Source organism: Mycolicibacterium vaccae NBRC 14118 = CIP 105934 (assembly GCF_001552715.1).
GTDB classification, from domain to species: Bacteria; Actinomycetota; Actinomycetes; order Mycobacteriales; family Mycobacteriaceae; genus Mycobacterium; species Mycobacterium vaccae.
On sequence record NZ_BCRS01000012.1, the window covers coordinates 1 to 56,435 of the forward strand.

Genomic DNA, 56,435 nt, shown 5'->3' on the forward strand with positions numbered 1-56,435 from the left:
GCGATGAGTGAATTGGCCGAGGCGCTCGAGGGGGTGCTGCGGCCGGTGCTCGGCGACACCACCGTGGAGAACCTGCAACGGCTCACCGGCGGCGCCAGCCGGACCACCTGGGCCTTCACCGCACGAAGCGGTACACAGACCCGCCCGCTGATCCTGCGTACCGGCGCCCGCGACGACATCCACGCCAGCATGGAGCTGGAGGCACAGGTGCAGCAGCGCGCCGCTGCCGCGGGTGCGCCGGTCCCCCACATCCTGGCCGCGGACAATTCGCCCGAGGCGGTCGGAGAGCCGTACCTGATCTGCGATGCCATCGGTGGCGAGACGATCGTGCGCCGCATCTTCCGCGGTCTCGACGATGCGGGTCGGGCCCGCCTGCTCGGGCAGTGCGCGACGGCGCTGGCGGCGATCCACCGCGCCGACACGGCGGGCATCGGGCTGACCGCCCCCGACGAGCTCGCGGGCTGGCGCACACGGCTCGACGAGATCGGCGACACCACAGCCACTTTCGAATGGGCGTTCCGCAGATTGGCAGATGCGCGTCCCGACCCCTCGCCGATGCGACTGGTGCACGGCGATTTCCGGATGGGCAACCTGATCGTCGACGGTTCGGGGTTGGCCGCCGTGCTGGACTGGGAGCTGACCCACATCGGCGAGATCTATGAGGACCTGGCCTGGTTCTGCATCCGGGCGTGGCGGTTCGGCGCTCCCGAATCGTCCGGCGCCGGCGGGCTGGGCAGCGTGGAGACGTTCCTTCAGGCCTACGAGGCCGCCGCCGACCTCCCGCTGGACCGCAACGCCTTTCGCTGGTGGCTGACGGTGGCGACGCTGCGGTGGGGGGTCATCTGCCGGCACCAGGCCGAACGTCACCTGTCCGGCGATTCCCCGTCGGTCGAACTCGCGGCGATCGGGCGGCGGGTCAGCGAGACCGAATGGGATCTACTGGATCTGATGTCCGGAGGAGGGCCGCGATGAGCGCTTGCGCGAAGAGCCGAGGGTCGCGATGAGCGCTTGCGCGAAGAGCCGAGTACCCCGATGAGCGCTTGCGCGAAGAGCCGAGGAGGACCGCAATGAGCAGCAGGCCCACCGCGGCGGAACTCGTGGCCGCCGTCGCCGACTTCCTCGACGAGGACGTCCGCGCGGTCGGCGGTCAGGTCGGTTTCCATTCCCGTGTCGCGGCCAACGTGCTGCGCATCGTGGAGCGCGAACTGCTCGACGCGGATGCGGAGCGGGTGCAGGCGTCGCTGGCCGGCCTCGGCCACCCTGATGAGAAGTCGCTGGCGCGGGCGATCCGGGCCGGCGAACTCGACGCTCGACCGGACGACGTGATGGCGTGCCTGCGCGAGCTGGTGCGCCACCGGTTGTCGATCGACCACCCCGGGTACGCCGACGGGCGATGAGTGCCGGAGTCACCGCAGTCACGCGGAAGGACCCGACCGAACCGGATCGGTCGCCTCGACTGCGGTGAGTCGCGCTCACAACCGGCGGAACCGTGCCAGCCACGCGGGTTCGTCGACGACGGTGCCGACCGCCAGGCCCAGCGCGTCGGCGTGCGCCTCACCGACGGTCCCCCGGTAGGTGGTCTCGGTGAGCGCCTCGACCTCCCAGCCCGTCCCGAACGCGCCGCGCAGGACGGGCTCGCTGACCTCGGGGCCGAATCCGCGGCCCGCGTCGGACAACGCGAGCACGTGCACCCGAGAGCCGGGCCGGGTCGCACCGCGCAGGCTCTGCACGTAGGAGACGCGGTCGCCGTCGTCGAAGATGTGGAACAACGCGCTGTCGACGATCGTGTCGTATTTTGGCTGTTCAGGTAGGTGCAGCGCATCCGCCACCTCGAAGCGGGCGGTCACACCGCGGGCCTCCGCGTTGCGCCGGGCCTGCTCGACAGCCGTCGGTGCGCCGTCCACCCCCAGCACGTCGTATCCCGCCGCGGCCAGCAGGAGGGTGTGCTCGCCGGTGCCGCATCCGACGTCGAGCACCCGGCCGCTGATCAGGCCGGCGCGTTCGAGCCCGATGACGGCCGGCTGCGGCTCACCGATGACCCACGGCGGGGTCGTGTTCTTGTAGAAGTCGTCGAAACCCGAAAGGGTGGGGGTCAGATCCATGCTGTCAGTGTTCAACCTGAACCGAAGTTGAGGTCAACCCGTGCCGGACGTAGTGGTCACCGAGGTGGCCGACCGGTTGTTCGCGGCGATCGAGCGCAGCGACGTCGCGACCGTGGCGCAGCTGTTCAGCCCGGTCGTGGCGGTGTGGAAGAGCGGCGACACCCGGGACAACGACCATGCCCGATCGGTCAAGATCATCAGGTGGTTCGTCGAGGCCACCCTCGATCGCCGCTACGAGGTCCTGGACCGGCAGGTGTTCGACGGTGGATTCGTGCAACAGCACGTCCTGCGTGCGCGGGGACGTACCGGAGCGACGATCGCGATGCGGGTGTGCATCGTGATCAAGGTCGGCGCCGACGGCCTGATCGCCCGCATCGACGAGTACTTCGACCCCGCCGAGATCGCCCCGCTGTTGTCGCACACGTCGTCATGACCTTCGGAAAACTGCCACGCAACAGCCTTTTTCGGGGTTCGGACCTCGCCATACCGGTCGCGGGCTAACATCGCGCCCATGGCTGTGCCATCTCCGGAGCCATCGCGGGGGCAGGACCCGCTGCGGATCCTCGTCTACAGCGACAACCCCGGGACCAGGGACCAGGTCCGGCTTGCGCTGGGCAAACGCATCCACCCGGACCTGCCGGAGCTGACCTATCTCGACGTCGCCACCGGCCCGATGGTGATCAGGCATCTGGACGAGGGCGGATTCGATCTGGTCATCCTCGACGGGGAGGCCGCACCCGTCGGCGGGATGGGGATCGCCAAGCAGCTCAAGGACGAGATCGGGCACTGCCCGCCGGTGCTGGTGCTGACCGGACGCCCCGACGACGCGTGGCTGGCCAGATGGTCACGCGCGGAGGCGGCCGTCCCGCATCCGATCGACCCGATCCGGCTGAGCGACGCGGTCGTGTCGCTTTTGCGCCCGGCGCCCTGACCCGAACAGGGAAAACGCCTGGCGCAGTTGCCCATTCGGGGCGCGCAGCATCGCCGGACGACGCCACTGGCGATACTAGCCAAAATGTGTGGCGCGGATCGCAAACACGGCTAGGCTGTGTGGTAGCTCACATCGACTGCCCCGAGGAGCTGCAACGCAGTATGGATTTGTACACGCCGATTCTGGTGCTTGGTGCGATCGCCGCTGTGTTCGCCGTCGGGTCCGTCGGCATCGCGCTGCTGATCGGCCCGAGACGTTACAACCGGGCCAAGCTCGAAGCCTACGAGTGCGGGATCGAGCCGATGAACCCGTCCGCCCCGGGCGCGGCGGCCACCGGACATCGGTTCCCGATCCGGTACTACCTGACCGCGATGCTGTTCATCGTCTTCGACATCGAGATCGTCTTCCTCTACCCGTGGGCCGTCGCCTTTGACAGCCTCGGTCTGTTCGCGCTGGTGGAGATGCTGTTGTTCATGCTCGTGGTGTTCGTTGCCTACGCCTATGTGTGGCGACGGGGAGGCTTGCAATGGGACTAGAGGAACGGCTACCCGGCGGCATCCTGCTGTCGACCGTGGAGAAGGTCGCCGGGTACGTGCGCAAGGGTTCGCTGTGGCCGGCGACCTTCGGCCTGGCGTGCTGCGCGATCGAGATGATGGCCACCGCGGGGCCACGTTTCGACATCTCCAGGTTCGGCATGGAACGGTTCTCGGCCACCCCGCGGCAGGCCGATCTGATGATCGTGGCCGGCCGGGTCAGCCAGAAGATGGCGCCGGTGCTGCGCCAGATCTACGACCAGATGGCCGAGCCGAAATGGGTGCTGGCCATGGGGGTGTGTGCGTCGTCCGGCGGGATGTTCAACAACTACGCGGTGGTGCAGGGCGTCGATCATGTGGTGCCGGTGGACATCTACCTGCCCGGATGTCCGCCCCGGCCGGAGATGCTGCTGCACGCAATCCTCAAACTGCACGACAAGATTCAGCAGATGCCGCTCGGCGTGAACCGTGAGGAAGCCATCCGCGAGGCCGAGCAGGCCGCGCTGGCGCTGACGCCGACGATCGAGTTGAAAGGGCTGCTGCGGTGACGCCCGATCCCGACGGCGACGCGGGCCCCGAGGTGATCGGGGTGCAGCGCGGCATGTTCGGTGCCAGAGACACCGGCGACACCTCCGGGTACGGACGGCTGATCCGTCCGGTCGCGCTGCCCGGCAGCACCCCTCGCCCGTACGGCGGCTACTTCGACGATGTCGTCGACGCGCTGGAAGCCGCCCTCGGCGCGAACGTTTACGCCGAGTCGATCGAACGCGTGGTGGTCTACCGCGACGAGCTCAGCATCGAGGTGCACCGCGAGCGACTGGTGCCGGTGGCACAGACCCTGCGCGACGATCCGGCGCTGCGTTTCGAACTCTGCCTCGGTGTCAGCGGGGTGCACTATCCCGACGAGGCAGGCCGCGAGCTGCACGCGGTGTACCCGTTGATGTCGATCACGCACAACCGACGCATCCGCGTCGAAGTGGCCGCGCCCGACGACGATCCGCACATTCCGTCGCTGTTCCGGATCTACCCCACCACCGACTGGCACGAGCGTGAGACCTACGACTTCTTCGGTCTGATCTTCGACGGCCATCCGGCGCTGACCCGAATCGAGATGCCCGACGACTGGGTGGGACATCCGCAACGCAAAGACTATCCGCTGGGCGGGATTCCGGTGGAGTACCACGGCGCCGAGATCCCCCCGCCCGACCAGCGGAGGGCATACAACTGATGACCACATCATCACCACCGCCCGAGCGGGTGGTCGTCGTCGGCGGCCAGGACTGGGACCAAGTCGTCTCTGCGGCACGGCAGAATGCCGCAGAACACGCCGGTGAGCGCATCGTGGTCAACATGGGCCCGCAACATCCGTCGACGCACGGCGTGCTGCGGCTCATTCTCGAGATCGAGGGCGAGACGATCGTCGAAGCCCGGTGCGGGATCGGCTATCTGCACACCGGGATCGAGAAGAACCTGGAGTTCCGCAACTGGACGCAGGGCGTCACATTCGTGACCCGGATGGACTATCTGGCACCGTTTTTCAACGAGACGGCGTACTGCCTCGGGGTGGAGAAACTGCTCGGTGTCACCGATGCGATCCCGGAGCGCGCCACGGTGATCCGGGTGATGATGATGGAACTCAACCGGATCTCCAGCCATCTGGTTGCGCTCGCCACCGGCGGCATGGAACTCGGGGCGATGACGGCGATGTTCCTCGGCTTCCGGGAACGCGAGCTGATTCTGTCGGTGTTCGAGACGATCACCGGGCTGCGGATGAACCACGCCTACATCCGGCCGGGCGGAGTGGCCGCCGATCTTCCGGACGAGGCCCTCCCCCAGATTCACGACCTGCTGACGCTGCTGCCCGAACGTCTGCGCGATCTGGAGAACCTGCTCAACGAGAACTACATCTGGAAAGCGCGCACCCAGGGGGTCGGCTACCTCGACCTCACCGGGTGCATCGCACTGGGCATCACGGGCCCGGTGCTGCGGTCCACCGGGCTGCCGCACGACCTGCGCAAGTCCCAACCCTATTGCGGCTACCAAACCTACGACTTCGACGTCGTCACCGACGACCGGTGCGACTCCTACGGCCGGTACCTGATCCGGGTCAAGGAGATGCACCAGTCGATCAGGATCGTCGAGCAGTGCGTCGAGCGCCTCGAACAGCTGACCGGCGCGCCGGTGATGATCACTGACAAGAAGCTCGCGTGGCCCGCCGATCTCAAGGTCGGGCCCGACGGGCTGGGCAACTCCCCCGAGCACATCGCCAAGATCATGGGCCATTCGATGGAGGGTCTGATCCACCATTTCAAGCTGGTGACCGAGGGCATCCGGGTGCCGGCCGGCCAGGTCTACGTCGCGGTGGAGTCGCCGCGCGGTGAGCTCGGCGTGCACATGGTGTCCGACGGCGGGACGCGTCCCTACCGGGTGCACTACCGGGACCCGTCGTTCACCAATCTCCAAGCGGTCGCCGCGATGTGCGAGGGCGGCATGGTCGCCGACGCGATCGCCGCGGTGGCGTCGATCGACCCGGTGATGGGCGGGGTGGATAGGTGACGAGCGTCTTTCTTGAGCTGGGCCAGCGGCCCGACGAGCCAGGCCCGCCGATCCACGGTGCCGCGGCGTACCCGGACGAGGTCACCGCCAGGCTGGCGGCCGACGCCGCGACGATCATCGCCCGCTATCCGCAGGCCAGATCGGCGCTGCTGCCGCTGCTGCACCTGGTGCAGGCCGAGGACAGCTGCCTCACCCCTGCCGGAATCCGCTTCTGTGCCGCGCAATTGGGACTCACCGATGCCGAGGTCACCGCGGTCGCGACCTTCTATTCGATGTACCGGCGGCAACCCACCGGCGAGTATCTGGTCGGGGTCTGCACCAACACGCTGTGTGCGGTGATGGGCGGTGACGCGATCCTGGAAAGCCTGCAGAGCCATCTGGACATCGCGCCCGGCCAGACCACCGACGACGGTACCGTCACGCTGGAGCATCTCGAATGCAACGCGGCCTGCGACTACGCGCCGGTGGTGATGGTCAACTGGGACTTCTTCGACAACCAGACCCCGTCGTCGGCGCGGGAACTGGTGGACGCTCTACGTTCGGGTGAGACGCCGACACCGTCGCGCGGCGGGTCGCTGTGCACATTCCGGGACACCGCGAGAATCCTTGCCGGGCTGAACGGTCCGTGCGACGCCGAAAGCTCGGGTGTGGTCGGGACTGCCACGCTGGCGGGGTTGCGGTTCGCCCGCGAGCACGGCATGTCGGCACCCCAGGCCGGCACCCCGTCGGACAGCACCGGTCACGAACCGGCTGGCCCGTCGGGCCGGGATCAGGCCGAGGCCACCGAAGCGGTGAAGGACCAACCGGCGCCTGCGCCGTCGGCCGACGTGCCCGCCCAGGCCGGGACGCCGGAAACCGATCCCGGATCGGCGGATTCGCGATGACGGCGTTGACTCCGGTGCTGAGCAGGTTCTGGGACGAACCGGAGCCCTGGTCGCTGGACACCTACCGCCGCCATGGCGGCTACCAGGCGCTGGAGCGCGCGCTGGCCATGCGCCCGGACGACGTGATCGGCATCGTCAAGGACTCCGGCCTGCGCGGGCGGGGCGGGGCCGGGTTCCCGACGGGAACGAAGTGGTCGTTCATCCCGCAGGGCGACGAAGGTGCAGCGGCCCGACCGCACTATCTGGTGGTCAACGCCGACGAGTCCGAACCCGGGACGTGCAAAGACATTCCGCTGATGATGACCACCCCGCACTTCCTGGTCGAGGGTGCGATCATCGCCGCGTACGCGATCCGGGCGCACCACGCGTTCATCTATCTGCGCGGCGAGGTGGTGCCGGTGCTGCGACGACTGCAGGCCGCGGTCGCCGAAGCCTATGCCGCCGGACATCTGGGCAGCGACATCCACGGATCGGGTTTCGACCTGGAACTGATCGTGCACGCCGGGGCCGGCGCATACATCTGCGGTGAGGAGACCGCGCTGCTGGACTCGCTGGAGGGCAGGCGTGGCCAGCCCCGGTTACGTCCCCCGTTCCCGGCCGTCGCAGGCTTGTACGCGTGCCCGACGGTGGTCAACAACGTCGAGTCGATCGCCAGCGTGCCCCCGATCCTGAGCAACGGCGTCGACTGGTTCCGCTCCATGGGTACGGAGAAGTCGCCCGGGTTCACGCTGTACTCGCTGTCCGGTCACGTCACCACCCCCGGCCAGTACGAGGCGCCGCTGGGAATCACGCTGCGGCAGTTGCTCGAATACGCCGGCGGGGTGCGCGCCGGCCACGAGTTGAAGTTCTGGACCCCGGGTGGCTCGTCGACGCCGCTGCTCACCGCCGAACACCTGGACGTGCCACTGGATTACGAGGGCATGGCCGGGGTCGGGTCCATGCTGGGTACCAAGGCTCTGCAGATCTTCGACGAAACCACGTGTGTGGTGCGGGCGGTACGGCGCTGGACGCAGTTCTACGCCCACGAGTCGTGCGGCAAGTGCACCCCGTGCCGGGAGGGCACGTACTGGTTGGCCCAGATCTACCAGCGACTGGAGAGCGGTGCCGGCACGGAAGCGGATCTGGACAAGCTGCTCGACATCTCCGACAACATCTTCGGAAAGTCGTTCTGCGCACTCGGTGACGGCGCCGCGAGCCCGATCCTGTCCTCGCTCAAGCATTTCCGCGCCGAGTACGAGGCACATCTGGACAGCTCGGGGTGCCCGTTCGATCCGTATGCCTCGATGCTGGCCGCACCGGAAGGGGTCGGCGCATGACGCTCGCCGAGCACAGCCACGACGCCCCACCGGTGGAGATGGTGACGCTGACCATCGACGGCACCGAGATCTCGGTGCCCAAAGGCACGTTGGTGATCCGCGCGGCGGAGTTGATCGGTGTGCAGATCCCGCGCTTTTGCGATCACCCGCTGCTGGACCCGGTCGGAGCGTGCAGGCAGTGCCTCGTCGAGGTCGAGGGTCAGCGCAAACCGCTGGCCTCGTGCACCACGACGGTGACGCCCGACATGGTGGTGCGCACTCAGCACACCTCCGAGGAGGCGGACAAGGCGCAGCACGGCGTGATGGAACTGCTGTTGATCAACCACCCGCTGGACTGTCCCGTCTGCGACAAGGGCGGCGAATGCCCACTGCAGAACCAGGCGATGTCCAACGGCCGCGCCGAGACCCGCTTCGAAGACGTCAAACGCACGTTCCCGAAGCCGATCGCCATCTCGTCCCAGGTGCTGCTGGACCGGGAGCGCTGCGTGCTGTGTGCCCGCTGTACCCGCTTCTCGGATCAGATCGCCGGGGACCGCTTCATCGATCTGATGGAACGCGGTGCGCTGCAGCAGGTCGGCATCGCGCCCGGGGAACCGTTCCAGTCCTACTTCTCGGGCAACACCGTCCAGATCTGCCCGGTCGGTGCACTTACCGGTGCGGCCTACCGCTTCCGGGCGCGCCCGTTCGACCTGGTGTCCAGTCCCAGCGCGTGCGAGCACTGCGCATCGGGATGCGCGCAGCGCACCGACCACCGCCGGGGCAAGGTGCTGCGCCGACTGGCCGGCGACGACCCCGAGGTCAACGAGGAATGGAACTGCGACAAGGGACGCTGGGCATTCACCTACGCGACGGTCGGTGACCGGCTCACCACACCGCTGGTGCGCGAGGAGGGCGCCCTGCGACCGGCGTCGTGGTCGGAGGCGCTCGGTGTCGCCGCCGCGGGACTGACCGCGGCCGTGGGCAACGCCGGGGTGCTGGTCGGCGGCCGGGTGACCGCCGAGGAGGCCTACGCCTACGCCAAGTTCGCCCGGATTGTGCTGGGCACCAACGACATCGACTTCCGCAGCAGGCCGCACAGCGCCGAGGAGGCCGACTTCCTCGCGACCCACGTCGCGGGGTTGCCGATGACGGTGACCTACGCCGATCTGGAGAAGGCACCGGCGGTGCTGTTGGCCGGTCTGGAGCCGGAAGAAGAGTCGCCGATCGTCTTTCTGCGGCTGCGCAAGGCGGCCCGCAAGCGGGGCCTGCAGGTGCTCTCGGTGGCGCCGCTGGCCACCCGGGCCCTGGGTAAGCTGTCGGGCCGGTTGATCCGTTGCGCCCCAGGGGCGGAGGCGGTCGCGCTGGACGGGCTGGCCGGGGACGCACTGCTCGCGATGCCCGGTGCCCTGCTGCTGGTCGGCGAACGTCTCGCCACGTCGCCGGGTGCGTTGTCGGCGGTGGGCCGGCTGGCCGAGTCCACCGGCGCACGCATCGCGTGGATCCCGCGGCGGGCGGGCGACCGGGGCGCGGTCGAAGCCGGTGCGCTGCCCAATCTGCTACCCGGCGGCCGCCCCGTCCAGGATGCGTCGGCCCGCAGGCAGGTCGCCGACGCGTGGCACGTCGACGACCTGCCCGCCGCCCCTGGCCGGGACACCGCGGCCATCCTGGCTGCCGCCGGTGCAGGCGCCCTGGGCGCCCTGCTGATCGGCGGGGTGGAGCCGGCCGATCTCCCCGACCCGGACGCCGCGCTGGCCGCGGTGGCATCCGCACGGTTCGTCGTGAGCCTGGAGTTGCGCCACAGCGCGGTCACCGAACACGCCGACGTGGTGTTCCCGGTCGCCCCGGTCGCCGAGAAGGCGGGTTCGTTCGTCAACTGGGAGGGGCGGATTCGCCCCTTCGCGCCGTCTCTGCACACCAATGCGGTCTCGGATCTACGGGTGCTGAACTTCCTGGCGGACGAGGCCGGGGTCGACCTCGGTCTGACGACCGCCGCCGACGAGCGTGCCCGTCTCGGAATCTGGTCCGGAAGTCGGGTCGCGCCGCCACCGGTGGACCCGTCGCCGCCGCAGCCGCACGCCGGTCAGGCCGTGCTCGCCGGCTGGCGCATGCTGCTCGACGACGGCCGGTTGCAGGACGGCGAGCCCCACCTCGCCGGCACCGCACGCCGGCCCGTGGCCCGTCTGTCGCAGACCACAGCCGCCGAAGTCGGCGTGGCCGACGGTGAACTGCTGACGGTGAGCACCGATCGCGGCGCGATCTCGCTGCCGCTGCAGGTGACCGACATGGACGACCGGGTGGTCTGGCTGCCGCTGAACTCCCCCGGCAGTCACGTGCACCGGACCCTCGGTGTGACCACGGGTGCCGTGGTGTCCGTCGGGAACGGCTGGAACCCGGCATGACCTACCCGGATCCGACTCTGTTCGGCCACGACCCGTGGTGGCTGATCCTGGCCAAGTCCCTCGGCATCTTCGTGTTCCTGCTGCTGACCGTGCTGGCGGCGATCCTCATCGAGCGAAAGATCCTGGGCCGCATGCAATTGCGGATCGGCCCCAACCGGGTCGGTCCCGGCGGTCTGCTGCAGTCGCTGGCCGACGGGGTGAAGCTCGCGCTCAAGGAAGGCCTCGTCCCGGCCGGTGTGGACAAGGGCATCTATCTCGCCGCACCGGTGATCGCGGTCATCCCGGCGTTCATGGCGTTCGCCGTGATCCCCCTCGGCGGCGAGGTCTCGGTGTTCGGCCATCGCACCGCGCTGCAGCTGACCGATCTGCCTGTCGCGGTGCTCTACATCCTGGCGGTGACCTCGATCGGGGTGTACGGCATCGTGCTGGCCGGCTGGGCGTCGGGGTCGGTCTACCCGCTGCTGGGCGGGCTGCGCTCGACGGCCCAGGTGATCTCCTACGAGATCGCGATGGCGTTGTCGTTCGTCGCGGTGTTCATCTATGCGGGCACGATGTCCACCTCGGGTATCGTCGCCGCCCAGGCCGACACCTGGTACATCTTCCTGCTGCTGCCGTCCTTTCTGGTGTATCTGACGTCGATGGTCGGTGAGACCAACCGCGCGCCCTTCGATCTGCCGGAGGCAGAGGGTGAGCTCGTCGGCGGATTCCACACCGAGTACTCGTCGCTGAAGTTCGCGATGTTCATGCTCGCCGAGTACGTCAACATGACCACGGTGTCCGCGCTGGCCACCACCCTGTTCCTGGGCGGCTGGCGGGCTCCGTGGCCGGTCAGCCTGTGGGAGGGCGCCAACAGCGGGTGGTGGCCGCTGTTGTGGTTCACCGCCAAGGTGTGGCTGTTCCTGTTCGTGTTCATGTGGCTGCGCGCCACCCTGCCGCGCATGCGTTACGACCAGTTCATGGCATTGGGTTGGAGAATCCTGATCCCGGTGTCGCTGGTCTGGATCGCGATCGTGGCCATCACCGAGCCGCTGCGCGACCGGGGTGTGTCGTCGTGGGCCATCGCGCTGGTCGGGCTCGCGGTCGTCGCAGCACTTCTGCTGGCGCTGCTCGGGTGGAAGCGGCTGCGGTCGGGCCGGATCCGGCCCGAACCCGTGCCGGCCGGCCCCGCCGCCTACCCGGTGCCCCCGCTGCCTGCCCGGGACCGTCCGAAGGAGAGCGCAGATGCCTAGATTCCTCGACGCCGTCGCCGGTTTCGGCGTCACCTTCGGGTCGATGTTCAAGAAGCCGGTGACCGAGCAGTACCCGGAGGAGCCCGGCCCGGTGGCCAAGCGGTATCACGGCCGCCATCAGCTCAACCGGTACCCCGACGGCCTGGAGAAGTGCATCGGCTGTGAGTTGTGCGCGTGGGCCTGTCCGGCCGACGCGATCTTCGTCGAGGGCGCCGACAACACCGAGTCCGAACGGTATTCGCCCGGCGAGCGGTACGGCCGGGTCTATCAGATCAACTATCTGCGGTGCATCGGGTGCGGGCTGTGCATCGAGGCGTGCCCGACCCGCGCGCTGACGATGACCAACGACTACGAGATGGCCGACGACAACCGTGCCGACCTGATCTACGGCAAGGACAAACTGCTGGCGCCGCTGCAGCCGGGTATGCAGAACCCGCCGCACGCGATGGCCCCCGGAAGCACCGACGACGACTACTACCTGGGCAACATCGGTCCGGCCGCCGGGGAACCCGAGGTGAGGGGCGCGCATGGGTGAGGCGGTGCTGTTCTGGGTGTTCGCGGCGGTGTCGGTGGCAGGCGCGCTCGGTGTGGTCACCGCACGGAAAGCGGTCTACTCGGCGATCTCGTTGGCCACCACGATGATTGCGCTCGCCGTGCTCTACATCGCCCAGGACGCGCCGTTCCTCGGTGTCGTCCAGATCGTCGTCTACACCGGGGCGGTCATGATGCTGTTCCTGTTCGTGTTGATGCTCATCGGCGTGGATTCCTCGGAATCTCTGGTGGAAACCCTGCGCGGGCAGCGGGTGGCGGCCATTGCCATCGGGCTCGGTTTCGGGGTGCTGCTGGTCGCCGGAATCGGCAACGTCACCACCGACGGCTTCGTGGGTCTGGATCAGGCGAACCGGGACGGCAACGTCGAGGGGTTGGCGGCGTTGATCTTCACCCGGTACCTGTGGGCGTTCGAGTTGACGGGCGCCCTGCTGATCACCGCGGCGCTCGGCGCGATGGTGCTGACCCACCGGGAACGTTTCCAGCGCCGCAAGACCCAGCGCGAACTGGCCATCGAACGGTTCGCCCCCGGCGCGCACCCGACGACGCTGCCCAACCCCGGCGTGTACGCCCGTCACAACGCCGTCGACGTGCCCGCCCGCCTTCCCGACGGCACCGCCGCCGAACTGTCGGTGAGCGCGATCCTGCAGGTGCGCACGGTGCCCTCCGACGAACACGAGCGCGGAGAGCAACGGCCTGACGGGGGTGGGCATGAGCCCCGATAACTATCTGTACCTGTCGGCGTTGCTGTTCACCATCGGCGCAGCAGGAGTGCTGTTGCGCCGCAACGCGATCGTCATGTTCATGTGTGTGGAGCTGATGCTCAACGCCGCCAATCTGGCGTTCGTGGCGTTTTCGCGCATGCACGGGCATCTCGACGGTCAGGTGGTGGCGTTCTTCACCATGGTGGTCGCGGCGTGCGAGGTCGTGATCGGGCTGGCCATCATCATGACGATCTTCCGGACCCGGCGCTCCGCCAGCGTCGACGCGGCCAGCCTGCTGAAGCACTGATGACACTGAGGACCGGATGACTGCACCCGTGTGGCTTCTGATCGCGCTGCCGCTGGCCGGTGCCGTCGTCCTGCTTCTGGGCGGCAGGCGCGCGGACCGGTGGGGGCATCTGCTCGGTACCGCGGCTGCGGTGGCGTCCTTCGTCTGTGCGGCAGCGTTGTTCGCCGGCATGCTGGGCCGCGACGCCGCGCATCGCGCCACGACCGAGACGTTGTTCAGGTGGGTGCCGGTCGGTGAGCTACAGGTCGACTTCGGGTTGCAACTCGACCAGCTGTCGATGTGTTTCGCGCTGCTGATCACCGGTGTCGGCTCACTGATCCACATCTACTCGATCGGCTACATGGCCGACGATCCGGACCGGCGTCGCTTCTTCGGATACCTCAACCTGTTTCTCGCCGCGATGCTGCTACTGGTGCTCGCCGACAACTACCTGGGCCTGTACATGGGTTGGGAGGGCGTCGGTCTCGCGTCGTACCTGCTGATCGGGTTCTGGTCGCACAAGCCGTCGGCGGCCACGGCGGCCAAGAAGGCGTTCATCGTCAACCGGGTCGGTGACGTGGGGTTGGCGATCGCACTGATGGTGATGTTCAGTGCGGTCGGGGCGGTGTCGTTCACCGCGGTGTTCGACGCCGCACCGCAACTGGGCGAGGGCACGCTGACCGCGATGGGGCTGATGCTGCTGCTGGCGGCGTGCGGCAAGTCCGCGCAGGTGCCGCTGCAGTCCTGGCTGGGAGATGCGATGGAGGGCCCGACGCCGGTGTCGGCGCTCATCCACGCCGCCACGATGGTCACCGCGGGGGTGTACCTGATCGTGCGGTCGGGCCCCGTCTTCAACCTGGCCCCGCACGCGCAGACCGCCGTGGTGGTCGTCGGCGCGGTCACGCTGCTGTACGGCGCGGTGATCGGCTGCGCCAAGGACGACATCAAGAAGGCGCTGGCCGCGTCGACGATGAGCCAGATCGGCTACATGGTGCTGGCGGCCGGTCTGGGCCCGGTCGGGTATGCGTTCGCGATCATGCACCTGCTCACCCACGGGTTCTTCAAGGCCGGGCTGTTCCTCGGCGCCGGCTCGGTGATGCACGCGATGGACGACGAGGTCGACATGCGCCGGTACGGCGGGCTGCGCAAGGCATTGCCGGTCACCTTCGTCACGTTCGGTCTCGGCTATCTGGCGATCATCGGCGTCCCGCCGCTGGCGGGCTTCTTCTCCAAGGACGGCATCATCGAGGTCGCTCTCGGCGCCGGCGGACTCAAGGGCGTGCTCCTCGGTGGCGCAACGATTCTCGGTGCCGGGCTCACCGCGTTCTACATGACGCGGGTGATGCTGATGACGTTCTTCGGGCAGCGACGCTGGGCGGATCACGGGGCGAGCGAAGCGACGGGAGAAACACAGGGGCCTCACCCCCACGAGGCGCCCGCGGTGATGACCTGGCCGATGATCCTGCTGGCGGTCGGTTCGGTGACCGCCGGTGCCGCCCTGGCGGTCGGCGGCACCCTGGAGCATTGGCTGGAACCGGTGGTCGGCAGCGGGGAAATCCACCACGTGCTGCCGGTGTGGGTGGTGACGGTGATCGTGCTGTCGGTGGTCGCGGTCGGTATCGCGATCGCGTACCGGATGTACGGGGCTCGCGCGGTGCCCGAACAGGTTCCGGCCGGTTCGCCCCTGACCGTGGCCGCGCGTCGCGACCTGTACGGCGACGCGTTCAACGAGACGGTGCTGATGCGCCCCGGCCAAACTCTGACCCGCGGTCTGGTCGAGCTGGACGACGAGGCGGTCGACGGTGCCGCGGCCGGCCTGGCCGCCGGGGTGTCCCGGTTCTCCCGCGGACTGGGCCGCCTGCAGACCGGGTTCGCCCGCTCCTACGCGCTGTCCATGCTGGCGGGTGCGGCCGTCGTCGTCGCGATGATTCTGGCGGTGAATCTGTGGTGACTTCATTCCCGTTGCTGACCGCGCTGTGGGTTGTCCCGATGGTCGGCGCGGCGGTGGTGATGCTGTTGCCCGCCTCGGCGCGCACGCTCGCGAAGTGGGTGGCGCTGGCGGTGTCGCTGGTGGTGTTGGTGGTCGCCGGTGTGGTCGCGGCCGGCTTCGACCCCGGCGGAGAGCAGTTCCAGTTCGTCGAGAACTACCGCTGGATACCGTCTTTCGGCACCGGCTACATCCTCGGCGTGGATGGCATCGCGCTGGCCCTGGTGGTGCTGACCGCGGTCCTGCTGCCGCTGCTGATCGTCGCCGGCTGGAACGACGCCCGCGACGAGCACAGCTGGGGCGGGCGGTCGGTGCACCTCTACTTCGCGCTGACGCTGGCCGTCGAGGGGATGGTGCTGATCTCGTTGCTCGCGTTGGACATCCTGTTGTTCTACGTGTTCTTCGAGGCGATGTTGATCCCGATGTACTTCCTGATCGGCGGCTTCGGCGGCGCGCAGCGCAGCAGGGCTGCGGTGAAGTTCCTGCTGTACAACCTGTTCGGCGGCCTGATCATGCTCGCCGCGGTCGTTGGCCTCTACGTGGCGACCGCGGGAAGCGACGCGTTCGGGGCCGGCACCTTCGACTTCCGCGCGATCGTCGCCGCCGTCGCCGGCGGCGAGTTCGTCGTCAACCCGCTGGTGATGCACCTGTTGTTCGGCGGCTTCATGTTCGCGTTCGCGGTCAAGGCGCCGCTGTGGCCGTTCCACCGCTGGCTGCCCGACGCCGCGGTCGAGGCCACCCCGGCCAGCGCCGTGCTGATGATGGCGATCATGGACAAGGTCGGCACCTTCGGCATGATCCGCTACTGCCTGGCGCTGTTCCCGGAGTCCGCAACGTATTTCAGTGGTCTGATCATCACGCTGGCGGTGGTCGGCATCCTGTATGGGGCGGTGGTGGCCATCGGCCAGACCGACGTGATGCGGCTCATCGCCTACACGTCGATCTCCCATTTCGGTTTCATCATTCTGGGCATCTTCGTGATGACCACCCAGGGCCAGTCCGGGTCGACGCTCTACATGGTCAACCACGGAATCTCGACGGCGGCACTGTTCCTGATCGCCGGATTCCTGGTGTCGCGGCGCGGATCCCGGCTCATCGACGCCTACGGCGGGGTGCAGAAGCTGGCCCCGGTGCTGGCCGGCACCTTCCTGGTGGCCGGGTTGGCGACGCTGTCGCTGCCCGGGCTGGCGCCGTTCATCAGCGAGTTCCTGGTGCTCATCGGAACGTTCACCCGCTATCCGGTGTTCGCGGTGCTGGCCGCCGGCGCGCTGGTGCTCTCGGCGATCTACATCCTGTGGATGTACCAGCGGATGATGACCGGCCCGGTCCCGGCGGCGCTGGCCGGCGGTGAGCACAGGATCGTCGACCTGGTGCCGCGTGAGATCGCGGTGGTGGCACCACTGATCGCACTGCTGTTGGTGCTGGGCGTGTATCCGAAGGTCGCGCTCGACGTCATCAACCCGGCGGTGACCCACACCTTGACCACCATCGACCGACCCGACCCGGCTCCCCGGATGGCGGAAGGCCCGCTGCGATGAACCTGCCGACCCAGTTGCCGACGCCGTCCGTCGAGTACGGCCTGGTCTCTCCGATGCTGATTGTGCTGGGCGCAGCGGTGCTCGGCGTGCTCGTCGAGGCGCTGCTGCCTCGCCGGCTGCGCTACCGCGCGCAGGTCACGTTGAGCGTCGCCGCCCTGGTGGCGGCGTTCGGTGCGGTCGTGTTTGTCGCACGGGATCTGCACGGCGGCAACGGTGTCGACGCGGTGATGGGTGCGATCGCGGTGGACATGCCCGCCCTGTTCCTGCAGGGCACGATCCTGCTGGTCGGCGTGCTCGGTATCCTGCTGATCGGTGAGCGGGCGCCCGCGTCGCCGGACGCCGAGTCCCGGGGGCTGGACGCGTTCACCCCGCAGGCGTCGGCGGTCGCGGGCAGCGTGGCCGAGAAGGTCGCCAGCAGAGCCGGTGTCATGCAGACCGAGGTGTTCCCGCTGACGATGTTCGCCCTGGCCGGGATGCTGCTGTTCCCGGCCGCCAACGATCTGTTGACGATGTTCATCGCACTGGAGGTGCTGTCGCTTCCGCTGTACCTGCTGTGCGGGCTGGCGCGGCGGCGACGGCTGCTGTCCCAGGAGTCGTCGCTGAAATACTTTCTGCTGGGCGCGTTCGCGTCGGCATTCTTCCTGTACGGCGCGGCGATGCTGTACGGGTATGCGGGCACCCTGCGGTTCCAGGGGATCGCCGAGGCGGTGTCGGCCGGTACCGGCAAGACGTCACTGGCATTGATCGGCACAGGGCTGGTGCTGGTGGGTGTGCTGTTCAAAGTCGGTGCGGTGCCGTTCCATTCGTGGATCCCGGACGTCTACCAGGGGGCGCCGACCCCGGCCACGGCGTTCATGGCAGCTGCCACCAAGATCGCGGCGTTCGGCGCGATGCTGCGCCTGTTCTATGTCGCGCTGCCCGAGCTGCGCGACGACTGGCGGCCCGTGCTGTGGGCGATCGCCATCGTGACCATGGTGGTGGGCACCGTCACCGCCGTCACCCAGAACGACGTCAAGCGCATGCTGGGCTACTCGGCGGTCGCACACACCGGCTTCATCCTGACCGGGGTTATCGCCGGTAACGCCGCCGGGGTCTCGTCGACGCTGTTCTACCTGTTCGCCTACGGGTTCTCCACCCTCGGCGCGTTCGCCGTGGTCGGTCTGGTCCGCGACGCCGACGGCGAGGAGGACAGCGCGCTGGCGCGCTGGGCGGGTCTGGGCAGGCGGTACCCGGTGGTGGGCACCGTGTTCGCGCTGTTTCTGCTTGCGTTCGCGGGGATTCCGTTGACGAGCGGTTTCGTCAGCAAGTTCGCGGTGTTCAAAGCGGCGGGCGAGGGCGGCGCGCTGCCCCTGGTGGTCGTCGGGGTGATCGCCAGCGCCATCGCCGCATACTTCTACGTGCGGGTGATCGTGCTGATGTTCTTCACCGAACGCCCCGCCGACGCGCCGGTTGTGGTGGTGCCCAGCGCGCTGACGACCGCGGTGGTCACCGTCACCGCAGCGGTCACGTTCGCGCTCGGCGCGCTGCCGCAGCCACTGCTGGACCTGGCCGACTCGGCGGACCGCTTCTTCTGATGGCAACGCTTCCTCTGATACCAAGAAGGCCATGACTTCCGACCTGGTGTTGACCGCCGACCACGACGGCGTGCGGGTGATCACGCTGAACCGGCCCGCCGCCAGGAACGCGTTGAGCCGCGATCTGATCCGGGCCAGCTACGCGGCACTGACATCCGCGGACGCCGACCCGACGGTGCGCGCCGTGGTGCTCACCGGCACCGACCCCGCCTTCTGCGCCGGCGTGGACCTGAAAGAGGCAGCCCGCGACGGGCTTTCGTATTTCGAGGAGTTCCGGTCGCACAGCTGTATCGCCGCGGTGGCGCAGATGCGCACGCCGGTGGTCGGCGCGATCAACGGGCCCACGTTCACCGGCGGGCTGGAGATGGCGCTCGGGTGCGATTTCCTGATCGCCTCCGAGCGCGCGGTGTTCGCCGACACCCATGCGCGGGTCGGGATCCTGCCCGGCGGCGGGATGACGGCGCGGCTGCCGCAGCTGGTCGGGGCTGCGATGGCCCGACGGCTGTCGATGACCGGGGAGGTCGTCGACGCCGCACGCGCCGAGCGAATCGGGTTGGTCACCGAGGTGGTGCCGCACGACCGTCTGCTGGAGCGGGCGCTGCAGCTGGCCGTCCAGATCGCGGAGGTGCCGGGCCCGACGATGCGCAGCCTCAAGGAGATCTATACGACCGGCGCCGCGGCGGTGACCGATGCCGCGCTGGCGGCAGAGGAGAAGATCGCGTTCGCCCAGGACCGCGATTTCGACGGGCTCAACGACAGGTTCGGTGCGGTGACCCGCCGCAACAAGGAGCAGATCCGGCCCACCTGACCGCGCATGCGTGCGGGATCAGGCCAGCACGCCGTGCAGCAGGATATCGGTGGTCCTGTCCACCCACGACGGGTCTTCCAGGTCATCGGGCGTCTGTAACAGCGCCAGCAGCGTGGCTCCGCCGATCAGGTGCACCAGCCGGTCCGGGTCGACGTCGCCGCGGACCTCCCCACGCGCGACCGCGCCGTGCAGCCGGGTGCGCACCGCGCCGAACAGGTCGGTGAAGCGGGCGCCCACCCGGCCGGTGAGGTCGGCGTCGGCGGACATGTCGGCGATCAGCCCAGGCAGCGCCGCCCGCACCACCGGACTGGTGAACACGTCGCGGGCCGCCTCGATCATCGCGCGCAGGTCGGCGCTGATGTCGCCCGGCGGGCTGTCCATGGCCGACGGCGTGGCCGGGAACGCAGCCTCGTGTACGAGCTCGGCTTTGCTCGACCATCGCCGGTACAGCGCCGTCTTGGTGGTGCCCGCGCGCTCGGCGACCGCGGCCATTGTGACGTTCGAATAGCCGATTTCGACAAGAAGTTCCGCAGTCGCCCGCAATATGGCAGCGTCGATACGCGGATCCCGCGGGCGACCGGCACCCGGGGTCTTGTCACCCGGCGACGGGTCTGTTTTCATATCGCTACCCACGGTATCGTATTAGTGCCACGCCTGTGCCGGGCGGGAAGGATCGTGTCTGTGACCACCGAACCAGCCGTCGACAATGTGGACCGGCTCCAACGCTCCAGCCGAGACATGTCGAATGTGCCTGCCGCACTGTCGCAGTGGCTCTCGATGCTGATGCCGGACACCACGCCGGAGATCACGGTGGAGAGTGGCATCGACGCCAATGGCATGTCCTCCGAAACGATCCTGTTGCGTGGGCGGTGGCTGCAGGCAGGCGAGTCAGTCGAGCAGAACTGGGTCGCCCGGGTGGCACCCACCGACGCCGACATCCCCGTGTTCGAACATTACCGGCTCGACCATCAGCACGAGGTGATGAGACGCGTCGCCGAACTCACCGACGTCGCGGTACCGCCGGTACGCTGGCTCGAACCCACCGGGGAGGTGCTGGGCCGGCCCTTCTTCCTGATGGACCGCGTGGACGGCATCGTGCCTCCCGACGTCATGCCCTACACCTTCGGCGACAACTGGCTCTTCGACGCGAGCCCGGAACAACAGCGTCAGCTCCAGGACCGCACCGTCGGGGTGCTGGCCGCACTGCACTCGATCCCCGACGCCCAGCAGGTGTTCGGGTTCCTCCAGGACGTCGACCCGCCCGGAGAGACCGCACTGCACCGCCACTTCGGCTGGCTCAAGAACTGGTACGAATTCAGCGTGCCCGACATCGGCCGCTCGTCGTTGGTCGATCGGGCGCTGACGTGGCTGGACGATCACTTCCCCGACGACGTCGCAGCCACCGAACCGGTCCTGTGCTGGGGCGATTCCCGCATCGGCAACGTGATGTACCGCGACTTCTCCCCCGTCGCCGTGCTCGACTGGGAGATGGCCACCGTCGGCCCGCGGGAACTGGATCTGGCGTGGATCAGCTTCGCGCACATGGTCTTCCAGGAGCTGACCAAGCTGGCGGGGCTGCCGGGGATGCCGGACTTCCTGCGTGAGGACGACGTCCGCGCCACCTACCGGGACCTCACCGGTGTCGAGGTCGGCGACCTGCGCTGGTTCCATGTGTACTCGGCGGTCGTATGGTGCTGCGTGTTCATGCGCACCGGGGCCCGGCGCGTGCACTTCGGCGAGATCGAGAAGCCCGCCGACGTCGAAACGCTCTTCTACCACGGATCGCTGCTGAAACGACTGATCGGAGAGGCCCCCTGATGCTCGGACCGATGGACGAATATCCGGTGCACCAGGTGCCCCAGCCCATCGCGTGGCCGGGCTCCTCGGATCGCAACTTCTACGACCGGTCCTACTTCAACGCTCACGACCGCACCGGCGACATCTTCGTCATCACCGGGATCGGCTACTACCCGAATCTCGGGGTCAAAGACGCGTTCATGCTCGTCAGGCGTGGCGACACCCAGACCGCGGTGCACCTGTCGGACGCGATCGATCAGGACCGGCTCAACCAGCACGTCGGCAACTACCGCGTCGAGGTCGTCGAACCGCTGCGCAAGCTGCGCATCATTCTCGACGAAACCGAAGGCATCGCAGCCGATCTCACCTGGGAAGGGTTGTTCGACGTGGTGCAGGAGCAGCCACACGTCATGCGCCGCGGCACCCGGGTGACCCTGGACGCGCAACGCTTCGCCCAGGTTGGTTCGTGGAGCGGTCAGCTGGCGGTCGACGGGGTGGATATCGCCGTCGACCCCGCCAGCTGGATCGGTACCCGCGACAGATCGTGGGGCATCCGGCCCGTCGGCGAGGCCGAACCCGCAGGGCGGCCCGATGATCCGCCGTTCGAGGGCATGTGGTGGCTGTACGTGCCGATGGCGTTCGACGACTTCGCGCTCGTGATCATCATGCAGGAGGACCCGCACGGGTTCCGCTCGCTCAACGACTGCACGCGCATCTGGAAGGACGGCCGGATCGAGCAGCTGGGCTGGCCGCGGGTCAAGGTGCACTACCGCTCCGGCACCCGGATACCGACCGGTGCCACGATCGAGGCGACGGCGTTCGACGGCAGCCCGCTGCGTTTCGACGTGGAGTCCAGGCTGGCGGTGCCGATCCACGTCGGCGGCGGCTACGGCGGCGACTCGGACTGGCTACACGGTGTGTGGAAGGGCGACAACTTCACCGAGCGCCTGACCTACGACATGAACGACCCCGCGATCATCGGCCGCGCCGCGTTCGGAGTGATCGACCACGTCGGCCGCGCGGTGTGCCGCGACGCCGACGGCACCGAGCGCGAGGGCTGGGGACTGTTCGAGCACGGCGCGCTGGGCCGGCACGACCCGTCGGGCTTCGCCGACTGGCTCACCGTCGCTCCCTGACACCCCAGCCTGCTACCGTCACCCGCCGAGATTGCGTTCCAGTAGGTCCTCACTCGAAAGTTCGCGCGTGGAATGCAATTTCGGCGCGGGAGCGGTATCGGGCGCGGGGGCGCGGCCGAACACCATCGACTCCTCGATGCGGTCGAGCCGGTGGTCGATGGCGTCGAGCACGTAGTTGTGCCGCACGTTCCACGGCCGCCGGGTCCCCGACTTCGGCAGCACGTGCGCCGACCGGTGTACGTAGCCGGCATTGATGTTCCACGCCGGCTTCTCGGTCATCGGGGTCGCGCCCAGGTGCGGGTAAGCGTGGGTGTATCCGTGAGAATCCATGTAGGCCAACAACTTCGCCACCGCACGCGCGGTCAGATCGGCCCGCAGCGTCCAGGACGCGTTGATGTATCCCACGCACCACGCCATGTTCGGCACGTCTTCGAGCAGGTGCTCCTTGTAGACGAAGCGGTCGGCGGTCCTGACCTCTTCGCCGTCGACACTGATCGTGACGCCGCCCAGGGCCTGCAGCTGAATTCCGGTGGCGGTGACGATCACGTCCGCATCGAGGCGTTCACCCGACTGCAGCACGATGCCCGTGCCATCGACGTGGTCGATCCGGTCGGTGACCACCTCGGCGCGTCCGGTGGCGATGGCGTCGTAGAAGTCCCCGGACAGGATCAGGCACAGCCGTTGATCCCACGGGTCGTAGGTGGGATTGAAGTGGGTGTCGACCGGATAACCCTCGGGCAGATAGTGTTTGGCGACCGCGCGGATCGCCCGACGGCTGAACCGCGGCGCTTTGCGCGCGATCCCGTACACGGCCACGATGAACAGGACGTTGTACAGCCAGGCGAGCCGGTATCCCAGCCGGCGGGGCGGCACCTTGCGCAGGAGGTTCACCACCGGGTTGATCCGCTGCCCGGACAGCAGATAGGTCGGCGAGCGCTGCAGCATCGTCACGTGGCCGGCCTTCTCGGTCAGCGACGGGATCAGGCTGATCGCGGTGGCGCCACTGCCGATCACCACGACCCTGCGCCCGCTGTAGTCCAGATCCTCGGGCCACTGCTGCGGATGGACGACCGTGCCGGAGAAGTCCTCCAGTCCCGGGATGTCCGGGCGGTACGGGTGGTCGTAGTCGTAGTAGCCGGTGGCGAAGAACAGGAACCGGGTCCGGTAGGTGCGCGGCACCCCGTTCTGCTCGGTCTGCACCTCCCAGGTGTCGGTCTGTGAATCCCAGTTCGCCGAGCTCACCCGGGTGTCGAACCGGATGTGCCGGTCGATCCCGTGCCGGTGCGCGGCCTCGGTGAGGTAGGTGCGGATGTCCTCACCGTCGGCGACGTTCTCCGGCCTGGCCCACGGCTCCCACGGGAACGACAGGGTGAAGATGTCGCTGTCGGAGCGGATGCCCGGGTAGCGGTGCAGGTCCCAGGTACCGCCGATGCGCGAACGGCGCTCCAGAACCGTGTAGGTGAGCTGCGGATTCCGCTCCTGGATCCGGTATGCGGCACCAATTCCCGAAATGCCTGCGCCGATGATCAGGACGTCGGAGAACTCTGTCTCCGGATAGCGCTGGTCCACTCGCAACCTCCATTGGTCCGCTCACGTACCACCCTAGGACTCAGTCGGCCAGCGCGTCGACGATCCGGGCCAACGAATCCACCTTGATGGGGCCGGGCTGGTAGAGGCAGATGCGGTCCGACACGCCGCCCACCCGGTCCTCGATGTGCTTGGCGATCTCGGCGGGGGTGCCGCACGCGGCGATGGTGTGCAGCACGTCGTCGTCGATGAGCCGCCCCATGTCCTCCCAGCGCCCCTGCTTGGACAGGGCGCGCAGTTCGGGCTGCAGGTCACCCCAGCCGTGCGCGTCGAGCACCGGGCGGTAGGCCGGCGTCGACCCGTAGAACGCCAGCAGCCGGCGGGTCGCGGTGTGGTCGGGGTCCTCGTCGGCGACCGAGACGATGATCTCGGGCACGACGGCCAGGTCCGAGCGGTCGCGGCCCGCCGCGGCCAGCCCGGCCTCGACATTGGGCATCGTCACCTCGTGCAGGAAGCGCTTCGAGCCGAACGGCATCACCAGCAGCCCGTCGGCGACCTCGGCGGTCATCCGGGTCATCTTCGGCCCCAGCGCGCCGACGAAGATCGGCACCGGCGCAAAGCTCGACCTCGGGCTGAAAGTCGGCGTCATCAGCGTGTGGCGGTAGAACTCACCCTGGAAGTTCAGCCGCTCCCCCGTGCTCCACGCCTCGAAGATCGCCCGCAGCGCCCCGACGAGTTCAGCCATCCGTGCCACCGGGCGGTCGAACTCGGCGCCGAACCGCTTCTCGATCTGGGTGCGGATCTGGGTACCCAGGCCCAGGGTGAAGCGTCCGCCGGACAGCAGCTGGTGGTCGACGGCCTGGTGCGCCAGGTGAATCGGGTTGCGGGGGAAGGCGATCGCGACGTTGGTCATCACGTCCAGGCCGCCGACGGTCGCCGCCATGGTCAGCGGCGTGAACACGTCGTGCGGCCCCTCGAAGGTGAACACCCCGCTGGCGCCGGCTTCGCGCAGCGCGCGGGCCCTGTCCGTCGCGTCCATCGGCCCGAACAACGCGGTCATCACCTGCACAAGGGCCGAGCCTAGTGCGGATCCGGCGCGTTTCACGACACTATGGGTGCGTTTGCGCGCCGAAATCGCGGGATGCGGCAGAGGATGGAGGCATGGCTGACGTCGTCGTGGTGGGAGCGGGCTTCGCGGGGCTGACCGCGGCGCGGGAACTGACGCGTTTCGGGCACGACGTGGTGGTCGTCGAAGGCCGCGACCGGGTGGGCGGCAGATCGCACACCGGCACCGTCGCGGGCGTCCCGGTGGACCTCGGCGCGACGTTCGTCGGCCCCACCCAGGACGCGGTGCTGGCGCTGGCCGACCAGCTGGGCTGCGAACGGACACCCACCTACGGGCGGGGTAAGAACCTGATCCGCTGGCGCGGTTCGGTGCGCTCCTACCGCAGCACGATCCCGCGGTTGTCGATCATCGAGCTCGTGGACGTGTCGCGGATCCAGTGGCGCTTCGAACGGGTCTGCCGGAGGGTGCCCGTCGAACAGCCGTGGACCTCACCGATCGCAGGCGACCTCGACGGCGTCTCGCTGGACGGTTGGCTGCGCTCGGTGCACGCCGGCGCGTCCACTCGCGACCTGATGACGATCATGTCGCGGGTGACCTGGGGCGCGGAGCCCGACGCGGTCTCGATGCTGCATGCGGTGCGCTACGTGAAGGCCGCGGGCGGGCTGAGCCGGATGCTCGACGTCGAGGGCGGCGCCCAGCAGGAGCGGTTCACGGCGGGCACGCAGCAGATCGCCGAGCGGATGGCCGAGCAGCTCGGCGAGAGCGTGGTGCTCGGCGAGCCGGTGCGCCGGATCTCCCGGGGCGCCGACCGCACGCTGACCGTCACCACCGACCGCGCCGAGTACGTGGGCGCGGCGGTCGTCGTCGCCGTCCCGCCCGAGCACCGCGCGACCATCGAGTTCGATCCGCCCCTGCCCGCGGGCTACGGCGAGCTCAGCAGGCACTGGCCACAGGGCCATCTGAGCAAGGCCTACGCGGCCTATGAGACCCCGTTCTGGCGCAAGGCCGGCTGCTCCGGGGAGGCGCTGTCCGACGAGGGGCCGGTGTTCATCACGTTCGACTGCAGCCCGGGCGACGACGGACCCGGCATCCTGTTGGGGTTCACCGATGCGCGCACATTCGACCCGCTCCCCGACGAGCAGCGCCGCGAGGTCGCGCTGGCCGGGTTCACCGCGTTGTTCGGGCAAGCCGCGGCACGCCCGCTCGACTACCTCGACCATCGTTGGGGCGTCGAGGCTTTCGCCCCGGGCGGACCGACCGCGGCGGTCCCGCCGGGGGCGTGGACCGCGCACGGCCGATGGCTGCGCGCCCCGGTCGACGGCATCTTCTGGGCGGGCACGGAGACCGCCGACCGCTGGACCGGGTTCCTCGACGGCGCGGTGCGGTCGGGGCTGCGCGCGGCCGCCGACGCGCATCAGGAGCTGGCGCGCCGGCCCTGATCGTCGGACGCCGCGGTGCCTGTCGCCTCGCTCGCCCGGGAACTGTCCCGGACCGACCCGATCAGCCAGCGCAGATGCTCGTTGACCTCGTCGGGCCGTTCCAGAATCGCGCAGTGTCCGCCCGGCAGCTCGACGAATCGCGCCAGGTTCGGCGCGGTGGCTGCGATCCGGCGGGCCGACGCCATCGGCAGCAGCCGGTCCTTGGTGCTGCCGATCACCAGTGTCGGCACCGTCAGGTTGGACAGCGCGATGTGCCGGGGCCCGAGGTGGTCGACGAGCACCCGCGCCCACCCGCCGCGCCCGGCCGGTGAGGTGGAGTTGAACAGGTCGTAGACGAAGTCGGCGACCGCCGGGTCGGCGTCGCGGCCGACGGCCAGGGACGCGACGAACCGGCGGTTGGGCCGGTGCACGGCCCGGTTCAGCGGCACCCCGGCGAACCGGCGCAGCACCGATCCGGCCGCCCGCACGCGGGCTTCGGCCAGCGCCGGCGGGACCGGCAACAGGTTGACGTTGCGAAGCAGGTCGCCGGTGGTGGTGTTGATCAGCGCGACCGCGTCGGCGCGTTGCTCGACGCGGTGCGGCAGCCGTTCGGACCACGACGAGATCGCGATGCCACCCATCGAGTGGCCGGCGATCACCGCGCGTTCGCCGGGGGCCAGCGTGGCCTCCAGCACGGCGTCGAGGTCGGCGGCCAGGTAGTCCAGGCTGTAGCCGCCGCGCAGCGGCGGGATCGAGCTGCGGCCGTGGCCGCGGTGATCGAAGGCGATCACCCGGTGGTCGCGGGCCAGGTCGGCGATCTGACAGGCCCACACCCGCAGCGCGCAGGTGATGCCGTGCGCGAGCACGATCGGGTAGCCGTCCTCGGGGCCGAAGACCTCTGCGTGCAGCCGGACGCCGTCGCGGGAGCGGACGTCGACGATGCGTCCCGACGCCAGTGCCTGCGCGGGGGCGAATCCCCGGCCCCGGGCCGGGGTGCTGGTTCCTCGTGCCATGCGCTGCTCCTGTGTTTCCGGCGACTTTGCCCGGTACGGGACTGTACCCGGTGGAGACCGGCGGTGAGCCGACCAACCGCGGGTGAGTTAAATGGTCTGCGACGACCATCAGGAGGCCGGAATGCGCGCGATACAGATTGCCGAACTGGAGGGCCCGCAGGCGGCCCGCCTCGTGGAGATCGACGAGCCCACCGCCGCCGACGGCGCGGTGCTGGTCGACGTGTACGCCGCGGGGGTGGCGTTCCCCGACGCGCTGCAGTCCCGCGGGCTCTATCAGTACAAACCCCAGATGCCCTACACGCCGGGCGCGGAGGTGGCCGGGGTGGTGCGTAGCGCACCCACCGGCGCGCACGTGCAGCCCGGCGACCGGGTGGCCGGGCTGACGATGTTGTGCGGCGCAATGGCCGAAGTCGTTGCACTGCAACCGGAACGGGTGTTCAAGTTGCCGGATACGCTGTCCTTCGAGGCTGGCGCAGGCATCCTGTTCAACGATCTGACGGTGCATTTCGCGTTGCGGACCCGGGGCCGTCTGCAGCCCGGCGACACGGTGCTGGTGCACGGGGCGGCCGGCGGCATCGGGACCTCGGCGCTGCGGCTCGCGCCGGCTTTCGGCGCCTCCCGCACCATCGCGGTGGTCAGCACCGAGGACAAGGCCGAGGTGGCCCGTGCCGCAGGCGCGTCCGACGTGGTGCTCGCCGACGGGTTCAAGGACGCGGTCAAAGAACTCACCGGCGGGCGCGGGGTCGACATCGTGGTCGATCCGGTCGGCGGCGACCGGTTCACCGATTCACTGCGCTCCCTGGCACCCGGCGGCCGGCTGCTGGTCGTCGGGTTCACTGGTGGCGAGATCCCGACGGTCAAGGTGAACCGGCTGCTGCTCAACAACGTCGACGCCGTCGGGGTGGGCTGGGGAGCGTGGACAATGACCCACCCCGGCTATCTGCAGGAGCAGTGGGCCGAGCTGGAGCCGTTGCTGGCCTCGGGCGCGGTGCCGGCGCCCACCCCGGTCGTCTATCCGCTGGAGCGGGCCGCCGACGCGATCGCGTCTCTGGAGGACCGCTCGGCCAGGGGCAAGGTCGTCGTTCTTGTCCGATGAGGCTCTTGTCCGATGAGGTTGTTGTCCGATGAGGTCGTTATCCGATGAGGTCGTTATCCGATGAGGCCGCGATCCGGGAAGTGACCCGCCGGTAACCAAATGCGCCCGAAGTGGTGCGCCGGTCTTTGCCCGCTGCGATGATGGAGCTCGTGTCCCGCGCTGGAGAGCGACCAGTCGACGATCCGCGCGTTGCTGGATTCCTGGTCACCGCGGCGTCTGCGCCGACCGCGCTGGTCATCGAGGGCGACGCCGGCATCGGTAAGACCACGCTGTGGCTGCGTCAGCTCGAGCTGGCCGGCGAGCGGGGTTTCCGGGTGCTCACGGCCCGGGTGGGCCAGGCCGAATCGGTGATGGCGTTCGCCGCGCTGGCCGACCTGCTCGGCGATGTCGAGGACGACTGCTTCGCGTCGTTGCCCGCATTACAGAAGCTGGCGCTGGACCGGGTGTTGCTGCGCGCAGGCAACGACGGTCCGCCCACCGATCAGCGCACGGTGGCCGCGGGTTTCGTGTCGGTGCTGCACACTCTGGCCGAGCGGTCCCCGGTGTTGATCGCGATCGACGACGCCCAGTGGCTGGACCGGTCGAGCCGCGCGGCCGTCGAGTTCGCGGTGCGCCGGCTGCGGGGACCGTTCGGCGTGCTGGTGACCGAGCGGTGCGCCCCGGGTGAGGGCACGACCGCGGGCTGGCTGAGGCTGGAGCGCCCCGACGGACTTCAGCGCGTGTCGGTGCGGCCGATGACCACGGGCCAGCTGCACTCGCTGATCTCCGAGCGCCTCGGCCGCACCCTGGCCCGTCCGTCGGTGCTCCGCATCGCCGAGGTCTCGGGCGGCAACCCGTTTTTCGCCCTCGAACTGGCGCACTCCATCAGTGACGGCCCGACCGCGGGCGAAGCATCGCTACCTGCCACCCTGACCGAGGTGGTGCGCCGCCGGATCGGGATGCTCGACGATTCGACCCGCTCGCTGCTGCTCAGCGTCGCGTGCGTGGCCGCTCCCACCGTGGACCTGTTGGCGCGCGCCCACGCCTCGACAGCCGCCGAGGTGGCCGCCCGACTGGAGACGGTGGAGTCCACCGGCATCGTCACCGTGGACGGGAACCGGGTGCGGTTCACCCACCCGCTGCTGGCCAGCGGCGTGTACACCGACGCCGGGCCGACCGCGCGCCGCGCGATGCACCGCACGATGGGCGCGCTGGAGACCCAGCCGGAGCTCAAGGCCCGGCATCTGGCCCTGGCCTCGGCCAGCGGCGACGAGGAGATCTTCACCGCGCTGGACCAGGCCGCCGACTCGGCCCGCGCCCGGGGTGCGCCGGCCGCGGCCGCCGAGCTGGTCGGCCTGGCGATCGGGCTGGGCGGCGACAACCCGTTGCGCCGCATGAAATCTGCGGAGAACCACTTCCTGGCCGGCGACACCGCCAAAGCCGCCGCCGTGCTGGGCCAGGTCGACTCGATGGAGCCGGCGATCCTGCGGGCGCTGGCGTCGAGCCTGCTGGCCACGGTCCGGATGTACGAGAACGAACACACCGAGGCGGTCGCGCTGCTGCGCGGCGCACTCGACGACGGTGCGGGAAACGTCCCGGTGCTGGTGCAGGTGCTGTTGCGACTTTCCTTCGCACTCAACAGCATCGGCGAACTCGACGACGCGCGCCGGCACGTCCGCGACGCCGTCAAGCTCGCCGAGGAGCTCGGAATTCCCGGCATCATCAGCGCGGCGCTGGCCTGGTCGGTGCACGTGAAGTTCCAATGCGGCGACGGTCTCGACGAGCCGTCCCTGCAGCGCGCGTTGGAACTCTACGACCCCGCCTTCGACGTGCCGATCATCTTCCGGGCGCCGTTCGTGCACGCGTTGGCGATGTCGTGGACCGGCAGGCTCGAGCAGGCGCACCACGAGCTGACCGAGGTGCGCGCGGTGTGCGTCGAGCGCGGCGCCGAGAGCGACATGATGGCGATCGCCGGGTTCCTCGCGATCAACCACCTGTGGTGGGGTCAGCTCGCGGCCGCCGAAGCCGAGGCGGCCGAGGCCGTGGAACGCGCCGAACAACTCGGCGGCGACGACGTGCTGATCATCCCGATGACCGTGCGCAGCGCGCTGGCCGCCTACGCCGGCCGCGTCGACGACGCCCGCACCGACGCCCGCTGGGTGCTCGGTGCGATTGCCAACCGGCAGGCCTCCCACATCGCCGACTGGCCGGGAATGACGTTGTGCTTCCTGGAGGAGTCGCTCGGAAATCACCGGGAGGCGCTGGAGGCCCTCGATGTGAAGTTCCTCGACACCGATCAGATGCCTGCCACCGAAATGATGTACGCGTGGCACCTGCCCGACGTGATCGAGGCGATGGTAGGCGTGGGACGGCTGGACGAGGCCGAATACCTCACCGGCGCACTGGAACAGAACGGCCTCGAGCACCGCCGGCCCTGGATGCGCGCAGTGGGGGCGCGGTGTCGCGCGATGCTGCTGGCCGCCCGCGGCGAGGTGGCGGCCGCCGAACAGTCCGCGCACCGCGCGATGGCCGAGCACGAAAGCCTCCCGATGCCGTTCGAGACGGCGAGAACCCAGCTTCTGCTCGGCCAGCTGCAGCGCCGGCTGCGCCAGAAGCAGTCTGCGGCCACGAATCTGAACCAGGCGCTGCGGACCTTCCAGGCGTTGGGCACCCCGCTGTGGGCGCAGCGGGCGCAGGCCGAACTGGCACGCGCAGTGGTGGCCCCGGCCGAGGATCTGAGCCAGTTGACGCCGTCGGAGCAGCGGGTCGCCGAGATGGCGGCCGCCGGGGCGACCAACAAGGACATCGCCGCGGCGATGTTCATCAGCGCCAAGACCGTCGAGCACAACCTCACCAGGATCTACCGCAAGCTGGGCATCAGCTCGCGTGCCGAGTTGGGCCGACGGATCGATCGGGCCGGCGGGACCTAGGTCACCCAGTCCGGCTGTCGGCCGACGTCGACGGCGGAGAAATCCTTGTGCGCCAGACCGGCGAGCGTGCCGCCGTCGACGACGAACTCCGCTCCGGTCGAGTAACTCGACTCGTCGGATGCCAGGTAGACGACCAGGTTGCTGACCTCGTGCGGCTGGGCGATCCGGCCGAGCGCGGACTGGAAGATGTCCTCGGGCACCCAGTCGGCCATGGGTGTCTTGACCAGCCCCGGATGCACCGAGTTCACCCGGATTCCGAACGGCCCCAACTCCAGTGCCGTCGACTTGGTGAGGCCGCGGACCGCGAACTTGGTGGCGGTGTAGCCGTGGCAGCCGACGGTGCCCGCCATCCCCTCGATGGAGGAGATGTTGACGATCGATCCGGCGCCTGCGGCCTTCATGGTCGGGGTGACCGCACGGATGCCGAGGAACACGCCGGTGAGGTTGACGTCGAGGATGCGCTGCCACTCGGCCAATTCGTAGTCCTCGACGGTGCCGATGTTCAGGATGCCCGCGTTGTTGACCAGGATGTCGAGCCCGCCGAACTCGGCGACGGTGGTGGCCACGGCCGCGTCCCAGTCGCCGGGGCTGGTGACGTCGAGATGAACGTAGCGCGCGGCGTCCCCGAGTTCGCCGGCCACGTCTTCGCCCTCGGCGTCGAGGATGTCGCCGCACACCACCTTCGCGCCGTGGGCGGCCATCGCCCGCGCGTGGGAGGCGCCCATCCCCCTGGCCCCACCACTGATCAGCGCGACCTTGCCTGCCAGCCGTCCGGTCATCAATTCCCCTGCCCCGTCGTGATTGTGAATTCGTAGTCCGCCGAGGACGGCCGATGCGTCCACTTCCAGTAGTCGGCGATGCGCCACGCGAACAGGGTGGGCAGCTCACCCGCGCTGTTCTTGTAATAGCTGCTGACCGACGGGTGTGCGTAGACCATTGACTTCAGCCGGTGCTGGCTGCGCCGGTCGTAGCCGGTGCACACCTCGGCCCTGGGGGCCACCGCGGCTGCGCCGGCGGCCAGCGTCATGTCGATGCAGCCCAGGATGTAGCGCATCTGGCATTCGGAGTTGTAGATGATGCTCGCGCCGTTCACGGCGTTGGTGCCGGGGCCGAACATGCAGTAGAAGTTCGGGAACTCTGCCACCGTGATCCCGAGGTAGGCGTAGCCGGCGTCGCCCCACGCCTCGTTGAGCCCGATCCCGCCGGTGCCGCGGATGTCGATCGGTCCGAGCTGGTGGTTGACGTCGAAACCGGTGGCCCACACCAGCACATCGGCACTGCGGTGCACACCGCGGACGTCGGTGACCCCGTCGGCGGTGATCTCGGCGATCCCGTCGGTCACCAGCTCGACGTCGTCGCGCTGCAGAGTGGTCAGCCAGGTCCCGTCGTCCTGAAGGGTGCGCTTGCCCATCGGCGGGTATTTCGGGGTGACCTTGTCGAGCAGTTCCTCGTCGTCGGTGAACGCTCGCATCCACGCGATGAACATGTCCCGGATCGCCTGATTGCCTGCGCTGACCGACAATCCGCCGGTGTCCCAGCCGGGGTCGATGGTGATCTGTTCGTCGAGGGCGTCGGCGATCGGCCACCACGACACGAAGCGCAACCACCGGCCGTAGTAGGGCAGATGCCGGGTGGCCCACCGGGCCTCGGGGCTGACGGCCTCGTGGTAGTGCACGTTGGGCGCCATCCACTGCGGCGTGCGCTGGTAGACGTCGACATGCGCGGCGGTGCCGGCGATCGCGGGAACCAACTGGAAGCCGCTGGCCCCGGCACCGATCACGGCGACCCGCTTGCCGGCCAGCTCCACGGAGTCGTCCCAGTCCGCGGTGTGGCGGGACGGTCCGCGAAATACTTTCGCGCCGTTGATGTCCGGGATGACAGGGGCGCTGAACTGGCCGACCGCGCAGATCACGGCGCAGGCGGTCAGCTCCTCGTCGGCGGTGGTGTCGGCGCTCCCGACCGCGGTGGGGCGCACCCGCACCCGCCACTGAGAGGCTGCCTCGTCCCACACCGCGCCGGTGACCTCGGTGTCGAACCGGATGTGTTCGGCGAGACCGTAGCGGTCGGTGACATCCCGCAGATACTGCAGGATCTCGGGTTGGGTCGCGTAGTGGTGCCGCCAGTGGTCGGTGGGCTCGAACGAATACGTGTAGTACTGGCTGGCGATGTCCACCCGGCAGCCCGGGTATCGGTTGGCCAGCCAGGTCCCGCCGACTCCGGACTGGCGCTCGATGATGGTGAACGGCACACCGGCCGCCTTGAGCTTGATTCCGGCGAGCACTCCGGCCTCACCGCAGCCGATGACCACGACGGGGAAGCCGGCGCGCTGCTCGGGCGCCGATGCCCACACCGGACCGCACTGGTCGTCGTCGGTGACCCTGAGGTCCGCGGCGATGTAGTCGACGAATTCGTCGGTGACCTGGCCGGCGGAGACCGCGTCGAGCATCACCCGCAGCTGGTGCTCGTCGGGCACGAACGGCGGCGGGCAACCCCTGTCGCGGTAGTCGCGGGCAACCTGATAGGCCCTGTCCCGCACCACCTGTTTGTCCGGCTCGCTCATGCCACCCTGCAGGTCCATCGCGATGAGCATGAACGGGCGCGGCAGTTCGTCGAGGACGCTCAGGTCGCCGGTCATGTGGACGATCGACATCAACAGGGCGGGCACGCTGGCGTCGTCGATGGCCGCCCGCAGCACCTCATCGCCGTCGTCGAACGGCAGTCCGGTCAACCGGGTCAGCTCGGGACTGCGCACCTCCGCGCCGGTCAGATGGGGCACGGACCGACCATACGCTCGGCGTTCAGTGGATGGTCAGGGTTTGGCGACTTCCGCCCGCGCCAGGAAATCGAGCACCGCACCGGCGAACAGGTCGTTGCGGTCCCCGGCCACCATGTGCCCGGCGCCCTCGACGTCGACGAACGCGACCTGGGGAAACCGCGCCAGAAATTCCTCGGCGCGCTGATGGCTGACCAGGTCGCTGACCTGACCGCGCACCAGTAGCACCGGCACCCCGTCGGCGAGGATGGCCTCGACCGCGGCGTGCAGACGCTCGGTGTCGGTGACCTCCAGCGGCGGATTGGTCGCGGAGCCGTCGATGAACTGCGGGTCCCAGTGCCAGTACCAGCGATCCCCCCTGCGCCGCAGGTTCTTTCGCAAGCCATCGAGATCGTCCGGGCGCGGCCGGTGCGGGTTGAACGCCGCGATCATGTCGGCGACCTCGTCGAGCGAGGCGAATCCGTCGACCATCTTGTCGGCCATGAAGGCGTGAATACGCTCGGCCCCGGAGGGATCCATATCGGGCACGATGTCGACCAGGACCACTGCCGCGGCGACGCCGCGGGCCAGTTCGCCGGCCAGCAGCATCGAGGTGATGCCACCGAGAGACGCACCGACGAGCACCGGCTTCTCCGGCAGCAGGCGGAGGATCTCGCCCACGTCGGCGGCGAAACTGGACACCCGGTAGTCGCCCTCGGCGGACCAGTCGGACTCACCGTGGCCGCGCATGTCGACGGTGACGCCCTGCCAGCCGCGCTGCGCCACAGCCGCAGCGGCCCTGCCCCAGGACCGGCGGGTCTGCCCGCCGCCGTGCAGGAACACCACAGCGCGCGCGTCCGGGTCGCCGACCCGGTCTGCCACGATCCGCACACCGCCGTGCCCGTCGGTCAGAAACGGCTCCGGCGCAACGGTCATCCCCGGATCGTAAGTGCTACAACGCCGGTGGTCCTACCAGATGACGGCCAGCGCCGCCGCGGCGAACGACAGCACCCCGACTCCGTAGAACATGCCGCGCGGCACCGCTTCGCCGGTGCGCTTCTGCCGGGCGCTGCCCATGCCCAGCAATCCTCCGAGGATCACCAGGATCACCAGCTTGATCCCGATCTTGGGGTAGTTCAGTTCGATGCCCGCGGGCCACGGCGCGGCCAGCGCGAGGCCGGTCAGCAGTGAGACCAGCAGGCCGTAGTCCATCACCCGGGTGGTCCGGAACCGGCGGGCGACCGCTTCGGTCACCCAGGCGCCGAACAGGATGGCGAAGCCGACGATGTGCAGCAATACAACTACAGAACGTAGTACTTCCATGCCGTGAGGCTACCTCAGCCCGGCCCCGCAACTCGGCAGGCGCCCGCCGTCACGGCGTGCCGGGCGGCACCCGATACCTGCCTCGGCGTCAGGGCAGGCAGTCGGTGGACTTCGACAGGTCGGCCTTCATGTTGCGACTCATCATCTCCAGCGCGGCCTCGCCGAGCTTGGCGTCGATGTGCGCCACGGCATCCGGGGGCACCACCACGTCGTAGTGCCGGACGTAGCCGTCGAGCGCGGTGTACAGGATGCACTGTTCGGTGACCTGCCCGGTGAGGACGATGCGCTGCGCACCCAGCCGGCTGAGCAGGTAGTCCAGCGGGGTCGCGTAGAACGCGCTGTGTCGCACCTTGGTCAGGAAGCGGGTGTCCGGGCTGGGCAGCAGCGGCCGGACCAGATCGGGACGGGCGCCCTTCAGCGCACCCTGGATGATGTCGGAGTGGTTGGCGGCGAAGTCGCCGTGGTTGTCGTTGACATAGATCACGTCGACGTCGTCACGCCGGCCGGCCCGCGCGACCAGTTCGGCGATCGGATCGACGACATCGGCAGCGCTGTCGGCCAGTTGCTCGGCGTCGGGGTGGTCGTAGGTGTTGAACACGTCGATCACCAGTAGCGCGGTATCACTCATGGACGTATTGATAACCGCGCAGCGCGAAAGTAATCCGCGCACACCGTTCCGGTATGTACATCGACGGACGGGCGATTGTCCGTCACGGACATGGGTGCGGCGAGCCGGCGTTCCTAGGCTTTGAGGCATGACTGCGACCGTGATCGGCGGCCCCGCCCTCCCCCAGGTCCGCCGGGTGCACACCGACGTGCCCGGCCCCCGGTCCGTCGAGCTCGCGCACCGCCGCAGTGCCGCACTCCCGGCGGGTCTGACCAGCGCCGCCGGTGTGTACGTGGCCGCGGCCGGCGGCGGGGTGATCCTCGACGTGGACGGCAACTCGTTCATCGACCTCGGCAGCGGGATCGCCGTGACCACCGTCGGCAACGCGGCCCCGGCCGTGGTGGCCGCGCGACGGCGCAGCTCGCCGAGTACACCCACACCTGCTTCCTGGCCACCCCGTACGAGCCCTACATCGAGGTCGCGGAGAAACTGAACGCGCTCACGCCGGGCGACCACGAGAAGCGCACCGCGTTGTTCAACACCGGCAGCGAGGCGGTGGAGAACGCCGTCAAGTACGCGCGTGCGGCGACCGGACGGCCGGCGGTGGTGGTGTTCGACCACGCGTTCCACGGCCGCTCGCTGCTCACCATGTCGATGACAGCCAAGAATGCGCCGTACAAGCACGGTTTCGGTCCGTTCGCCCCTGAGGTGTACCGGGCGCCGATGGCCTACCCGTTCCGGTGGCCGTCGGGTCCGCAGCACTGCGCCGCGGAGGCGTTCGCCCACTTCGCGCAACTCGTCGACGCCCAGATCGGTGCCGATGCGGTGGCCTGCGTGGTGGTCGAGCCGATCCAGGGTGAGGGCGGGTTCATCGTTCCGGCCGAGAGCTTTCTGCAGTCGGTCGCGCAGTTCTGCCGCGAGCGCGGCATCCTGCTGGTCGCCGACGAGGTGCAGACCGGCATCGCGCGCACCGGCGCGTGGTTCGCCAGCGAGCACGAGGGGCTGGTGCCCGACCTGATCACCACCGCCAAGGGTCTGGCTGGGGGGCTCCCGCTGGCCGCGGTCACCGGACGTGCCGACGTGATGGACGCCGCGCACTCCGGTGGTATCGGCGGCACCTACAGCGGCAACCCGGTCGCGTGCGCGGCCGCGCTCGGGGTGTTCGAGGAGATCGAGACCCGCGGTCTGGTCGAGCGCGCCCGCGCCCTGGGCGAGGTGATGACCGCGGCGCTGCGCAGGATCGCGGCCGCCACCGACGTGATCGGCGAGATCCGGGGCCGGGGCCGGGGCGCCATGATCGCCGCCGAACTCGTGGTGCCCGGCACCCGTGAGCCCGATCCCGGGGCGGTGGCCGCCGTCACCCGGCACTGTCAGCGCAACGGCGTGTTGCCGCTGAGCGCAGGCACTTTCGGCAACGTGCTGCGGTTCCTGCCGCCGCTGTCGATCTCCGACGAACTGCTCGCCGAGGCGTTCGACGTCGTCGCCGACGGTTTCGCCGCCCTGTAATCCCGATCAGGAGATGACCCGATGACCACCACGACACCGCCGCGCAGGAAGTCCGTGTACGCACCGCTGGAACTGTTCGACACCGCCCGGCTTCTCGAGCACGACGAACGCGAGATCGCCTCCACAGTGAGGAAATTCGTCGACATCGAACTGCGGCCGAACATCGAGGGCTGGTTCGAGTCGGCCACGCTGCCCCGGGAACTGGGGCGGCGCTTCGGCGAACTCGGGGTGCTGGGCATGCACCTGCAGGGCTACGGCTGTGCGGGCACCAACGCCGTCGGCTACGGGCTGGCGTGCCTGGAACTGGAGGCCGGTGACAGCGGGTTCCGCAGTTTCGTCTCCGTGCAGGGCTCGCTGTCGATGTTCTCGATCCACCGCTACGGCTCCGAGGACCAGAAGAACGAGTGGCTGCCACGGCTGGCCTCGGGCGAGGCGATCGGCTGCTTCGGCCTCACCGAACCCGACTTCGGGTCCAACCCGGCCGGCATGCGCACCCGCGCCCGCCGCGACGGCCGCGACTGGGTGCTCAACGGCACCAAGATGTGGATCACCAACGGCAACCTGGCCGACGTGGCGACGGTCTGGGCGCAGACCGACGACGGGATCCGGGGCTTCCTGGTACCCACGGACACGCCGGGGTTCACCGCGAACCCGATCCACCGCAAGCTCTCGCTGCGGGCGTCGGTGACTTCGGAACTGGTGCTGGACAACGTCCGGCTGCCCGAGTCGGCGCAGCTGCCGGAAGCGGTCGGGCTGAGCGCCCCGCTGTCGTGCCTCAACGAGGCCCGCTTCGGCATCGTGTTCGGCGCGCTCGGCGCCGCCCGCGACAGCCTGGAGACCACGATCGCCTACACCCGGACCCGGGACGTGTTCGACAGGCCGCTGGCCGGTTATCAGCTGACGCAGGAGAAACTGGCCAACATGACCCTCGAACTCGGCAAGGCGATGCTGCTGGCCATCCACCTGGGCCGGATGAAGGACGCCGGCGGCGTGCTCCCGGAGCAGATCAGTCTCGGCAAGCTCAACAATGTCCGCGAGGCACTGGCGATCGCCCGCGAATGCCGCACCCTGCTGGGTGGCAGCGGCATCACCCTGGAGTACTCGCCCCTGCGCCACGCCAACAACCTGGAGTCGGTGCTGACCTACGAGGGCACCTCGGAGATGCACCTGCTGTCCATCGGCAAGGCGCTGACCGGCCACGCGGCGTTCCGCTCATGACGGCGCCGGTCCGCCATCTCGTCGACGGGCGGTGGATCGCCGGGGACGGTGAACCGCTGCGCAGCGTCAACCCGGCCCACCCGCGGGTCGTGGTCGCCGAGGGCGGTGCCGCGCTACCCGCGGACGTCGACACGGCCATGGCCGCGGCCGCTGGTGCCGCACCGGCGTGGGCGGCCACCCCGATCCACCAGCGGGGCGCGATGCTGTCGGCCGCCGCGGACGTCGTCGAGCGCAACGCCGAACAGTGGGGCCTCGAACTCGCCACCGAGGAGGGCAAGACGCGCGCCGAAGGCGTCGGCGAGGTGCGCCGCGCGGCGCAGATCCTGCGCTACTACGCCAACGAGGGCGACCGCAGCGCCGGCGAGCTCTACGCGTCCCCGCGCGCCGGGGAACAGATCCTGGTCACGCGCAGACCGCTCGGGGTCGTCGGGATCATCACCCCGTTCAACTTCCCGATCGCGATCCCGGCCTGGAAGATCGCCCCCGCGCTGGTCTACGGCAACACTGTGGTGTGGAAGCCGGCCAGCACTGTGCCGTTGCTGGCGATCCGGCTCGCGCAGGCGTTCACCGAGGCGGGCCTGCCACCGGGTGTGCTCAACCTGTTGATCGGCGACTCCGACGTCGGCGAGGCCATCGTCGGCCACGCCGGGATCGACGGGATCTCGTTCACCGGTTCGACCGCGGTCGGCCGGCGCATCGCGGCCTCGGCCGCGGCACGCGGCGTGCCCGCACAGGCCGAGATGGGCGGCAAGAACGCCGCGGTGGTGCTCGACGACGCCGACCTCGATCTCGCGGTGGAGCAGGTGATGCTCGGCGCGTTCCGGTCCACCGGCCAGAAGTGCACCGCCACTTCGCGTCTGATCGTCACCCCGGGGATCGCCGACGCGTTCCTGGATGCGCTCCTCACCCGCGCCGAGACGCTGCAGGTGGGCGACCCCGTAGACGACACCACGCAGATGGGTCCGGTGATCAGCGCGGCCGCACAACAGTCCGTGACCGGCGGGGTCGACACCGCCGTCACGCAGGGCGCCACGGTGCTGACCGGCGGCCGGCCCTACCCGGACGGGCCGCTGGCCGACGGCTACTTCGTCGCCCCCACGATCCTCCAACTCGACGGCGAACCCGCCGACGTGTGGACCGACGAACTGTTCGGCCCGGTGCTGGCGGTGCGGCGGGCCGCCGACGCCGAGGACGCGTTCGCCTTGGCCGACGACAGCGAATTCGGGCTTTCCGCAGCCGTGTTCACCCAGGACCTGACGCGCGCGCTGCAGGCCGTCGACCGGATCGACGTCGGGGTTCTGCACGTCAACTCCGAGTCCGCCGGGGCCGACCCGCACGTGCCGTTCGGCGGGGCCAAGAAGAGTGGGCTCGGCCCCAAAGAGCAGGGCACCGCCGCCCGCGAGTTCTTCACCCACACCACCACCGTGTACCTGCGCGGCGGGACGGCCCGACCGTGACCGGTGCGCTCGACGGCATCGTCGTCGTGGACTTCAGCCGCGTGCTGGCCGGACCGTACGCGACGATGATGCTGGGCGACTTCGGCGCCGAGGTCGTCAAGGTCGAACGGCCCGGCGCCGGGGACGACACCCGGCAGTGGGGACCGCCCTACGATTCCTCCGGCGTGGCAACGTATTTCAACGCGGTCAACCGCAACAAGCGCTCGGTGGCCATCGACCTGTCCGATCCCGCCGGGCAGCAGACCGCACGCGACCTGGTCGCCGGTGCGGACATCGTCGTCGAGAACTTCCGGCCCGGCACCATGGAGAGACTCGGGCTGGGCTATGAGGATCTGCGCCGCGTCCGGCCCGACGTCATCTACTGCGCGATCACCGGCTTCGGCCACGGCGGCGGCGCGGCGCTGCCGGGCTACGACCTGTTGGTGCAGGCGGTCGGCGGGCTGATGAGCGTCACCGGCACCGAAGGGCAGCCCACCAAGGCGGGTGTGGCCCTGGTCGACGTGCTCGCCGGACTGCACGCGCTGAGCGGGATCCTGGCCGCGCTGGCCCACCGCGACCGCACCGGCGAGGGGCAGCGCGTGGACACCGACCTGTTCTCGGTGCTGCTGTCGTCGATGGTCAATCAGGCTTCCGGCTTCCTGGGCGCAGGCGTGGTGCCGGCGATGATGGGCAACCGGCACCCCAGCATCGCGCCGTACCAGACCTTCGACACCGCCGACCGGCCGATCGCGGTGGCCGTCGGCAATGACAGACAGTTCACCGCGTTCAGCGCCGCGATCGAACTGCCCGAGCTCGCCCGCGATCCGCGCTTCGCCACCAACCCGCTCCGGGTGGCCAACCGGGATGCGTTGTGCGCGTTGCTGGAACCGGCGTTGAAGCGGCACGGTGCCGAACACTGGTACACCACGCTGACCTCGGCCGGTGTGCCCGCGGGCCCGATCAACGACCTGTCCGAGGCATTCGCGTTCGCCGAACGGCTGGGCATCGCCGCGACGGTGCAGGTTCCGGGTAGCCCGGCCCCGCAGGTCGCCAACCCGGTGACGTTGTCGGCGACGCCGGTCACCTACCGCTGTGGTCCGCCGGTCCTCGGCGACTCCGTAGCAGTTGAGAAGCCCTGACCGCCAACCACAGCTGCGTCCGCGAGTCGGCGGAGGTCAGGTCGTCGCCGAGCAGCTGACCGATGCGCCGCATCCGGTTCCGCAGCGTGTGGCGGTGCACCTGCAACTCGGCGGCGGCGGCCTCCGCCTGGCCGTTGTGCCGCAGGAAGGCCGCCAGGGTGGCGACCAGATCCTCGTCGGCATCGCGCAGCGGGTCCAGTACCGATGCCAGCAGCCGCAATTCACCCGGCGCGCGGCTGTCCAGCAACGCCGCGAGCGGCCCGAGGTCGGCGAACTCGGTGAACTGGCCCGCCGTGGACTCGGCGGCGATCCTCGCCTGCTCCACACCCGTGGCGACCTCGGCAATCGGGACAGCCCGACTCACTCCCCCGCTCGGCCCGCGCTGACTCCCGATCAGGGTGCGGACCCGGCCGGCGCTGCCATCCGCGGGGACGACGATGACGATCTCACGGTCCGCCGTCGTCATCAGGTAGGGCCCCGCGTCGGCCAGCCGCCGACCCACGGCTTCCTCGGCGGCCAGCACCGGACCCATGTGCTGAAGCACGACCACGACGACGTCCCCGTCCGGGACGAACCCGAAGTAACGCAACAAACCCTCGTCCACGGTCTCCCGGCCCGCGAGCAGCTGCCGAGTCAACGCCGAACGCAACCGCTGCTCGGCGTCCTGCACTCTCGCCGGCTTCTCCAGTGCGATCGAGATCAGCGACACCGCATGTGCGACAAGCAGTCTGTCGGCATCTGACAGCGGCTCGGAGGTACGCACCACCAGGTGCCCGCGAACTGCCTGTGCCGCCCGCATCCGCTGAACCGTCAACCAGCCGTCCCCGTGCGGGGTGACCAACCCGCCGCGATCCCGCGCCCGCCGGGCGGTCTCGGACAGCGACGAGATCAGCTCGGCATCGGTGCTCCCGCCCGCCGCGAGCTCCCGGCCGTCGGCGGCGACGGCGACCACGACTGCCGACAGACAGTCGGCGAGTTCGCCGACCACGCCGGGGATACCTCCCCTCAGCGTCGCTCGGGCCAGCACCTCCTGTTGGTCGACCACTCGTTGCACCGAGCGCAGCTGGTCGGCCCTGACGGCGTCGATCACCACCCGGGCGATGGCGATGAACGGTGTCGAGGCCGGCACCCGCAGGATGGGGACGCCGTGCTCGTCGCCGGCGGCCAGCACCCCGGCCGGGACCTCCGCGAGCGTGGTGCCGGTGTCGACCGCCAGCGCGGCCGTCCCGGCCGCGGCCAGTCGTGCGACGTAGTCGCGCTGGGCTGCGGCGTCGGCGCCGATGTTGATCCCGGTCGTCATCACCAGCTCGCCGCCGGCCAGATACGGTGTGGGGTCGGCTAATTCGATGGCATGCGGCCACTCGATCGGTCGGTCGGCAGCCTGCGCGCCGGCAACCAGTAGCAGGCCGAGGTTCTCGTCCTGGCACAGACTGCGCGCGGTGATCACACCTGCGACGCTACGCCGGGCCTCTCCCTGGACCGCTCCGCGGCCGTGCTCTCCCTGGACCGCTCCGCGGCCGTGCCTCTCCTGGACCGCTCCGCGGCCGTGACAAACGCACCGAACAGCCGCATCCTGTCGTCCCCGGGTCCGTCCTCGTCCTCGGGATGCCACTGCACACCGAGGTAGAACTTGCCGGGATCCTCCACGCCCTCGGTGATCCCGTCGAGCGCGCGGGCGGCGACCACCAGACCGTGTCCGAGGGTGTCGACGGCCTGATGGTGGCCGTTGCGGGCGATCACCCGGTCGGTGCCCAGGATCGATGCCAGCCGGGTACCGGGCATGATGTCGACGGGTTCGTCGACGAATACCGGTTCGCCGGGCCCGCCGTGGTGCAGTGTGTAGTCGGCGATGTCGGGGACAAGCGTGCCGCCGCGGGCGACGTTGAGCAGTTGGGAGCCCCGGCAGATTCCGAAGACGGGCCGCTCGGCGGCCTCGGCAGCCGCGATGGCGGCGAACGCGTCGCGGTCGGCGCGCAGATCGATACCGTACGAATTCGGATGGGTTTCGCACACGCCGTAGCAGGAACCGTCGACATCCCCGCCGCCGAGAAGCAGCAGACCGTCGAAATCTGCTGCAGCAGAAGGGTCATCCAGTGGTGTCGTGGTGTCCCACAGCTCGTAGGAGGCGCCGAGTTCGACCAACGTCGCCAGCGCCGTCCTGGTGAACCGCGTGACCAATCCCGCGTCGTGCTCGTTGATGCCGGGGAAGTTCAGCGAGGCCAGCACACACACGTGGGCGCGCGGCGCCGACGGCACCGGCAGGTTCGGGATGACGTCCTCACGACGTACCCGGATGGTCATCGCGCTTCCTTTCTCTTGGTGGCGCGGTCCACCAGGTCGGTGAACAGCGCGGCGTCGGTGGGGCAGACGCGGTGGCGGTCCTCGGGGTGCCACTGCACGGCGACGACGTCGGCGCGGCGGTGTTCGACCGCCTCGAAGACGCCGTCTGCGGCGAGCGCGGACACCACCAACCCGGGAGCCAGCCGATCGACCGCCTGGTGATGGTAGGACGAGACGTCGATGGTCTGTTCACCGACGATGGCGTGCAATCGCGAGCCCCGCCTGACGCGCACGGGGTGAATTGCGTTGTGGTGCAGGGTCTCGGTCTCCATGACGTGCTGGTTGAGGGTGCCTCCGAGCGCGACGTTGAGCACCTGCATGCCCCGGCAGATCGCCAGTGCGGGCAGGTCCAGGTCGATCACCGCCCGCGTCACACCGAGATCGAAGTCGTCCTGGAACGTCACCGTGCCGGTGGTCTCGGGCGCCGGCTGCGCACCGTACCTGTGCGGCTCGACGTCGGCGCCGCCGGGCAGCAGCACGCCGTCGAAGCGCGCCAGCCGGCGCGGCAGCTCGGCCAGCGGGTCTGATGCCGGTCCGTGCAGCACGACGGGCTCACCGCCGGCGTCCCACACCGCCTCGCAGATCGCCTCTGCGGCAAGGGTCGCCGAGAATCTCAGGATCGGCACCTGCGCGGCCCGGCGACCCACCACCGCCACCAGCGGCCGGATCACTCACTCCCCCGCGAACGGATAGTCCAGCGTCGGCAACCACTGCTGCCAGACCTTGCGCAGCCGCCCGGTTTCGATGAGCCGGCCGAGCGCCGCGTCGATCTCGGCGAGGGTGTCCGGGCGGTTCTTGGCCACCGCAATGCCCCACCGGTTTCCGGTCTGCACCGTGAACGCCAGCTCGTAATCCGGGTGCGTGGCGCCCAGCGGGACGAACACCACGTCGTCGTCGACCACCGCGTCGACCTCCCCGGCCCGCAGCGCGGCGAGCATGTCGGCGTAGACGTCGTCGGATCCGGCGCCGAACGCCACCGGTTCGGCACCGGTGAACGTCTGCGCGAGCGCCATGTTGGTGCTGTTCTCGATCGCGGCGACCTTCCGGCCCACCAGATCCTGCGCCGACCGGATGCCCGATCCGCGCCGGACCAGCACGCCCTCGTGGAAGATCGCATACGGACGGGTGAAGTCGACCTGGGCCTGCCGCTCGGCGGTGATGCCCTGCCCGCACAGCACCGCGTCGGCCGCCCCGCGCTGCACCGACGGGATCATGTCCACCCAGGGCACCCGGACCCACTCGATCGGTCTGCCGAGTTCGGCGCCCAGCGCCTCGGCGACGCCGGGTTCGTAGCCCTGCCTTCCACTCTCCGGCGTCCACAGTGAGAACAGCGGAGGCGCCTCGGCATCCAGGCAGGCGAGTTTCAAGGCATCGGTCATGGCGTGTCGTTCCAGTACATCTCGCGCTCCCATTCGGTGACGTGTCCGCAGTACCTGGCCCATTCGTCGGCGTGGTAGTCGACGAGCAACGCCGACAGTTCCGGTCCGAACGCCTGGTTGAGCACCTGGTCGGCGCGGAAGGCGCCGATGGCTTCGCCGAGGGTCAGCGGCAGCGCCGGGAAGCGGTCGTCGGCCGGCGCGTCGTAGGACGACCCCTGCGTCGGTTCGCCGGGGTCGATGGCGTTCTTCATGCCGTCCTCGCACGCGGCCAGGATCGCCGCGTGCGACAGGTACGGGTTCACCGCGGCGTCGGGCAGCTTGTACTCCAGGCGCCCGACCGCGGACAACCGCACCGTGCAGGTCTTGTTGTCCAGCCCCCAGTTGATCCGTGACGGCGCGAACTGTCCCGCGTCCCAATAGCGTTTGTAGGAGTTCACGGTGGACCCGTTGACCAGCATGGCACCCGCGGAGTGGGCCAGCAGCCCGCCCAGGGCGTGACGCCCGACCTCGCTCAGATGCAGTTCGGTGACGCCGGGTTCGGCGAGCACGTTGACGTCGTCGTGCCAGAAGCTGAAGTTGTGGTGGCACCCGTTGCCCATCATGCCGGTGGCGGGCTTGGGCATGAAGCTGGCGTGGATGCCCAACTCGCGCGCCACCTGCTTGCAGATCTGGCGGTAGGTGGTCAGCCGGTCGGCGGTGCGGTCGGCACGGTCGTACATGAAGTTCAGTTCGACCTGGAACTCGTCTTCGTAGTCGCCCTCGATCATGTCCAGGCCCAGCGCCTGGGCGTACTCGACGACCTTCTTGACGATCGGCCGGTTCCGTTCGAGGTGTTCGATGTGGTACGCCGGGCTCGATCCAGGACGGAACTGCGCCTGCAGACCCTCACCCTGCCAGGTCATCTCGGGTTCACAGCCGGTCCGCAGCTCCAGGCCGGTGCGGTCGGTGAAGCCGGCCAGCATCCGGCGCAGCAGACCCCGGGTGTCACAGGCGAACTCAGCCCCGGCCCGTTCCGGCAGATGGTCAGGTTCGTAGAGGCGGCAGAACACGCGCGCAAACCCGGTGTCCCACGGCAGCACCGCGAAGGTCTCCAGGTCCGGGATCGCCGTGTATTCCGGCGCGTTCACCCCACCGGCGAGCAACACTCCCTCCCGGGTGCCCTGCAGGTTGGCGACCGCGGTCTGGTGTTGCTGCACCCCGCGGATCGCGAGCCGCTCGAAATGGCGTGCCGGTGCCACCTTCCCGACGACCCGGCCGGTGATGGTGACCGCTTGGAAGTACACGAATTCGACGCCGAGCTCGGCGATGGTGGACAGCGCGGCGGCGAGTTCGGGGCTGCTTGCGTTCGCCTCGCGATGGGTGTCGAGCGGGGTGGCGGTCATCGGGGTTCAGTCCTCGACCACGATGGCCTGAACCGGGCAGACGTCGGCCGCGTCTTCGACGTATGCGCGTTCGGAATCGTCGGGATTGCCGTCGTACTCCAGATTTCCGTCGTCATTGAGGGTGAAGACAGCGGGTGCGGCGATGGCGCACTGGCCGTGGTCCTGACACTTCGCGAGATCTACGGTGACGTGCATGCGGGAGTCCTTTCAGGGGGCGGGCGTGAAGGCGATGGGCAACGTGATCGGGCCCGTGTTGCCCGAGTCGGGCAACCAGGTGGCACCGGGCAGTTCCTGCGGGTCGCGCATCCGGCGGGCCAGCAGCGGCAGCGCCTCGCTCATGTCCGAGCGCGCCACGAAGTGCCCTAGGCAGTGGTGGGCGCCGCCACCGAATCCGAAGTGCGGCTTGCGCTCTACGGCGATGTCGAACCCCGGCTCGAAGACGAGTGGGTCGGTTCCGGCGGACTCGCTGTACAGGTGCACCGTGGTGCCCGCGGTGAGCAGCACGCCCTCGTACTCGAAGTCCTCCAGCACCTCACGGGTCACCCAGCGCACGGTCGGATTGACCCGCATGACCTCCTCCACGGCCTTGCCGCCGAGTTCCGGCCGCTCGGCCAGCAGTCGCCACTGGTCAGGATGGGACATGAACGTCTGCATGGCCAGGCCGAGTTGGTTACGGGTGGTGTCGAAACCACCGAAGATCAACAGCACCATGGCATCTCGTAGCTCGGTATCGCTGAGCCGACCGTCCTCGGGGCGGGATGCATTGACCAGCGTGGTGACGAAGTCATCCCGCGGGTCAGCTCGGCGATCGGCGATCAGCGCGTCGCAGTAGTCGTACAGCGTGTTGAGCGCGGCCTCGATCTTGGGCAGGTCCTGGCGGATCGTGACGCCCAGGGCCAGCCCGATCGTGGCGGACTCGGTGGCGATGACCTTCCACTCGCTCTCGGGAATGCCGAGCATGATCGCGATGACGCGGGCGGCGTAGGGTTCGGCGAACTCGCCGACGAACTCGCATCGGTCGGGTTCGGCGAAGCCGTCGATGAGCTCTTCGGCCAGCGCCTGGAATCTCGGCACCAGCCCGCCGATGAGCTTGCTGGAGAAGGCCGGGTTCATCAGCCGTCGGAGGCGGTGGTGCTCTTCGCCTTCCTTGTTCAGGATCCAGCTGGCGAACCAGTCGGCGAACGGCCCTTCGGTGACGCCGTTGTGGGCCGGCCATGCCGCGCTGCCCTGTCTGAGCTTGGGATGCTTGAGAAGACGGTTCACCTGCTCGTAGCGCAGCACGGCAAGGCCGTAGTCGGTGGTCGCATACCAGCTGCGCTCGCGGGCCGCGTGCACCTCGGCCGAGGTGATCGAGAAGGCCGGGTCGGCGACCTCGAACGCGGGGACAGAGTCGAAGATGGCCGACGACATCAGTGCTACCTCCGAGAGTGCGACCGAATTGTCATTAAATACTCTAGAAGTAGATCGTTGGAGTCAACAGCTGGAACCAGATTGGCCGTTAAGAGTCGGTTACGCGGGTCAGGATGTGGGCCCGAAGGCGTCCGCGCCGGCATCCGGCCATGCGATCGCGAGCACCCAACCCGTCCCGAGCGGCAGCTCCGCGACGTCCCGGAACCCCGCGGATTCCGGCCCCTGGCCCGCCGTGGGCATCGCAGGCAACCGGGCTCCGACGAACCACCGCGGCGTGTTGGCCGCCAGCACCCGGCGCTCGGTGTTGACCACGACGGCGTCCCCGTCGATGCGACGCAGCACGTCGAGCAGGCGGCGTTCGACCTCACCGACCACCAGGTCGGCGCCGGCGACACCCAGGAACACGCCGTCGGCCACCACCGGGATCGTCGCGGTGATCGTGTACATGTCCGATCCGCTGTAGTCCACGTACGGCCCGTAGGCCACCCGCCCCTGGCCGCGCTGGGCCAGTTGGTACCAGTCCATCTGCAGGTAGTCGTAGACGTCGATGCTCGTCGGGTCGAAGTTCAGCCGCAGCCGGGTCACCCGGTCGTTGGTGCGCTGCCACCACGCCATGTAGCGCTCCATGCCGTCGACCAGGAACGGTGCGGCGATGAAGCCCATCCCCCACACCGCGGGCTCGCGCGCCAACCGGTCGGCGAGCCGGCGGTGCAGGCCACCGAAGTGCGCCTCGCTCAACGGAGCTCGCGGCGGCCGGCAGCGCAGCACCTCCTCGGCGATCTCGCCGAGCAGCACGTAGAAGGATTCCAGGGACTGCGACGCTTCGGCGGCCGGGTCGGCCGCCGTCCGGTAGATCGTCATCAGTCGGCTCCCGTCTCGCCGGTGAGGCGCAGATGGACCTTGGTCAACCGCGGAAGCTGACCCATCACATGAGCTTCGGCGAGTCTGCGCGCCTCCGCCGCGTTCTCCGACGCCACGGCGGCCGCGATGGCGTGCTGCTCCTCGACATGGGCCGCGACGTCCAGCTCGGGCCCGTGCGGCAGCCAGACCAGTCCGGCCGCCTCGGCCTGGAGGTTGGCCTCGCGGCGGGCCAGCCGCGCCGACTGCGACGCGACCGCGACCTGGATGTGAAACCTGCTGTCGGCACGGATTCGGTCGCCCAACGTCGCGGCGGCACCGAGCTGGTCGGTCAGCGCGAACAGCCTGCGGACCGCGTACGGCGCCGCCCGCTCGGCGGCCAACCGCGCCGCCTGCCCGGACACCGCGGTGTGCTCGTCGAACAGGTCGCGCAGGTCCGAGGCACTCATCGCGGCCAGCCGCGCGGCCAGCTGGTCCACCGGCGGCCCCGCCGGACGCCGGACGAACGATCCGCCGCTGCGCCCACGGCGCGTCTCCACCAGCTGCTGCTCACGCAACGTCGAAAGGGCCTCGCGCACCGTCATCGGCGCGACCCCGAACTGCGCGGCCAGATCGATCTCGACCGGGAGACGTTCGCCGTCGTCGAGGAGGCCCAGATGGATCGCCTCGGTGATGCGCTGCACAATCTCGTCGGCGCGACCCACGGGGGCCTCGCCTGCGACGAGCGGCGACAACGACGACACGGACATCTCCCTCCCGCGCCCAGCAGTCCCGACGTCGGCAATGTACCCGATCCGAAGGCAATTCCGCCGTTTCTGTTGCCGCTTAAACAATAGGACTGTAGTTTTTCGGATCATTCGGGTTACCTGCACGTACCCACCGGCAGAAGGGCAGGCTGATGTCCACCACCCAACCCACTTCCGACGCCCGCGGCGACGACTATCGCACCCTTGACGGCCCTACCGACGCCGCCCATCTGCAGGCGCTCGGTTACACGTCGGAGTTCAAGCGGGACATGAGCCCTTGGGCGAACTTCTCGTTGGGCTTCACCTACCTGTCCCCCGTCGTCGGCATCTACACCCTGTTCGCGTTCGCGCTGGCGACCGGCGGTCCGCCGATGATCTGGAGCCTTGTCATCGTCGGCGTCGGCCAGTTGTTGGTCGCGCTGGTGTTCTCCGAGGTCGTCGCCCAGTATCCGGTCGCAGGCGGCGTCTATCCGTGGGCACGCCGGCTGTGGGGCCGCCGGTACGCGTGGATGACCGGATGGGTGTATCTGGTGGCGCTCCTGGTGACCATCGCCTCGGTGTCCTACGGCTCCGGGCCGTTCATCGCCGCCACCTTCGGCATCGACGCCACGGTGAACAACATCATCGCGTTCTCGCTGCTGCTGCTGGCCCTGGCCACCGTGATCAACTTCATGGGGACCAAAGTCCTTGCCAAGGCAGCGATCATCGGGTTCAGCGCCGAGATCATCGGGGCCCTGGTGGTCGGCGGCTGGCTGCTGATCGCACACCGCGAACACAACATCGGCATCATCTTCGACAGCTTCGGCGCCGGCGGCGACGGCGACTACATGTGGGCGTTCGCCGCGGCGGCGTTGATCGGCCTTTACCAGTACTACGGTTTCGAGGCGTGCGGCGACGTCGCCGAGGAAGTACGCGATCCCGGCCGACTCATTCCGAAAGCCATGCGCCGCACCATCTACATCGGCGGTGCCGCAGCAACTTTCGTGTGCCTGGCGTTGGTCCTCGCAGTCGCCGACATCCCCGCGGTCATCGCCGGCGAGGACACGGACCCGGTCAGCACGGTGCTCGGCGAGGCCTTCGGACCGGTCGGTTCGAAAATCATCCTGGTGATCGTGCTGATCTCGTTCCTGTCCTGCGCGATGAGCCTGCAAGCCGCCGCGAGTCGGCTCGCGTACTCGTACGGTCGGGACGAGATGATCATGGGCAGTTCGCTTCTGAAGAAGTTCTCGCCGACACGCCATGTCCCGCCGTACGCGCTGCTGCTGGCTGCCGCCGTGCCCGCGGTGATCATCATCGGGTCGAAGTTCTCCACCGACGCGATCACCAAGATCATCAGCTTCGCCGCGCTGGGCATCTACATCGGCTTCCAGATGGTGGTCCTGGCCGCGCTGCGGGCGCGGCTGAAGGGCTGGGTGCCGAGCGGCAAGTACTCACTCGGCAGGTGGGGGTTGCCGGTGAACATCGCCGCGCTCGTCTACGGCGTCATCGCGATGGTCAACATGGCCTGGCCCCGTACACCGGACGCACCGTGGTACGACAACTGGATCGTCGCACTGTCGGCCCTCGTCGTCATCGGAATCGGACTCGCCTACATGACGATTCACCCCTTGCACGACAAGAGCGCGGCGCCCTACGCCGACGCCATCCCCACCGACAGATGACGAGAGCCGCCGTGACACCCACGCAACCGCCGTATCAGACACTGAACCCCGCGACAGGTGAGGTGCTGGCGACGTTCGCCACCGCCACCGACGCCGACGTCGACACGGCGATCACCGCCGCCGACCGGGCCTATCGCGACTGGAGCGAGCAGCCATTGCAGATGCGCCAGGAGGTCGTCCGCAACGCAGGCCGGTTACTGCGGGAACGTGCCACCGAACTGGGCGAGCTGGCACGCATGGAGATGGGCAAGAGGGTCGACGAAGGCACAGGTGAGGTCGAGTTCTCCGCGTCCATCTTCGAGTTCTACGCCGACCAGGCTGCGACGCTGCTGGCCGATCAGCCCATCCCGACATTCTCGGGCGGCACCGCGATGGTCCGCCGCCGCCCGGTCGGGGTGCTGCTCGGGGTCATGCCATGGAACTTCCCCGTCTACCAGGTGGCACGATTCGCCGCGCCGAACCTGGTGCTCGGCAACACCGTTGTGCTCAAACACGCCGAATCCGTGCCACAGTGCGCGCTGGCGATCGCCGAGCTGCTGCGCGAGGCCGGGGTTCCAGATGGCGTGTACACCAACCTGTTCGCAACGTTCGACCAGGTGGAGACGATCATCGGCGATCCGCGCGTGCAGGGTGTCTCGGTGACGGGGTCTGAGCGCGCCGGGGCCGCTGTCGCCGCGACCGCCGGTCGGGCGCTGAAGAAGTGCCTGCTCGAGCTCGGCGGTTCCGACCCGTTCATTGTGCTCGACGGCGATGCCGGCGAACTCGCCCGCACCGCATGGGATTTCCGCACCTACAACATGGGCCAGGCCTGCAACTCGAACAAGCGGATGATCGTCGTTGACGACCTGTACGACGACTTCGTCGCCGCGCTGACCTCGCAGGCACGCGATCTGCGACCTGAGGACATCGCCCCGCTGTCCTCGCGTGCGGCGGCCGAGACGATCGCCGCACAGGTCGGCGATGCCGTCGACAAAGGCGCCACCCTGCACGTGGGCGGGGTACTCGCCGACGCGCCGGCGGCGTTCTACACCCCGGCCGTGCTCACCGGTGTCACCCCGGATATGCGGGCCTACACTGAGGAGCTGTTCGGACCGGTCGCAGTGGTCTACCGCGTGCGGGACGAGGACGAGGCCGTCGCGCTGGCCAACTCCTCTGCGTTCGGGCTCGGCGCCTCGGTGTTCAGCAAGGATGTCGCCCGCGCGGAGAAGGTGGCCCAGCAGCTCGACGCCGGGATGGTCAACGTCAACACCCCGGCCGGGGAAGGCCCCGACATCCCGTTCGGCGGGGTGAAGCGGTCGGGCTTCGGCCGCGAGCTGGGTGCCCTCGGCATCGACGAGTTCGTCAACAAGCAGGTCTTCATCGTCGCGGACTGAGTGCCGCCGGATCACTGCGCGGCAGCCGACTCCGATTCGGCGACATCGGCATCAGCCGCCGGACCTCCGTCGGTACCGGATTCGTCGGCTGCCTCCGCGGACGCCCCGCCGGGCTCGGTCTGTGCTGCTCCGTCGGCCCCATCGGATTCCGCCTCGGCTTCGGTGGCGTCGGTTTCGGCTTCGGTCGCCTCGGTCTCGGTGACCTCGTCGGCAACGGCTTGCTCGGACTGGTCGGCGACCTCTTCCTCGGTGCGGGCGTCTGCCTCGGTGCGGGCGTCGGTGTCGTCCCCACCCGACACGTGACCGGTCGGCGCGCCGACTGCGTCACCGGCGTCGGCGTCGGCATCGCCTTCGGAGCCGCCTTCGGAGCCGCCTTCGGAGCCGTCGACGGCCGCAGCCGCCTCAGCGTCCGCCGACTGCCGGTCCCCGTCGCCGGGCGCCACTTCCTGCTCACCCGAACCGGTGTCGGCAGCCACGGCTGCCGAGTCCTCGGTGCCGGTCTGGTCGATGTCGGGGTCGTTGCGCGTGTACCCGGCGTCGATGATCGCGCGCAGCTGCGACTCGAAGGGCCTGAGGAAGGGAAACACTCTCACCAGCGGCAGTCTCTCGGCCCGCACGAAGTAGGTGGTGGTTGTGCCACCCTGATCGTTCTTGGTGACGGTGACCGTCTTGTCCACGGTGTCCAGGTTGTCGAACATGACGGGTATGTGGACGAAGATCTCGCCCGCCAGCGCGTTGGCGACCGCGAGAGCATTCCACCACCGCTGGGGGTAGTCCGCGAACCCGTCGTACTCCCCGGTGACGTTCACAACGTCGTACGGGGTCTCCGGTTGCGGCTCGAAGGTGTAGTTGATGAACGGGTTGTACACGGAGTACGGACGCTGCAGCGTGGTGTTCTCGACGGTGTAGAACTCGACGATGTCCCGGACGGAAGCCCCGGTGTCGGCCGCCAGGTTCCCCATCACCGCATCGACGACCAAGCTGCCCGCGGAGAGGCCGACGACCGTAACCTTCTCCGTGGGAAGATAATCGCCGTCGGCGTCCTTGCTGAGCCGGTCGATCGCGAGATCGAGCTGCTTGGTGAGGTTCTCGACGCCGACATCGACCGAGGTGCTCAGCGACTGGCTGAAGAGGCCGGTGAAGGGCCATGCCTTGGCGGGCCACTGCACGCTGATCAGCTCCTGGTCGCTGAACCTTCCCCCGAGCACCGACCCCATGACCGCCTTGTTCAGTGACGGCGTGTAGATCCCACCGATCATCAGCGTCGAGGACTGGGCCGCCGCCTGCGTCGCCATGGTGGCACCGAGCAGTGTCGAGGCAAACGCCGCCCCGCACAACACACCGGCTTTGCGTGCACCGTTCTTCATAGGTATCTCCGTCCACTGCAGAAAAAGGCTTCTCGGCCGAGATCCGGCCACTCCGAAGCGTAAGTGGAGATATTTGGCACCCACCACGTTTTTGGCAAGGGTTCTAATAGCCACCGTTCTGGCAAAGCAATTCGCCGTCGCCACAATCAGATATCGACTTTCGGCTGCCCTTGACCGAGGCACACCCGAAGCGCGACAAACCCCGTGATCACCGACGCCGCACCTGGGGCCGGCTAACTCCAAGATGCCAAAACCTCTCCGCCTTCGTTGCTTGACGGCGAGGAGTGAATGGTGACAATTCTGTGAACAAGATCGAATTTTCAGCATTTGTGCCGCATGTGCAATTACTTCTCCGGCGGCCTCAATTTATGTCGGAGGTATTTTGTCGGCGGCAATCTCGCCCGCCGGACAAATCAATGCCCTTCCCTGAGTGAATACTTTGCGACCGCGAAGCCCCGGCGTGCTGCCGGGGCTTCGGGCCTGCGGACTTCGCGGGGTTACTTCGAATCCGAGGAGTCGGCGGCTTCGGCCCCGGAGTCGTCGCGGGTGGAATCCGCGGCCTCGTCGTCGTCGGTTGTCGCGTCGACGGTCCGGGCCTGCGCCGGGTCTTCGGCGGCCTGCTCATCCTCGATCGACTCCGCTACGTCCTCGGCGTCGTCCTCCACACCGGCCTCGTCAGTCTCGGCCGGAACGTCGCTGTCGGCAGGTACGTCGCTGTCGCCCGGAACCTCGGTGTCGACCGAACCGGTGTCGACCGGATCCGCCTGCGCGTCGTCACCCTCCTTCACCGGAGCGACGGCATCGGCAGGGGCGATGGCGATCTCGGGTGATTCGGCGCCTACCGCGATCGCAGCAGGTTCCGCCGCCGCGGGAGCGGCGATCAGCGTGCTCGCCGCGACGGCACGCGCGTCGTTGCGGCTGTAGGCCTTGTCGATTTTGGCCTTCAACTCCGCCTCCCGCTTGGCCAGGCTCGGGAACAGTTGCACCAAGGGCAGTTTCGCTGTGGGCACCAGGTAGTTGGTCGTGGTGCCGCCCTTCGAGTTGACATCCACCGAGACGTTCTCCGCAGGCACCTTCGAGAGGTCTGCGAACATCATCGGCACGTGGACGAAGATCGACCCCGCGATCGCGTTCATCACCGCCAGGCCGTTCCACCACCGGTCCGGGAAATCGGCCATGCCGTCGTACTCGCCCGTGACCACGATGATGTCGTACTCGGTCTCGGGTGCCGGGCGGTAGGTGTAGTCGAATTTCGAGTTGTAGCGCGTCTCGTTGATCAGCTTCTGCCTGCTGGAGTCCGCGACCAGGACGAAGGTGATGTCGTTCTTGCCCGGAGCTTCGGCGTCGGCGGCCAACTGACGCAACACCTCGTTGACGACGAGCGACCCGGCGGACAGGCCGACCACCGTGACCTTCTCACCGTCCGCACCGAGGCGGCCGAGGGCTGCGTCGATCTGGGTGTTCAGATTGTTGATGCCGAGGTTGATCGAGGCGCCCAGCGTCAGACCCTTGCTGCCGGTGTACGGCGCGGCCTGGGCCGGCCAGTGCACGCTCACGCGCTGCTGATTCTTCAGGGCTCCCCCGAGCACTTGGCTCATGACGACGTCGTGCATGGACGACGTCGCGATCCCACCGATGACAAGCGCTGAACTGCTCCCCCAGGCCGGTGCCGCGGTCGACGCCGCCAGCACACCCGAAGCAAACACTGTGCCGCACGCCACGGCTGCTTTGCGCAGACCGATTTTCATGGAGACTCCCGTTGTAAGGCGATGATTCAACGCCCCGAACGTGGCGCCCCCAAAGAGTAAGACCGCTTATGCAATGTTTGCTATTGCGACGTTGATTTTTCCAATGTACGCCGGTATAGCAAATCTGTTTACCTTCGCTCGCGTCTTGCCTCCACGTGCACCCCTCTGCATTCTCGACCCGACACTGTCGGATAGTCCCAGAACAGTTTTTGGCGTATCAAACCCTTTTTCGCAGAGAACGTGAGCATCCCCCAACCCGACACCAGCGCCCACCGTCATGAATCCAACTTGCCCATCATCTGAGATAGCTAATATCACTGGCGCATGTCAGTCGAAGTAGCTATGCAGCCGACGTTGCATCACCAGTCACTTCCGTCACTGCAACTGGCACTCGTTGCCCGATGCGGGTCGCACGCGATGGCGACGAAGAGCCGCCAGCGGGGTGGCACCACTGCTCAGCAAACGTGTCCGGAGCGCCTCGCCACCACCTTGTCCGTCGCCGGCTGCGACTCGCCCCGCCGTGGCACGCCCGTCGACCGTGGCGCACGCGCCACGGTCGGGCCAGGCCTGCCGGCAGGTCCGCTATTGTCAGCGTGGCCGGTCGGCGTGACCGGCCCCGACGAGCAGGCAGGAAGCCGGTGCGATTCCGGCATGGTCCCGCCACTGTGACCGGGGAGCGAACCCCTCGTCGACCACGGCCGGCAGGCTGGAAGGTCGGGGTGAGCATCGATCCGGGAGTCAGGATACTGCTCTCGTCGGCCCTCTCACTGGGACGTGGAGATCCCGGATGGAGCCGATGCAGTGCCTGTGATGACAGTTTCGCGACGACGCGGTGTGATCGTCTTGTCCACCG

General features: G+C 68.8%; 50 protein-coding genes, 1 pseudogene and 1 riboswitch. Of the genes and pseudogenes, 30 read left to right on the forward strand and 21 right to left on the reverse strand.

From position 1 onward, the window contains the following. The first annotated feature begins 3 nt into the window (after positions 1 to 3). Positions 4 to 972 carry a phosphotransferase family protein gene (locus MVA01S_RS04050; protein WP_003928971.1) on the forward strand — a complete coding sequence of 323 codons (969 nt, stop codon included), beginning with the start codon at positions 4 to 6 and terminating at the stop codon, positions 970 to 972. 95 nt (positions 973 to 1,067) lie between these two features. Then, on the forward strand, positions 1,068 to 1,397 hold the full coding sequence (locus tag MVA01S_RS04055) for a DUF6285 domain-containing protein (protein WP_003928972.1): 330 nt from the start codon (positions 1,068 to 1,070) through the stop codon (positions 1,395 to 1,397). A 75-nt stretch (positions 1,398 to 1,472) separates the two neighbouring features. Here MVA01S_RS04055 and MVA01S_RS04060 read toward each other — a convergent pair whose 3' ends face one another. Further along, positions 1,473 to 2,102, reverse strand: a complete 630-nt coding sequence (locus MVA01S_RS04060; RefSeq protein WP_003928973.1) for a class I SAM-dependent methyltransferase — start codon at positions 2,100 to 2,102, stop codon at positions 1,473 to 1,475. Positions 2,103 to 2,142: 40 nt separating this feature from the next. Here MVA01S_RS04060 and MVA01S_RS04065 point away from each other — a divergent pair, with 40 nt between their 5' ends. The 17 genes from MVA01S_RS04065 to MVA01S_RS04145 all read left to right on the forward strand — a co-directional run bounded on the left by MVA01S_RS04065 (position 2,143) and on the right by MVA01S_RS04145 (position 19,375). Further along, positions 2,143 to 2,535, forward strand: a complete 393-nt coding sequence (locus MVA01S_RS04065) for a nuclear transport factor 2 family protein (protein WP_040540141.1) — start codon at positions 2,143 to 2,145, stop codon at positions 2,533 to 2,535. Between the two features lie 78 nt (positions 2,536 to 2,613). Further along, the gene (locus tag MVA01S_RS04070) at positions 2,614 to 3,033 is read left to right on the forward strand and encodes an Rv3143 family two-component system response regulator (protein WP_003928975.1); all 420 of its coding nucleotides are present in this window, start codon (positions 2,614 to 2,616) and stop codon (positions 3,031 to 3,033) included. 161 nt (positions 3,034 to 3,194) lie between these two features. Next, positions 3,195 to 3,569, forward strand: coding sequence for an NADH-quinone oxidoreductase subunit A (locus MVA01S_RS04075; protein ID WP_003928976.1), 375 nt, complete (start codon positions 3,195 to 3,197; stop codon positions 3,567 to 3,569). Next, the gene (locus MVA01S_RS04080) at positions 3,560 to 4,114 is read left to right on the forward strand and encodes a NuoB/complex I 20 kDa subunit family protein (protein WP_003928977.1); all 555 of its coding nucleotides are present in this window, start codon (positions 3,560 to 3,562) and stop codon (positions 4,112 to 4,114) included. Before MVA01S_RS04075 ends, MVA01S_RS04080 begins: the two co-directional genes overlap by 10 nt. Beyond that, positions 4,111 to 4,794: an NADH-quinone oxidoreductase subunit C gene (locus MVA01S_RS04085; RefSeq protein ID WP_003928978.1), complete on the forward strand. Its 684-nt coding sequence runs from the start codon at positions 4,111 to 4,113 to the stop codon at positions 4,792 to 4,794. Before MVA01S_RS04080 ends, MVA01S_RS04085 begins: the two co-directional genes overlap by 4 nt. After that, the gene (gene nuoD / locus MVA01S_RS04090) at positions 4,794 to 6,122 is read left to right on the forward strand and encodes an NADH dehydrogenase (quinone) subunit D (RefSeq protein ID WP_003928979.1); all 1,329 of its coding nucleotides are present in this window, start codon (positions 4,794 to 4,796) and stop codon (positions 6,120 to 6,122) included. Before MVA01S_RS04085 ends, nuoD begins: the two co-directional genes overlap by 1 nt. Then, positions 6,119 to 7,006: an NADH-quinone oxidoreductase subunit NuoE gene (nuoE, locus tag MVA01S_RS04095; protein ID WP_003928980.1), complete on the forward strand. Its 888-nt coding sequence runs from the start codon at positions 6,119 to 6,121 to the stop codon at positions 7,004 to 7,006. The genes nuoD and nuoE overlap by 4 nt, the downstream gene beginning before the upstream one ends. Then, the gene (nuoF, locus tag MVA01S_RS04100) at positions 7,003 to 8,322 is read left to right on the forward strand and encodes an NADH-quinone oxidoreductase subunit NuoF (protein ID WP_003928981.1); all 1,320 of its coding nucleotides are present in this window, start codon (positions 7,003 to 7,005) and stop codon (positions 8,320 to 8,322) included. The genes nuoE and nuoF overlap by 4 nt, the downstream gene beginning before the upstream one ends. Beyond that, entirely contained in the window at positions 8,319 to 10,700 is a 2,382-nt protein-coding gene (locus MVA01S_RS04105; protein WP_003928982.1) for an NADH-quinone oxidoreductase subunit G, read from the forward strand. The genes nuoF and MVA01S_RS04105 overlap by 4 nt, the downstream gene beginning before the upstream one ends. Next, the gene (gene nuoH, locus MVA01S_RS04110; protein WP_003928983.1) at positions 10,697 to 11,929 is read left to right on the forward strand and encodes an NADH-quinone oxidoreductase subunit NuoH; all 1,233 of its coding nucleotides are present in this window, start codon (positions 10,697 to 10,699) and stop codon (positions 11,927 to 11,929) included. Before MVA01S_RS04105 ends, nuoH begins: the two co-directional genes overlap by 4 nt. Further along, complete coding sequence (gene nuoI, locus MVA01S_RS04115; RefSeq protein WP_003928984.1) at positions 11,922 to 12,464, forward strand: NADH-quinone oxidoreductase subunit NuoI; 543 nt, start codon at positions 11,922 to 11,924, stop codon at positions 12,462 to 12,464. Before nuoH ends, nuoI begins: the two co-directional genes overlap by 8 nt. Next, positions 12,457 to 13,203, forward strand: coding sequence for an NADH-quinone oxidoreductase subunit J (locus MVA01S_RS04120; RefSeq protein ID WP_003928985.1), 747 nt, complete (start codon positions 12,457 to 12,459; stop codon positions 13,201 to 13,203). The genes nuoI and MVA01S_RS04120 overlap by 8 nt, the downstream gene beginning before the upstream one ends. Further along, positions 13,190 to 13,489 carry an NADH-quinone oxidoreductase subunit NuoK gene (gene nuoK / locus MVA01S_RS04125; protein ID WP_003928986.1) on the forward strand — a complete coding sequence of 100 codons (300 nt, stop codon included), beginning with the start codon at positions 13,190 to 13,192 and terminating at the stop codon, positions 13,487 to 13,489. The genes MVA01S_RS04120 and nuoK overlap by 14 nt, the downstream gene beginning before the upstream one ends. A gap of 16 nt (positions 13,490 to 13,505) precedes the next feature. Further along, positions 13,506 to 15,419 (forward strand): NADH-quinone oxidoreductase subunit L, encoded by a 1,914-nt coding sequence (gene nuoL, locus MVA01S_RS04130; RefSeq protein ID WP_003928987.1) that lies wholly within the window; start codon positions 13,506 to 13,508, stop codon positions 15,417 to 15,419. Next, on the forward strand, positions 15,413 to 16,993 hold the full coding sequence (locus tag MVA01S_RS04135) for an NADH-quinone oxidoreductase subunit M (protein ID WP_040540143.1): 1,581 nt from the start codon (positions 15,413 to 15,415) through the stop codon (positions 16,991 to 16,993). The genes nuoL and MVA01S_RS04135 overlap by 7 nt, the downstream gene beginning before the upstream one ends. Continuing rightward, positions 16,990 to 18,567, forward strand: coding sequence for an NADH-quinone oxidoreductase subunit NuoN (gene nuoN, locus MVA01S_RS04140; RefSeq protein ID WP_003928989.1), 1,578 nt, complete (start codon positions 16,990 to 16,992; stop codon positions 18,565 to 18,567). Before MVA01S_RS04135 ends, nuoN begins: the two co-directional genes overlap by 4 nt. Positions 18,568 to 18,598: 31 nt before the next feature. Continuing rightward, the gene (locus MVA01S_RS04145) at positions 18,599 to 19,375 is read left to right on the forward strand and encodes an enoyl-CoA hydratase (RefSeq protein WP_003928990.1); all 777 of its coding nucleotides are present in this window, start codon (positions 18,599 to 18,601) and stop codon (positions 19,373 to 19,375) included. Positions 19,376 to 19,393: 18 nt separating this feature from the next. Here MVA01S_RS04145 and MVA01S_RS04150 read toward each other — a convergent pair whose 3' ends face one another. Further along, entirely contained in the window at positions 19,394 to 19,996 is a 603-nt protein-coding gene (locus MVA01S_RS04150; protein WP_003928991.1) for a TetR/AcrR family transcriptional regulator, read from the reverse strand. Between the two features lie 60 nt (positions 19,997 to 20,056). Here MVA01S_RS04150 and MVA01S_RS04155 point away from each other — a divergent pair, with 60 nt between their 5' ends. Continuing rightward, on the forward strand, positions 20,057 to 21,193 hold the full coding sequence (locus MVA01S_RS04155; RefSeq protein ID WP_003928992.1) for a phosphotransferase family protein: 1,137 nt from the start codon (positions 20,057 to 20,059) through the stop codon (positions 21,191 to 21,193). Next, positions 21,193 to 22,308, forward strand: a complete 1,116-nt coding sequence (locus tag MVA01S_RS04160; protein ID WP_003928993.1) for an Rv3169 family protein — start codon at positions 21,193 to 21,195, stop codon at positions 22,306 to 22,308. Before MVA01S_RS04155 ends, MVA01S_RS04160 begins: the two co-directional genes overlap by 1 nt. A gap of 18 nt (positions 22,309 to 22,326) precedes the next feature. Here the strand turns inward: MVA01S_RS04160 and MVA01S_RS04165 are convergent, their stop codons facing one another. Further along, complete coding sequence (locus MVA01S_RS04165) at positions 22,327 to 23,877, reverse strand: flavin-containing monooxygenase (protein ID WP_003928994.1); 1,551 nt, start codon at positions 23,875 to 23,877, stop codon at positions 22,327 to 22,329. Between the two features lie 40 nt (positions 23,878 to 23,917). Next, on the reverse strand, positions 23,918 to 24,895 hold the full coding sequence (locus tag MVA01S_RS04170) for a TIGR03617 family F420-dependent LLM class oxidoreductase (RefSeq protein ID WP_003928995.1): 978 nt from the start codon (positions 24,893 to 24,895) through the stop codon (positions 23,918 to 23,920). Between the two features lie 101 nt (positions 24,896 to 24,996). Between MVA01S_RS04170 and MVA01S_RS04175 the strand changes: the two genes are divergently transcribed. After that, on the forward strand, positions 24,997 to 26,340 hold the full coding sequence (locus MVA01S_RS04175) for a flavin monoamine oxidase family protein (protein WP_003928996.1): 1,344 nt from the start codon (positions 24,997 to 24,999) through the stop codon (positions 26,338 to 26,340). Here the strand turns inward: MVA01S_RS04175 and MVA01S_RS04180 are convergent. Then, complete coding sequence (locus MVA01S_RS04180; protein ID WP_003928997.1) at positions 26,316 to 27,332, reverse strand: alpha/beta fold hydrolase; 1,017 nt, start codon at positions 27,330 to 27,332, stop codon at positions 26,316 to 26,318. The two genes, MVA01S_RS04175 and MVA01S_RS04180, sit on opposite strands and share 25 nt — an antisense overlap. A 121-nt stretch (positions 27,333 to 27,453) precedes the next feature. Here MVA01S_RS04180 and MVA01S_RS04185 point away from each other — a divergent pair, with 121 nt between their 5' ends. Then, positions 27,454 to 28,428: an NADPH:quinone oxidoreductase family protein gene (locus MVA01S_RS04185; RefSeq protein WP_003928998.1), complete on the forward strand. Its 975-nt coding sequence runs from the start codon at positions 27,454 to 27,456 to the stop codon at positions 28,426 to 28,428. A 140-nt stretch (positions 28,429 to 28,568) separates the two neighbouring features. After that, the gene (locus tag MVA01S_RS04190; RefSeq protein ID WP_040540253.1) at positions 28,569 to 31,337 is read left to right on the forward strand and encodes a helix-turn-helix transcriptional regulator; all 2,769 of its coding nucleotides are present in this window, start codon (positions 28,569 to 28,571) and stop codon (positions 31,335 to 31,337) included. Here MVA01S_RS04190 and MVA01S_RS04195 read toward each other — a convergent pair. The 5 genes from MVA01S_RS04195 to MVA01S_RS04215 all read right to left on the reverse strand — a co-directional run bounded on the left by MVA01S_RS04195 (position 31,334) and on the right by MVA01S_RS04215 (position 36,040). After that, positions 31,334 to 32,116, reverse strand: a complete 783-nt coding sequence (locus MVA01S_RS04195; protein ID WP_003929000.1) for a glucose 1-dehydrogenase — start codon at positions 32,114 to 32,116, stop codon at positions 31,334 to 31,336. The genes MVA01S_RS04190 and MVA01S_RS04195 overlap by 4 nt on opposite strands. Beyond that, on the reverse strand, positions 32,116 to 34,113 hold the full coding sequence (locus MVA01S_RS04200) for a flavin-containing monooxygenase (protein ID WP_003929001.1): 1,998 nt from the start codon (positions 34,111 to 34,113) through the stop codon (positions 32,116 to 32,118). Before MVA01S_RS04200 ends, MVA01S_RS04195 begins: the two co-directional genes overlap by 1 nt. A 33-nt stretch (positions 34,114 to 34,146) precedes the next feature. After that, positions 34,147 to 35,025 carry an alpha/beta fold hydrolase gene (locus MVA01S_RS04205; protein ID WP_003929002.1) on the reverse strand — a complete coding sequence of 293 codons (879 nt, stop codon included), beginning with the start codon at positions 35,023 to 35,025 and terminating at the stop codon, positions 34,147 to 34,149. A gap of 33 nt (positions 35,026 to 35,058) precedes the next feature. Then, complete coding sequence (locus tag MVA01S_RS04210; protein ID WP_003929003.1) at positions 35,059 to 35,412, reverse strand: hypothetical protein; 354 nt, start codon at positions 35,410 to 35,412, stop codon at positions 35,059 to 35,061. A gap of 88 nt (positions 35,413 to 35,500) precedes the next feature. After that, a complete protein-coding gene (locus MVA01S_RS04215; RefSeq protein ID WP_003929004.1) occupies positions 35,501 to 36,040 on the reverse strand; it encodes a cysteine hydrolase family protein in 540 nt (179 codons plus the stop codon). A 127-nt stretch (positions 36,041 to 36,167) separates the two neighbouring features. Here MVA01S_RS04215 and gabT point away from each other — a divergent pair. From gabT to MVA01S_RS04235, 4 genes and pseudogenes are all read left to right on the forward strand, one after another. Then, positions 36,168 to 37,525: pseudogene (gene gabT / locus MVA01S_RS04220) on the forward strand (4-aminobutyrate--2-oxoglutarate transaminase). 21 nt (positions 37,526 to 37,546) lie between these two features. Then, on the forward strand, positions 37,547 to 38,743 hold the full coding sequence (locus tag MVA01S_RS04225) for an acyl-CoA dehydrogenase family protein (protein WP_003929005.1): 1,197 nt from the start codon (positions 37,547 to 37,549) through the stop codon (positions 38,741 to 38,743). Further along, a complete protein-coding gene (locus MVA01S_RS04230; RefSeq protein ID WP_003929006.1) occupies positions 38,740 to 40,200 on the forward strand; it encodes an aldehyde dehydrogenase family protein in 1,461 nt (486 codons plus the stop codon). The genes MVA01S_RS04225 and MVA01S_RS04230 overlap by 4 nt, the downstream gene beginning before the upstream one ends. Next, positions 40,197 to 41,318: a CaiB/BaiF CoA transferase family protein gene (locus MVA01S_RS04235; RefSeq protein ID WP_003929007.1), complete on the forward strand. Its 1,122-nt coding sequence runs from the start codon at positions 40,197 to 40,199 to the stop codon at positions 41,316 to 41,318. The genes MVA01S_RS04230 and MVA01S_RS04235 overlap by 4 nt, the downstream gene beginning before the upstream one ends. Here the strand turns inward: MVA01S_RS04235 and MVA01S_RS04240 are convergent. The 9 genes from MVA01S_RS04240 to MVA01S_RS04280 all read right to left on the reverse strand — a co-directional run bounded on the left by MVA01S_RS04240 (position 41,260) and on the right by MVA01S_RS04280 (position 49,436). Further along, positions 41,260 to 42,765, reverse strand: a complete 1,506-nt coding sequence (locus tag MVA01S_RS04240) for a PucR family transcriptional regulator (RefSeq protein ID WP_003929008.1) — start codon at positions 42,763 to 42,765, stop codon at positions 41,260 to 41,262. The two genes, MVA01S_RS04235 and MVA01S_RS04240, sit on opposite strands and share 59 nt — an antisense overlap. After that, the gene (locus MVA01S_RS04245; protein WP_003929009.1) at positions 42,762 to 43,619 is read right to left on the reverse strand and encodes a gamma-glutamyl-gamma-aminobutyrate hydrolase family protein; all 858 of its coding nucleotides are present in this window, start codon (positions 43,617 to 43,619) and stop codon (positions 42,762 to 42,764) included. The genes MVA01S_RS04240 and MVA01S_RS04245 overlap by 4 nt, the downstream gene beginning before the upstream one ends. Continuing rightward, positions 43,616 to 44,329 carry a gamma-glutamyl-gamma-aminobutyrate hydrolase family protein gene (locus tag MVA01S_RS04250; protein ID WP_003929010.1) on the reverse strand — a complete coding sequence of 238 codons (714 nt, stop codon included), beginning with the start codon at positions 44,327 to 44,329 and terminating at the stop codon, positions 43,616 to 43,618. The genes MVA01S_RS04245 and MVA01S_RS04250 overlap by 4 nt, the downstream gene beginning before the upstream one ends. After that, entirely contained in the window at positions 44,330 to 45,037 is a 708-nt protein-coding gene (locus MVA01S_RS04255) for an ABC transporter substrate-binding protein (protein WP_003929011.1), read from the reverse strand. Next, entirely contained in the window at positions 45,034 to 46,419 is a 1,386-nt protein-coding gene (locus tag MVA01S_RS04260) for a glutamine synthetase family protein (protein WP_003929012.1), read from the reverse strand. Before MVA01S_RS04260 ends, MVA01S_RS04255 begins: the two co-directional genes overlap by 4 nt. Positions 46,420 to 46,425: 6 nt before the next feature. Continuing rightward, complete coding sequence (locus MVA01S_RS04265) at positions 46,426 to 46,614, reverse strand: ferredoxin (RefSeq protein WP_003929013.1); 189 nt, start codon at positions 46,612 to 46,614, stop codon at positions 46,426 to 46,428. A 12-nt stretch (positions 46,615 to 46,626) separates the two neighbouring features. Further along, positions 46,627 to 47,829: a cytochrome P450 gene (locus MVA01S_RS04270; protein WP_003929014.1), complete on the reverse strand. Its 1,203-nt coding sequence runs from the start codon at positions 47,827 to 47,829 to the stop codon at positions 46,627 to 46,629. 108 nt (positions 47,830 to 47,937) lie between these two features. Next, entirely contained in the window at positions 47,938 to 48,690 is a 753-nt protein-coding gene (locus MVA01S_RS04275; RefSeq protein ID WP_003929015.1) for a PDC sensor domain-containing protein, read from the reverse strand. Further along, positions 48,690 to 49,436, reverse strand: a complete 747-nt coding sequence (locus MVA01S_RS04280; protein ID WP_003929016.1) for a FadR/GntR family transcriptional regulator — start codon at positions 49,434 to 49,436, stop codon at positions 48,690 to 48,692. Before MVA01S_RS04280 ends, MVA01S_RS04275 begins: the two co-directional genes overlap by 1 nt. 149 nt (positions 49,437 to 49,585) lie before the next feature. Here MVA01S_RS04280 and MVA01S_RS04285 point away from each other — a divergent pair, with 149 nt between their 5' ends. Further along, on the forward strand, positions 49,586 to 51,094 hold the full coding sequence (locus tag MVA01S_RS04285; protein WP_003929017.1) for an APC family permease: 1,509 nt from the start codon (positions 49,586 to 49,588) through the stop codon (positions 51,092 to 51,094). A gap of 11 nt (positions 51,095 to 51,105) precedes the next feature. Next, positions 51,106 to 52,467, forward strand: a complete 1,362-nt coding sequence (locus MVA01S_RS04290; protein WP_003929018.1) for an NAD-dependent succinate-semialdehyde dehydrogenase — start codon at positions 51,106 to 51,108, stop codon at positions 52,465 to 52,467. Between the two features lie 11 nt (positions 52,468 to 52,478). Here the strand turns inward: MVA01S_RS04290 and MVA01S_RS04295 are convergent, their stop codons facing one another. Together MVA01S_RS04295 and MVA01S_RS04300 are read right to left on the reverse strand one after the other, a co-directional pair. After that, complete coding sequence (locus MVA01S_RS04295; protein WP_003929019.1) at positions 52,479 to 53,834, reverse strand: PE-PPE domain-containing protein; 1,356 nt, start codon at positions 53,832 to 53,834, stop codon at positions 52,479 to 52,481. Between the two features lie 497 nt (positions 53,835 to 54,331). Further along, entirely contained in the window at positions 54,332 to 55,582 is a 1,251-nt protein-coding gene (locus tag MVA01S_RS04300) for a PE-PPE domain-containing protein (RefSeq protein ID WP_003929020.1), read from the reverse strand. A gap of 583 nt (positions 55,583 to 56,165) precedes the next feature. Next, positions 56,166 to 56,351, forward strand: a riboswitch (cobalamin riboswitch). Positions 56,352 to 56,435: the final 84 nt, after the last annotated feature.

What these genes read in the sequence shown, in the direction of transcription:
- MVA01S_RS04050 (WP_003928971.1), top strand. Translation starts at nt 4, where the DNA reads ATGAGTGAATTGGCCGAGGCGCTCGAGGGGGTGCTGCGGCCGGTGCTC.
- MVA01S_RS04055 (WP_003928972.1), top strand. Translation starts at nt 1,068, where the DNA reads ATGAGCAGCAGGCCCACCGCGGCGGAACTCGTGGCCGCCGTCGCCGAC.
- MVA01S_RS04060 (WP_003928973.1), bottom strand. Translation starts at nt 2,102, where the DNA reads ATGGATCTGACCCCCACCCTTTCGGGTTTCGACGACTTCTACAAGAAC.
- MVA01S_RS04070 (WP_003928975.1), top strand. Translation starts at nt 2,614, where the DNA reads ATGGCTGTGCCATCTCCGGAGCCATCGCGGGGGCAGGACCCGCTGCGG.
- MVA01S_RS04075 (WP_003928976.1), top strand. Translation starts at nt 3,195, where the DNA reads ATGGATTTGTACACGCCGATTCTGGTGCTTGGTGCGATCGCCGCTGTG.
- MVA01S_RS04080 (WP_003928977.1), top strand. Translation starts at nt 3,560, where the DNA reads ATGGGACTAGAGGAACGGCTACCCGGCGGCATCCTGCTGTCGACCGTG.
- nuoD (WP_003928979.1), top strand. Translation starts at nt 4,794, where the DNA reads ATGACCACATCATCACCACCGCCCGAGCGGGTGGTCGTCGTCGGCGGC.
- nuoF (WP_003928981.1), top strand. Translation starts at nt 7,003, where the DNA reads ATGACGGCGTTGACTCCGGTGCTGAGCAGGTTCTGGGACGAACCGGAG.
- MVA01S_RS04105 (WP_003928982.1), top strand. Translation starts at nt 8,319, where the DNA reads ATGACGCTCGCCGAGCACAGCCACGACGCCCCACCGGTGGAGATGGTG.
- nuoH (WP_003928983.1), top strand. Translation starts at nt 10,697, where the DNA reads ATGACCTACCCGGATCCGACTCTGTTCGGCCACGACCCGTGGTGGCTG.
- nuoI (WP_003928984.1), top strand. Translation starts at nt 11,922, where the DNA reads ATGCCTAGATTCCTCGACGCCGTCGCCGGTTTCGGCGTCACCTTCGGG.
- MVA01S_RS04120 (WP_003928985.1), top strand. Translation starts at nt 12,457, where the DNA reads ATGGGTGAGGCGGTGCTGTTCTGGGTGTTCGCGGCGGTGTCGGTGGCA.
- nuoK (WP_003928986.1), top strand. Translation starts at nt 13,190, where the DNA reads ATGAGCCCCGATAACTATCTGTACCTGTCGGCGTTGCTGTTCACCATC.
- nuoL (WP_003928987.1), top strand. Translation starts at nt 13,506, where the DNA reads ATGACTGCACCCGTGTGGCTTCTGATCGCGCTGCCGCTGGCCGGTGCC.
- nuoN (WP_003928989.1), top strand. Translation starts at nt 16,990, where the DNA reads ATGAACCTGCCGACCCAGTTGCCGACGCCGTCCGTCGAGTACGGCCTG.
- MVA01S_RS04145 (WP_003928990.1), top strand. Translation starts at nt 18,599, where the DNA reads ATGACTTCCGACCTGGTGTTGACCGCCGACCACGACGGCGTGCGGGTG.
- MVA01S_RS04150 (WP_003928991.1), bottom strand. Translation starts at nt 19,996, where the DNA reads ATGAAAACAGACCCGTCGCCGGGTGACAAGACCCCGGGTGCCGGTCGC.
- MVA01S_RS04160 (WP_003928993.1), top strand. Translation starts at nt 21,193, where the DNA reads ATGCTCGGACCGATGGACGAATATCCGGTGCACCAGGTGCCCCAGCCC.
- MVA01S_RS04170 (WP_003928995.1), bottom strand. Translation starts at nt 24,895, where the DNA reads ATGACCGCGTTGTTCGGGCCGATGGACGCGACGGACAGGGCCCGCGCG.
- MVA01S_RS04175 (WP_003928996.1), top strand. Translation starts at nt 24,997, where the DNA reads ATGGCTGACGTCGTCGTGGTGGGAGCGGGCTTCGCGGGGCTGACCGCG.
- MVA01S_RS04180 (WP_003928997.1), bottom strand. Translation starts at nt 27,332, where the DNA reads ATGGCACGAGGAACCAGCACCCCGGCCCGGGGCCGGGGATTCGCCCCC.
- MVA01S_RS04185 (WP_003928998.1), top strand. Translation starts at nt 27,454, where the DNA reads ATGCGCGCGATACAGATTGCCGAACTGGAGGGCCCGCAGGCGGCCCGC.
- MVA01S_RS04190 (WP_040540253.1), top strand. Translation starts at nt 28,569, where the DNA reads ATGGAGCTCGTGTCCCGCGCTGGAGAGCGACCAGTCGACGATCCGCGC.
- MVA01S_RS04195 (WP_003929000.1), bottom strand. Translation starts at nt 32,116, where the DNA reads ATGACCGGACGGCTGGCAGGCAAGGTCGCGCTGATCAGTGGTGGGGCC.
- MVA01S_RS04205 (WP_003929002.1), bottom strand. Translation starts at nt 35,025, where the DNA reads ATGACCGTTGCGCCGGAGCCGTTTCTGACCGACGGGCACGGCGGTGTG.
- MVA01S_RS04210 (WP_003929003.1), bottom strand. Translation starts at nt 35,412, where the DNA reads ATGGAAGTACTACGTTCTGTAGTTGTATTGCTGCACATCGTCGGCTTC.
- MVA01S_RS04215 (WP_003929004.1), bottom strand. Translation starts at nt 36,040, where the DNA reads ATGAGTGATACCGCGCTACTGGTGATCGACGTGTTCAACACCTACGAC.
- MVA01S_RS04225 (WP_003929005.1), top strand. Translation starts at nt 37,547, where the DNA reads ATGACCACCACGACACCGCCGCGCAGGAAGTCCGTGTACGCACCGCTG.
- MVA01S_RS04230 (WP_003929006.1), top strand. Translation starts at nt 38,740, where the DNA reads ATGACGGCGCCGGTCCGCCATCTCGTCGACGGGCGGTGGATCGCCGGG.
- MVA01S_RS04245 (WP_003929009.1), bottom strand. Translation starts at nt 43,619, where the DNA reads ATGACCATCCGGGTACGTCGTGAGGACGTCATCCCGAACCTGCCGGTG.
- MVA01S_RS04255 (WP_003929011.1), bottom strand. Translation starts at nt 45,037, where the DNA reads ATGACCGATGCCTTGAAACTCGCCTGCCTGGATGCCGAGGCGCCTCCG.
- MVA01S_RS04260 (WP_003929012.1), bottom strand. Translation starts at nt 46,419, where the DNA reads ATGACCGCCACCCCGCTCGACACCCATCGCGAGGCGAACGCAAGCAGC.
- MVA01S_RS04265 (WP_003929013.1), bottom strand. Translation starts at nt 46,614, where the DNA reads ATGCACGTCACCGTAGATCTCGCGAAGTGTCAGGACCACGGCCAGTGC.
- MVA01S_RS04270 (WP_003929014.1), bottom strand. Translation starts at nt 47,829, where the DNA reads ATGTCGTCGGCCATCTTCGACTCTGTCCCCGCGTTCGAGGTCGCCGAC.
- MVA01S_RS04275 (WP_003929015.1), bottom strand. Translation starts at nt 48,690, where the DNA reads ATGACGATCTACCGGACGGCGGCCGACCCGGCCGCCGAAGCGTCGCAG.
- MVA01S_RS04280 (WP_003929016.1), bottom strand. Translation starts at nt 49,436, where the DNA reads ATGTCCGTGTCGTCGTTGTCGCCGCTCGTCGCAGGCGAGGCCCCCGTG.
- MVA01S_RS04285 (WP_003929017.1), top strand. Translation starts at nt 49,586, where the DNA reads ATGTCCACCACCCAACCCACTTCCGACGCCCGCGGCGACGACTATCGC.
- MVA01S_RS04295 (WP_003929019.1), bottom strand. Translation starts at nt 53,834, where the DNA reads ATGAAGAACGGTGCACGCAAAGCCGGTGTGTTGTGCGGGGCGGCGTTT.
- MVA01S_RS04300 (WP_003929020.1), bottom strand. Translation starts at nt 55,582, where the DNA reads ATGAAAATCGGTCTGCGCAAAGCAGCCGTGGCGTGCGGCACAGTGTTT.